Source organism: Kitasatospora sp. GAS1066B (genome assembly GCF_041262605.1).
Taxonomy (GTDB): Bacteria; Actinomycetota; Actinomycetes; order Streptomycetales; family Streptomycetaceae; genus Kitasatospora.
The window spans coordinates 1-55041 of record NZ_JBGCCO010000015.1 but is presented as its reverse complement, the minus strand read 5'-3'; the positions used below and the strand labels follow the sequence as shown (position 1 = coordinate 55041).

Here is a 55041-nt window from a genome sequence, read left to right as displayed (position 1 = left end):
AACGTGGTGCTCAACTCGCCCGCGCTGCGCCTGACCGGCTTCGGACCCGACAGCCCCGACCCGGCCGGCGGCCAGCTGGAGCGCGACGCCGAAGGCCGGCTCACCGGCCGGCTGATCGGCGCCGCCGCCGCGCAGGCCGAGCGCCTGCTGCCGCGCCCCGACCTGGCCGCCCGGATCGAGGGCCTGCGGGCCGCCTCGCACGCCTACGCCGCCACCGGCATCGGCACGGTCCGCGACTGCATGGTCCCGCTCGCCGACCTCCCGGTGCTGCGCGCCGCCCGGCAGGCCGGCGCGCTCGGCGTCCGGGTCCGCGCCCTGGTCTCGGCCATCGGCCTGAACAGCCTCGCCCAGGTTGAGCACCTGCTGGACGGGATGGCCGACTGGCAGGAGAGCGGGGCGAACGAGGACGACTGGCTCAGCGTCTGGGGCGTCAAGTTCGGCATCGACGGCGGCATCGAAGCCGGCGCCCTGGAGCAGCCCTACGCAGGCCGCGACTGCTACTGCGGCAGCCTGCACTGGGAGCCCGAGCCGCTGGCCGACGCGGTGGACGCGGTCGTGCGGCGTGGCTGGCGGGTCGGCAGCCACGCCTGGGGCGACCGCGGCCTGCGGGTCCTGCTCGACGTCTACGAGGAGGTGCTGCGCCGCCACCCGGGCCTGCCGGCCGGCACCCTGGTGATCGAACACGGCGGCCTGGCCCGCCCCGAGCAGCGCGAGCGGGCGATCGAGCTGGGCATCCCGGTCACCGTCCAGCACCCGCTGCTGCACGACGCCGCCGGTGCCCAGATCCGCGAGTGGGGCGCCGACCGGGTCGCCGACCTGTTCCCGCTGCGCGAGTGGCTGGACGAGGGGGCGCTGCTCACGGCCGGCTCCGACTTCCCAGTCGGCCCGTTCGGCGCGATGACCTCGGTCTGGGGCATGACCACCCGGCAGACCCTGGCCGGCGTCCAAGGCGCCCGGCACGCCATCAGCCGCCCCGAGGCGATCGCCCTGCACACCACCAACGCCGCCCGCCTGCTCGGCGAGACCGAACTACGCGGCACCCTCGCCCCCGGCCACCTCGCCGACCTCACCCTCTGGCCGGCCGACCCGCTCAACTGCCCCGCCGAGCAACTGGCCGCCCTGCTCCCCGAGCTCACCCTGCTGGGCGGCCGGGCGGTGCACGACACGCGGGAGCCGTCCGGTTCGCCGTCGTGTGTGGATGAGGCGCGGTGATCAGTGGTTCGGAGCCGGACCGAGACCGGGTGCCGAGCGAGATGACTCAGTGGGCGGGAACCGGCTCCGACGACGGGCGCCACTCCCGCCTGATCAGGCCGTAGACCCACGAGTCGGAGACCTCGCCGTTGACGACGCAGTCCTCCCGCAACGTCCCTTCACGCACGAAGCCGAGCTTCTCCAGCACGCGGGCAGAGGCCACGTTGCGCGTATCGGCCTCAGCTTGGACGCGATTCAGCTCCAGCGTGTCGAACGCCCACCGCAGCAAGGCGCGCGCGGCCTCGGTCGCGTAGCCGTGGCCCCACGCCGCATCGTCGAAGCAGTAGCCGAGCGACGCGCTGCGGTAGTCCGGATTCCACGCGTTCAGGCTGCACCAGCCGATGAACGCCCCGTCGGAGACACGATCCACGGCCAGCCGCGCCCCGGTGCCCTCCTGTGCCATCTGCCGACAAGCGGTGATGAACTTCTCGGCGCGTCCGCGTTCGCTCCACGGTGGCGAGTCCCAGTAGCGCAGCACGTAGGCGCTGCTGTGCAGTGCGAAGAGGTCGTTCGCATCCGCGTCTTCGAACGCACGCAGTCGAAGGCGAGCGGTGTGCAACGAGGGGGTGGGCAGCGACGTCGTCATGTTCCCTCACTGATCGGTGGCCGATCAGTCAGACATGCGATGCGGGTCACTCGCAATGGGTTTTCTCGATGGGCCGGCAGAACGGCGTGTCCGCTCATCGGCGCGACCCGCCGACATCACGTCACATGCCACCCGCTGAGATCACCCGGTCTGACACTGTCGCCTGGCAGAGTGCTCGGCAAGCGCAAGCGCAAGCACATCGCCAGAGGAAGGATGACATGCCATGTCCCGTGTGAGAGTCCACAACTTCTCGGTCTCGCTGGACGGCTTCGGCACCGGCGAGGGGCAGACCCTCGAAATGCCGTTCGGCCACGCCGGCCACCGGCTGCACGACTGGTTCTTCCCGACCCGGACCTTCCAGGAGATGCAGGGGAAGAGCGGCGGCGGCAGCGGAGTGGACGAGGCCATGGCCCGCACCTGGGCCGAGGGCATCGGCGCGGAGATCATGGGCCGCAACAAGTTCGGTCCGCAGCGCGGCCCGTGGGAGGACCACGAGTGGACCGGCTGGTGGGGCCCCAACCCGCCGTTCCACACGCCGGTGTTCGTGCTGACCCACCACCCGCGCCCGTCCGTGGAGATGGCCGGGGGCACCACGTTCCACTTCATCGACGCCACGCCCGAGGAGGCGCTGCGCCAGGCGCGCGAGGCCGCGGGCGGCCTGGACGTGCGGATCGGCGGCGGGCCGGCCACGGTCCGCGACTTCCTGGCGGCGGATCTGATCGACCACTTGCACGTCGTGGTGGTGCCGATCCTGCTGGGCCGCGGCGAGCGGCTGTGGGACGGCCTCGAAGGGCTCGAGGAGCGCTTCCGGATCGAGTCGGTGACCACCCCCAGCGGCGTCACCCACCTGACCTTCACCCGGCCGTAGCACCGCGGGCCACGGCCCCGGCCGCCGGGATGGCGGCCGGGGCCGAGCCGTGCTGGTGCGGGCGCGTCAGAACGCGACGATGCCCTCGCCGCCGACCGCGTCGGGCACGGTCTGCGCGCCGATCTGCGTCAGCGAGCCGTCGGTGTTGACCGCGAACTCGTCGACGATGCCGTTGCCGCCGGTCTGCACGTACAGGTACCGCCCAGCCGGGGTGATCGAGGCTGCGGCGTCGACGGTGCCCGGGTCGGTCGGCGTGTTGCCGAGCGGGGTGAGCGTCCCGCCGTGGTCGGAGGCCCGGAAACCGCTGAGCGTCGCGCTGCCCGCGTTGGAGGTGTAGAGCAGGTCGTCCACCTTGACCACCCAGCAGGTGGCCGACTGCCCGGTGGCGGCGAAGGCCTGCTGGGTCGCCTTGCCGTCGCCGTGGATCTGGAAGGTGGACAGCGCGTTCGGCCCGGTCAGGGTCAGGAAGATGCCGCCGTGGCCGTTCTGGACGAAGCCGAAGGGCACCGCGCCGGGGACATTGGTGACCACCGGGTCGGCGGCGGGCGTGCCGTCATGGTCGATCTTGAAGACGTCGAGGTTGTTGCCGTTGGCCTTGGTGGTGACGATCAGCTGGCTGCCGTTGGCGGTGAAGCCGACCTGCCCCGGAGTGTTGGTGAACTGCGGCGTGGCGTTGGGGTCCAGGCCCAGGCAGCGGTGCCAGTCGTCCTTCTTGTCGAGGTGGCCGTCGTGCACCCGGTAGCCCTGGATCGAGCCGCCGTCCAGCGCGTTCAGGACGTAGACCACGTCGCCGTGCACGGCGACGCTGACCGGGAACCGCCCGCCGGAGGAGACGACCTGGCGCCGCTCCAGGTGGTCGCCGTCGACCGCGAAGACGGTGACGGTGTCGCTGCCCGCGTTCACGGCGTAGAGCAGCGCGTGCTGCTCGTCGTAGGTGAGCGAGCCCTGCGAGGCGAGGTGGTCGGCCGCCGAGCCGTTCAGCATGCCGCCGAGGCCGCCGGTGTCGTGACTGCCGGCCGGCGTCAACTGGCCGTCGTCGGAGCGGTGGTAGGCGAAGATCTGGTTGCCGGCCAGGCTGTTGTTCTGCACGAAGACGGCGTGGTGGCCGCCGTGCGGGTGCGGCTGCGAGTCGGCCGCCGGCAGGGTGGCGGAGGCGGTGGGGGCGGACACGGCCGCCGCGGCGAGTGCGGTCGCCGCGGCGACGGCGAGACGGGTGAGGCGCTGCACGATCTGGCTGCTCCCTTGGGCTCTGCTGATCCGGCCCGGACCGGCCGGACGGCACGTCAGCTGTGCCGGAAAGTACTGTAAATGACGGAATGTCATAATTTGCGGAGGTGGGCTGAGGGCATCCGGGTATCACCGCGCCACCGCCGGCCGGCCGCGGCCGGACCATGGTGACCTGATCGTCGGGAGTCGGTAGCGTGTCCCGTACGCCGTCGGCAACGGGCGAACGCAGGGGGGAACCAGGTGGCAGCGGTACGCGGGGCACGGGTGGCCGTGGTGGGCGGGAGTATCGCGGGGTGCGCCGGCGCGCTCGCCGCGACGCGGGCGGGTGCGGCCGAGGTGGTGGTGTTCGAACGGTCCACCGGGCGGCTCCAGGACCTGGGCGTCGGCCTCGCGCTGCACAACGACCGGTACGCCGAGCTGGCGGCGGCCGGCTACCTCGACGCCGGCATGCCGTGGGTCCAACTGGCCCGGCGGCCCTGGGTGGTACGCGACGGGGCCGAGCACGCCGGGCGGGAGATCGCCGCGCTGCCGATGCCGTTCCGCTCGTACAGCTGGGGCTCGCTCTGGCGCGAGCTGCGCGGCCGGATCCCGGCGAGCGTGCGGTACCGGACGGGCACCGCCGTCGCCGGAGTCGAGCCCCAGGCCGACGGCGTGCGGCTGCGCCTGGCGGACGGCGGTGAGGAGCGGTTCGACCTGGTCGTCGGCGCGGACGGCTACCGCTCCCTGGTGCGCGCGGCGATCGACCCGGACGCCGTGGCAGGTTACGGCGGCTACCTGGCCTGGCGCGGCACCCTGCCCGCCGACCGGCTGCCCGACCCGCCCGAGGCCTTCCGCGAGGCGGACGCGGCGACCGTCGTCTGGCCCGGCGGCCACATGATCGTCTACCGGATCCCCGGGAGGGAGGGCACCGGCACCGCCGTCAACTGGGTCTTCTACGCGGTCCCGCCGCCCGCTGCCGCGGCCCGCTTCGCCGACCCGACCAGCACCCACCCGCGCGCCGTGCCCGCCGACCTGGCGCGCCATCAGCAGGAGCTGGTGGACGAGCACTTCCCGCCGTACTGGCAGGAGGTGATCGCGCGGACCCCGCCGGACGAGCGGTTCGTCCAGCCCATGTACGACATGGCCACCCCGCGCTTCGCCGACGGCCGCCTCGCGCTGCTCGGCGACGCCGCCGCGATCGCCCGCCCCAACACCGGCAGCGGCGCGATCAAGGCCTTGCAGGACGCCGCCGCGCTGGAGCACGCGCTCGGCTCGGCGGCCACCCTGGACGAGGCGCTGGCCGCCTACAGTGCCGAGCGCGCCCCGCTCGGCCGGGCCACCGTCGAACTCGGCCGCAGCCTGGGCCGGGCCCAGGTCACCGAGACCCCCGACTGGGCGGCGATGGACCAGCGCGCGATCGAGGAGTGGTGGCAGAACGCGGGCGGCGGCAACGGCTTCGGCGGGCACCGGCTGGGCGCTGACCGGCCCCGGTGACCGACCCCGGCGACCGGCCCTGCTGGCCGGCCTCGCTGCCCCCGGAAGGTCAGTAGAGGTGGTCCGCGGTGATGCCGGCCGACAGGAAGAGCGCCTGCTCCGCGCTCGCGCCGCGCAGCGTCAGCAGGGTCAGCGCGAGGGCGTCGATCACCGCGAGGTGGGCCAGCCGGCTGGCGACGGTCTCCAGGCCGAGGATCAGGTCCTGGCCGCCGGCCACCAGGGTGCGGCTGCTCAGCTCGCCCAGCGGGGAGTGGGCGGTGCTGGTCAGGGCGATCACGTCGGCGCCCGCGTCCCGGGCCAGGCGGGCGGCGTCAACCGTGGTGCGGGTGGCGCCGGTGTGGCTGATGGCCAGGCAGACGGCGCTGGGCGGCAGCAGCCCGGCGGCCAGTTGGGCGGTGCTGGGGTCGGCCGGCGCGTCGACGGCGCAGCCCAGGGCGCGCAGGCGGTACGCCGCGTCCAGTGCCACCGCGCCGGAGAGCCCGGCGCCGATCACCAGCACCCGGCTCGCCGCGTCGAGCAGTTCGGCGGCGGTGCGCAGGCCCGTCGGGTCCAGGGTCGCGGTCAGCCCGTCCAGGGCCTCGCGGGCCGCGCGCAGCGTGTCGGCCAGCGCCCGGGCGGCCGGGTCCTGGGAGGCGGGGTCCTGGCCGGCGGCCGGGCGCGGTGCCTGACGGGCGGCCGCGAGCTTCAGCTGCTGGAAGCCGCGGAAGCCGAGCCGCTGGCAGGCGCGGACCACCGAGGACGGTGCGGTGCCGGCCAGTGCGGCGACATCACCGATGGTCAGGTTCGCCAGCTCGGCGCCTTGGTCGAGGACGACCTGCGCGACGCGTGCCTCCGCGTCGCGCAGCTCCGGTAGATGGGCGCGGATGTGGGCGGCGAGCTGACCGTCGTTCACGGAACTGGATTCCATGGGTCTACGATAGCGCGGAAATAAGTTCCACGACCGGAAGGTGTGCTCATGTCCGTGGCCGCTCTCTCGATGGCGGGCCCGTCGGCGCTGCCCGGCGCCGGGGCCGTGCCGTACGTGGTGCTGGCCGCCGCCGTGCTGCACGCGACCTGGAACGCGCTGGCCCACGCGATCAAGGACAAGCTGGTCGGCTTCGTGCTGATCGGCCTGGCGTTCACCGGCGTCGCCGCCGTCGCGGTCTGCCTCACCCCGCTGCCGCAGCCGGCGGCCTGGCCGTTCATCGCCGGGTCCGCCACGCTGCAGGTCGTCTACCAGGTCCTGCTGTTGCAGACCTACCGGCTCGGCGACTTCGGCCAGCTCTACCCGATAGCCCGCGGCACCTCGCCGCTGCTGGTCGCGGTGGTCGCCACCCTCGCGCTGGGCCAGCCGCTGACCGGCGGGGGAGTGCTCGGCGTCGCGGTGATCTGCCTGGGCCTGGCCGGCCTCGCGGTCGCTGACGGCCTGCCGCGTCGCGAGCAACTCCCCTCGCTGGCCGCCGCCGTGGGCACCGGGGTGATGATCGCCGGCTACACGATCACCGACGGCGTCGGGGTCCGGCACTCCGGCACGGTGTCCGGCTATCTCGCCTGGCTCTACCTCTGCCAGGGGGTGGTCCTGCCGGTGGCCGCCTGCGTGCTGCGTGGCCCGGCCCTGTTCGGCCAGCTCAGGCCGTTCCTGCTGCGCGGGCTGGGCGGCGGGGTGCTCTCGCTGCTCGCCTACGGCCTGGTGGTCTGGGCACAGGCCCGCGGCGACCTGGCCACCATCGCGGCGCTGCGCGAGACCAGCATCGTCATCGCCGCCGCGATCGGCGCCCTGGTCTTCCACGAGCCGCTCGGCCGCCGGCGGATCGGCGCGAGCGCCACGGTGCTGGCGGGGATCGTGGTGCTGGAACTCGCCCACCCCTGACCGCCGTTGGAGCCCTTCCGCGCTACCGCGCCTCGCTCAGGAAGCGCTCCACCCGGTCCAGCACCGCAGCGCGCTGCGCCAGCAGGAAGAACAGGTGCCCGCCGTCGAAGAGTTCGAGGCGCGCGCCGGCGATGCCGGCCCGGGTCGCCAGGGCGGCATCGAGCGGCATCGAGCGGTCCTGGCGACCGTGCAGGATCAGCGTCGGCGCCCGCACGCCGCCCAGCCGGTCGAGGGCCGAGTACCCGACGCTCGCGGCGAGTTGGCGCCGGAACGCGTAATCGGGCTGCGCGTGCTCACGCCGGACCAGCCCGAGCCGCTTGGCCATCCCCAGCAGCCGCATCGGCCAGGACACCGTGAGCCGGCCGCGCCCGGCGGCCGAGCTGGCGACCAGCACCAGCCGGTCGACCCGCTCGGGACGGCCGATCGCGATCTCCAGGGCGATCCGCCCACCCATCGACACGCCCAGCAGGTGGGCGCGCGCGATGCCGAGCGCGTCCAGCAGCCCGATCGCGTCGTCGGCCATCAGCGGGATCGAGTACGGCTGATCGGGCTTCCCGGAGCGCCCGGCACCCCGATTGTCGAAGACGATCACCTGGTAGCGCTGCGCGAGCCGCTCGGTCAGCGGAGCGAAGAGCGTCAGGTCCGCCCCGAGCCCGCCGATCAGCAGCAGCGGCGGGCCGCTGCCGTGGACCTCGTAGTAGACGTCGAGCTCGCCGACCTGGACTGTGGGCACGACGACACGATAGGCGAGCCTGTGCGACACCTGGCAGGTGCGCTCAGGGCTTGCGCGCCACGCCGACCGCTGCCAGCCGCAGCACCGGGTTCTCGCCGAGCTTCGGGGCATCGGCCTCCGGGTGCCACTCGGAGACGGTCACCACCCCGGGGTCGACCAGCGCCAGGCCGTCGAAGAACTCGGTCACCTGCGCCATGGTGCGGAACTGGGCGCGGCCCACCCCCTGGCGCAGGATGGCCTCGGTGGCGGCCGCCTCGGCGTCGTCACCGGCGGCCAGCAGGTGGTGGACGAAGACGTAACTGCCGGACGGCAGGGCGTCGACCAGCTCGCGCACGATCCGGGCCGGCTCCTCCTCGTCCAGCACGTAGTGCAGGATCCCGCAGAGCAGCAGCCCGACCGGCTGCCCGAAGTCCAGGTGCGCCCGCAGCCGCTGATCGGCCAGCAGCTCGGCGGGCCGCCGCAGGTCCCCGGCGACCACCACCGTCTCCCGGTTGTCGGCCAGCAGCGCGCGGGCGTGGGCCAGCACCACCGGGTCGTGGTCGACGTACACCACCTTGGTGGCCGGGTCGAGCGCCTGCGCGATCTGGTGCACGTTGTCGGCGGTCGGCAACCCCGAGCCGATGTCCAGCAGTTGCCGAAGCCCCGCCTCCCCGACCAGGTACCGCACCACCCGCCGCAGCACCGCCCGCTGCGCCTTCACGCCCAGGTGCACCTCGGGCAGCGTCTGCTCGATCCGCTGGGCGAGCTGACGATCGGGGGCGTAGTTGTCCTTGCCGCCCAACAGGTAGTCGTACACCCGGGCGATGTTCGGCGCCGGAGTCTCGAAACTGGCGGGCTGCCAGTCGGCGGTGGCCTGCTGCTGCTCCGGCATTGCACTCTCCCCAGGTCGCGGCTACCGCGGCAGGGGTGGCGCCGGGATCGTCCGTTGAGCAGCATGATCGCCGATCAGGCCGCCACATTCAATGGGCGGCTGACGGGGTGCCAGCCGGCGGCGGCCTCAGACGAGCTCGCCCCGCACGAGCTCAGCGCCCGATGATGAGACTCATGGCCTCGGCACGGGTGACCGCGTCACGCAGCTGCCCGCGCACCGCGGATGTCAGCGTCCTGGAGCCGAGCTTGCGAATGCCGCGTACGGACATGCACATGTGCTCAGCCTCGATGACGACGATCACACCGCGGGCTCCCAGAATCCGCATCAGCGAGTCCGCCACCTGCGTGGTGAGCCGCTCCTGCACCTGCGGAGGCCGGGCGTAGACGTCCACCAGACGGGCCAGCTTGGACAATCCGGTGACCTTGCCGTTCAGGGCGGGGACGTAGCCGACGTGGGCGACACCGTGGAAGGGCAGGAGGTGGTGTTCGCAGCAGGAGACCAGACTGATGTCCTTGACCAGCACCATCTCGTCGTGGGCCAGGTCGAACGTGGTGGTCAGGACATCCTCCGGCTCCTGCTGGAGACCCGCGAATATCTCCTGGTAGGAACGGGCGACCCGGCTCGGGGTATCGCGCAGCCCCTCCCTGTCGGGATTCTCTCCGACGGCGATGAGGAGTTCGCGCACGGCGTCCTCGACCCTCTTGTGGTCGAACCCGCGGACGGCGCCGCTCCGGCTCTCGGTAGCCACCGGGTGAGTCATGCTTGGACCTCTGGTTCAGTAGTGGCGTCATGGAGATGGACGCGGACGTTCGTCGGCGCCGCTCGTCCGCCGCGGGTCAGGTAGGTGAGCGTCAGGTTGAGCAGGAGGAGATACAGGGGGAAGCCCGCGCCGACGAAGGACCAGTGCCGCAGCGTGACAAAGGTCAGCGCTGCCCCGACCGTCATCGTCGCGTAGGCGTCAACAGACTCGCTGCGCGGATCGCGGTACGCCTTCGCGAGAGTCGGCAGCCCCGCCAGCAGATCGGCGGCCAGGCTCAGCGCGATCGCAGTGCGCGGGTCACTGGTGCGCCACCAGGCCAGCAGTGCTGCCAGCGACAGCGCGCCGCAGGCCAGGTCCCCGGCGGACAGCCGTCCGATGGAGCTGCGAGGGCTCGTCGCGACTGTGCTGACGCACACCAGCAATGCGCCCAGTGCCGCGCTCAGCGTCGTCACCTCGGCGAGCCCTACGCCGTGGGCGAGGCCGACGAGCGAGGCGATCAGGGGGGCGAGTGCCCACAGGAACCACGTCACGCTGTTGGGGCTCGCCTCACCGCGCCAGATGGCCACGCAGTAGCGGGCAGAGCCGTAGAGCGACAGCCCGGCCGCCAACGGCACTGCGGCGAGCGCGGCCGATGAGGCCCAGTGAGCGGTGAGCACGGTCGAGCCTCCTCAGTCGAGCCTCCTCATCGGGTCGAGCTCCTGAGTCGAGCGGACGGGGGCCTTCAGCGGGCCCGCTCGTCACCCCACACGTGTACGTGAAGTCGGGTGGTCAGGTTGAAGCCCGCGGCGATGGCCGCCTCCGCGAGCACGGGCAGCCGGGCCGTCACCCGCCCGGCCGTGGTGCCCTCCGGCATCACCCACACTGCGGTGGGCGGTATGCCCAGTCGACCGGCGATCCGGGAGACCTCGGCGACGTCGTCCGCGGTGGCGCAGACGAACTTGAACCCGGCTTTTCCCGTGCTGAGCAGGGACTGAAGGGCTGCCGGACGGATGCGGGCCGCTTCCGGGTCGCCCGCGTGCGCGAGCTTCGGTGAGACGTTGAACCGGGTGACCGCCGCCGTGGTCCCGGACGTGGGGGCGAGCGTGCCGTTGGTCTCCACTTCGACCTCCACTCCTGCGGCTGTGAGTGCGGACAGCAGGCTCGTCCATCCCGGCTGCCGTTGGTGCAGCAGCGGTTCGCCGCCGGTGATGACGACCAGCTCCGGGTTGCCGCGCAGGACCCGTGGGACGATCTCCGCGACGGCGGTACGTGTCAGCTCGGCCCGCAGGTTGTGGCGTGCGGCGTTCCAGGTGTAGGGAGTGTCGCACCAGGTGCAGTGGAGGTTGCAGCCGCCCAGCCGCACGAAGCCGGCTCGGCGGCCGAGCGAAGGTCCCTCGCCCTGCACGGTCAAGTCGGCCCGAAAACCTCCGCGACGATCAGGGTTGCGGAGGGGTCGAGCCGGGCCTCACCTCCCGCCGTCCCCACAGCGGTGGAGGAGCGAAGTTCCACCATCAGTCGGCCTGCCAGATGGCTGAGTTGGCGCGGGTCTCATCCACCCGGACCCTGCTGACGCGGGCACCGGGGGCGCTGTCGAGCCCCACGAGTGCCTTGGCGGCGACGTCGGCGAGCAGCGCCGCGACGTTCTCCACCGTCGGCTCCCCGGGAACGACGTACACCTTGGACTGGTGCGACCGCAGGATCGGGACCAGCGGGTCGTCCGGCCCCAGTAGCGTGCCGTGGTCGAGATGCTCGTCGATCCATTGGCGCAGGGCCTTCTTGAGAGCTCCGAGCTCCACCACGATGCCTGCCTCGGTGGCGGGCGCCTCCACGGTGATCTCGGCCCACCAAGAATGCCCGTGCAGGGAGACGCACTTGCCGGCAAGGCTGGGCAGACGGTGCGCGGACTCGAAGTTGTGGCTGATCGCGACGGCGTGTGCCATCAGCGGACCGCCAGTGTCTCGTACTCAGTGGGGTCGCTGAGGCCGGCCAGCTCGAATGCCTCGCGCCGCTCGGTGCACGTTCCGCACCGGCCGCAGTGCAGTTCGCCGCCGCGATAGCACGACCAGGACAACTGGAGCGGAACCCCGAGCTCGGCTGCCCGGAGGGCGATGTCGACCTTGCGAAGGTGCAGGAACGGGGCCTCGACCCTGGGAACGTGCAATCCCTCCAGTGCGCTGTCCACCGATACCCGCAGCGCGTCGACGAAGGACGGCCGGCAGTCGGGGTAGACGGTGTGGTCACCGGCGTGGATACCGAGGGCGACCAGCTCGGCGACCCTGGCTGCGGCGATGCCCGCGGCGATGTTCGCCATGATGGCGTTACGGTTCGGCACCACCGTGATGCGCATCGTCTCGTCCTCGTAGTGCCCGTCCGGGACTTCGACGTCGGGGTCGGTGAGAGCCGACCCGGGCATGAGGGCCCCGACGGTCGTGAGATCCACGACATGGTGCTCGGCGGCGTAGTGCGCGGCGACGGCCCGGGCGGAGGCGAGTTCCCGCGTGTGCCGCTGGCCGTAGTCGAATGACAGGAGTATCAGTTCGTAGCCGCTCTGATGGTAATGTCCAGCCAGGGTGCTGGAGTCCATACCGCCGGAGAAGGCCAGAACGGCGAGCTTCTTTCGCACGTTCACGCGACCGCCCCAGCCGTCGGCGCGGTGGCACGGACCGTCAGCGTGAGTCCGCCGCGGACCTGCTGGATCAGTTCGACGTCGACCGCGGCGTTCAGGGTCGTGTGCAGGTCCTCCGCAATTTGGGACGCCAGGTCCTCAGCGAAGATCCCTCTGTCGCGGAAGCCCCACAGGTAGTGCTTCAGTGCCTTCGACTCCAGGCACAGCCCGCCGGTCGGACGGTAGGAGATGGTGGTGCTGTACAGGTCGGGCTGTCCGGTGACCGGGCAGTTCGCTGACAGTTCCGTGGAGGTGAAGACGACCTCCCGGAGATGAGTGGCAGCGGGAATGGTCGCCTCGGAGGAAGCGGCCATCTCATCCGCGGCCAGCGGGCGGCCGAGATGGCGGCCAAGATAGGTGGGAAGCTCGGTCATGTGCGGCGGTCCTCTGGTGTCGCAATCGGCTGAGCGTGGGGGCTCGGCTGCGGTAGATGTCCTGGACGTGACCGTGATGGGCCGAGGGTGTTGCCGGTAACGGTCGTGGAGTAGCGCTGCGCACGGATGCGGGATTCCTTTTGGGATGCACACTTGTGCGCCTGTGGTGCCACCCTCATCCGGGCTGGATTGAGTGTCAATGACTCGATGTCAGACCCTTGGGCCCCCGGGCCCACTGACGCTCTTTCTGGTTCTCGACAACGGATCGTCACATGTTTCGAAGGTCACTCGAGCGTCGTGCCGAGGTGTGAGCGGATCGCGGTCGGTCAGGGTCTCCGGCGCGGCGAACATGTCCGTCACGCGGCCACCTTGGTGCGCTCGACCAGGATGCCGTTCTCGAACCGGGCTCCCGCACGGACGAGAGGCACCAGGTGGGCGCCGGTGATCGCACGCCATCGCGCCTGGGCGGATTCGACGAGCTTGAACACCATCGTGAGGGCCGCGGCCGGGCCGCCGGCCCCGCCGGTGACCTTGGTGCGGAGCTTGACCGTGGCGAACGTCGACTCGATCGGATGCGTGGTCCGCAGGTGAACCCAGTGCTCGGCCGGGAAGTCGTAGAACGCCAGCAGTTCCTCCTGGTCGTCGGTGATCCTAGCGACGGCCTCGGGCCACTTGGCACCGTAACTGCGGGCGAACGCCTCGATCGCCTTCTCGGCGTGCGCGCGGTCCGCCGCGTGGTAGATCTCCTGCATCGCCTTCGCCGCGCCCGGTTGTGCGGACTTCGGCAGGCAGGTGGTGACATTCCGGGCCTCGTGCACCCAGCAGTGCTGATGGCGGGCGGCCGGGAAGACCTCGGCGAGTGCCTTCCGCACCCGAGGCGGACGAAGCCCGGGCGCTGCTCGACTCGCTCACGAAGTGACCTGGACGGCGTCCCGGAGCGTTCGGGTCCCTGCTCAGTTGAGAGGGTCGCACACCCTGGTACCGGTCAGGTCCGCGATCAGGCAGCCGGTCAGGTTCGTGCCCAGGCCCGCGTAGACCGTGGTCTCGTGGGTGACGGGCGCCGGTCCTGCTACGAGGAGGGTCCCGCTGGTCGAGTTGAAGATGCCGAACTCGCAGCCGCTGGGGTCGGCGATCGGATCGATCGCCATGTGGTCGTGGCCGCCCTGGAGTTCGATCTGCTCCAGCGCGACGCAGCCGCCGCTGCGGACCGTCCAGGTGCCCTCGGCGGCCTGGGCCGAGGTCGCGCTGCCCACCCCGATCACGCCCATCGCCACCGCGGCGAGCACGGCAGCCGTGGCGCGCTTCCTGGTCTTGGTGAATCGCATGGAGCTCCTCCAGTGAGTCGGTTCCGCCCCGGAGTCGGCCCGGGGCACACCCGAAGCTCACCGCCCGGTCGAACGGAGAACAACTGGCCGAGCACCGTCCCGGACGCTCCCGGACGGCGTCGGACGCTGTCTTCAGGACGTCATCAGCTCAATGCATCGGGCACGTCTCGTCTGACGCAGGCCGCCAGGGCCGCGCGGGCGGCTTGGGGGCGAGGGGTATGCGGGCTGTCGAGTTGTTCGGCGAGGGTGCTGTCCCAGGCGGCTATCTGATGCAACGCCATGTCCAGGGCGTTGGTGTCCTCTCCGAGCAGGGCAGTCGCCAGGGCGAGTGCATCGGCGCGGTCGGTGCCCTGGGGTGCCGGGATGTCGGCCAGGCGGGGACGCACGAGGGATGCGGTCTGCGCCGGGCAGAAGGTGGCAAGTGATACGAGTACGAAGCGGGCGGCGTCGGTCTCCCGGTCCCAGAGCGGGACGAGACTCGGAATCTCTGTCACGACTGCGTCGCGCAGACGCGTGAAGTGCCGAACGTCGACCCGGCCGCCCATCGCACTCCAGTCGGCGAAGGCGGCGGCCGTGGCGTCGATTTCTGAGGCGTATCCGAGCAGCACGTGGAGCAGGCTCGTCCGGGCACCTGGCGACATGGCCTGCGAGCGGGCGAGTTCGGCCAGGTAGGGGATGATCAACACCGCGCCGGCGTCCCGGGTGGGCATGTGGTGTGCCATCCGCACCAGGTCCGCCAGGAACTCCCGGGTGCCCTCGCCGGGTTCGTCGATCTCGTCGAGGATGGCGTCGTCCATGAGGAACTCGAGAAGGTGCGGCACCGCCCCGGGTGATCCGTGCATCCGCTTCGCCACGGCAACCGCCTCACGGATCTCGGTCCCCGGGTCCCCGAAGTCCAGGCCTTCCCACCGCGGTGCGCCCGGCGGCAGCGACCGCGGGCCCGGCAGCGGGGTGGGGAGCGCGATGCGGGCCGTGGCGTCCTCGTGTACGAGTCCGTCGCGGGAGAAGGCGGGTACACCGCCCGACGAACTGTGGACGTGCGTGAGCAGGGCGCCGCCCCGGCTGCGGGCCAACGCTGCGAACCTGCGCTTCTCGTCCTGGAGGAAAGGCCCTAGCTGCTCCGGCCCGTCCTCGGGTACCGGATAGACGGCGAGGGAGGAGACGCTCCACAGCCTCTCGCCCTGGCCCGCACGAACCGCGACGAACCGGCATCCCAGGTCCGACAGCTCCCGAGCGACATCGAGGGCCACCGCCTCTCGCGGGAAGAACAGCACCCTGTGCACACCCATGTCCATGCCCTGAATCATTCCGGGTCCACCGTGGGGCGCGGAGGGCTGACGCGGCATCGGCTATGGGCGTTGCGGGTTTCGCATTTTCGTCAGCAGCGTGAGCAGGGTGTCCTGTTCCTGCGCGTCGAGACCGGCGAACAGCCCGGAGGCGTGCAGTCGCGTCCTGAGCGCCTCCCACAGTTCGTGTCCCTGTTCGGTGAGGGCCAGGGTGCGCTTGCGGCCGTCGGCGGGATGGGGCTGACGGGCGACGAGTCCCATGCTCTGGAGTTTGTCGGCGGCCAGACTCACCGTGGAAGGGTCGCAGCGCAGGCGGGCTGCCACCTCCCGCATCGTCGGCGGTTCGGTTCCCGGGGCAAGTGCCCTCAGCGTGCCGGCGATGGAAGTCGGGACCCCGAACTCGCCGAGCACCTGGGCCACGACCGCGTCCGCGGAGTTTCCCACCTCCAGGAGAACACGGACGATCTCGGCTTTCCGCTCGACGTCCGCAGGACGAGTCGTCGGTGCCTTCGCGTCATGGCTTGCGGTCATGGACCTATGGTACCTTCCAAATATCAATGAGAAACTCAATGACATTGGAGGGCTAGATGACCGACAGTAACGTCAATGAGACGGTGCTCGTCACCGGCGGAACCGGCTACCTGGCCGGCTGGGTGATCACGGGCCTGCTCCAGCGCGGCTACCGGGTGCGCACCACCGTGCGCAGCCTCGACAGAGCGCAGCAGGTACGCGACGCCGTGAGTGGGCAGGCAGGCGAGCAGGCAGCCGCGACCATCGAGTTCGCGGCCGCCGACCTCCTCGGCGACGACGGCTGGGACGAGGCGATCGCGGGTGCCGACCACGTGCTGCACACCGCCTCGCCGATGCCCTTCGGCGCGGGCGTCGATCTCATCACCACCGCACGTGAGGGCACCCGCCGCGTCCTGGGTGCCGCCGCCCGCGCCGGGGTCAGGCGTGCCGTATTCACCTCCTCCGGCGTCACGGCCGACACCGGCGACCCGGACACATCCGCGACCGAGACGACCTGGACCGCGCCGTCCGGCACCCCGCTTCGCGCCTACCCCGACTCCAAGATCCTCGCCGAGCGCGACGCGTGGGACCTCGCCGCCGCCACCGGGCTCGAACTGACCGCCGTCCTCCCGACGTTCATGCAGGGCCCCACGCTGGGCACACCGAACGGGCCAGGAACGGTCGAGATCATCCGCCGCCTGCTCGCCCGCGAGATTCCCGCCCTGCCGAACATCGGCTGGAACATCGTCGACGTGCGCGACATCGCCGAACTCCACATCCTCGCCATGACCAGCCCGGCTGCCGCAGGCCAGCGCTACCTCGGCTCGGGCACCTTCCTGTGGTACCGGGACATCGCCCGCATCCTGCGCGAGAAGCTCCCGAACGAAACCGCCAAGGTACCCACGCGCACCATGCCCGACCTCGTCGTCAAACTGCTCGCGCGGCACAACCCGCAGATGGCGATGGTGTGTTCCGAGCTCGGCCGCACCAGGCTCGTCGACAGCGGCAAAGCACGCACCCAGCTCGGCTGGCATCCCCGCCCCACCGAACAGACGATCACTGACACCGCCACCGCGCTCATCGCCAAAAGCGCACTCGGCAGGTAGCCGCCGCCGATCGTCCGCTGGCAGCATGATCGCTGATCACGATGGCGCATGTGATGGACAGTTGACGGAGTGTCAGCCAGCGGCCGCCCTCCGGAGCGGGCCTTGCGCGAGGCCGTCGACCATGTCCGCCGTGATCGCCCAGCGCTCATGTCCTCGCCAGGCCCCGTCGATGAACAGGAAGTCCGGCGAGAAGCCTTCGAGTCGGAACCCGAGCCGCTTGGCCAGCGCGATGGATCGGAGGTTCTCCGGCTGGACGTTGACTTCGAGGCGGTGCAGCCCGAGCTCGGTGAACGCGTGCCGGATGACGAGGTCGACACCCTCGGCCACCAGTCCGCGCCCCGCCACGAACGCACCGTAGCCCAGCGCGCCGCAGCGGAAGGCGCCGTGCACGATGTTGTTGACGGCCACGTATCCGGCGAGCTCGCCGGTCTCCGCCAGGCAGATGACGAAGCACGCACGGGCGGCCGGGTCCTCGAACCGCGCGAGGTAGGCGTCGAACTCGGCGTCCGTGGTCGGCGGGGCGAGCCAGGGGCGGTGGAGTTCCGCGTTCGCACGGGCGAGCCGGGTGAACTCGGCGCGGTCCTCGTGCCGCAGGGATCGGATGGCGACGCGGCTGCCTCGGGCAAGGTCATCGGTGATCATCCGATGACCTTATCCAGGCGCGCCAAGAGCCGGATGGGAATCTCCCCCTGGGGGAGGTCCTATGGTCCGTCCAGCAGCACGGCAACGCTACGAAAGAGGTCAGCCATGACGACGTTTCTGCTGGTCCCCGGTCTCTTCATGGGTGGTTGGGCCTGGGAGGCGGTGGCCGCCGAACTGACGGCGGGCGGGCACCGGGCGGTGCCGGTGACGCTGCCCGGTCTGGGCGAGCGCGCGGGGGAGGGGGTCGGGAGCATCGGGCTCGCCGAGCACGCCGCGCACGTGCGGGAACTGCTCGATGCGGAGGGGCCGGGGGTGGTACTGGTGGCCCACAGTTACGCGGCCTTCCCCGCGCTGGCTGCTGCCGACCAGCGGCCGGGCCAGGTCGAGCGGGTGGTGTTCGTGGACACCGGGATGCCGGAGAACGGCGAGTCCGTGCTGACGAGCTTCGCGGGGAACGGGATCTCGGGCCCGATCGAGGACGGTGTGCTGCCGGTGCCGAGCGAGCCGGCCGGCATCCCCGCCGCCGAGCTGGAGCGGTACCACCGCCTGGCCACCCCGCATCCCGCCGCGACCCTCACCGACCCGATCGAGCTGACCGGCGCCTGGCGCAAGCTGCCCACCACCGGCGTGTTCTGCCTGGACAACGGCCTCAGCCTGGAGGTGGCCCGTGCCCTGCACGGCAGTGGGGACCCCCGGTTCGCCAAGCTGACCGAGCCCGGGGTCACCTTCTTCGAGCTGGCCACCGGCCACTTCCCGATGCTCTCCGCCCCGGTCGAGCTGGCCGCCATCCTGGTCCGGGCAGCGGCCGGCGAAGGTGTGGGGCTGTACGGCTGACGGATCGTCAGGCGGCTAGAGTGCCGGAATGATCGAGGTACCAACGGAGTTCGCGGGCGCCACCGTCGCCCGCGAAGGAGCACCCGGGTCGGCCTGGCTGGCCGAACTTCCGGGGATCGTACACGAGTTGCTGGCACGCTGGGGCTGCGTGCCGGACGGCGAGGTGATGTACGGCGGCGTCGGCATCATCGTTCCGGTACGCCGCCGTGGCGAGGGCGCCGCCGTACTGAAGGTGTCGTTCCCGCACCCCGGCAACATCCACGAGCCGGACGCCTTCACGGCCTGGGGCGGACGCGGGGCAGTCCTGCTGCACGAGCGCGACGACGAGCGCTTCGCGATGCTGCTGGAAAGGGTCCGGACGACCACCCTGGCCCAGGTCGAGGACGGCGACGAGATCGCGACGGTCGCGGGTCGACTCAACCGCCGCCTGGCCATCCCCGCGCCGTCCGTGCTGCCCCGGCTGCGGGAGCAGGCCGACGCCTGGGAGGAGCAACTGCACCGCGACTCCCGGGAACTGACGCACACGCTGGCGCCCTCCGCGCTGGATGCCGCCGTGGCGACCGTCCGCGAGCTGGGCCGCAGCCAGCCGGACGTGGTCATCCACGGAGACCTGCACGCCAGGAACATCCTGCGTGCTGACCGCGAGCCCTGGCTGGCCGTCGATCCCAAGGGGTATGCGGGGGATCCCGCCTACGACGGCGGCACGCTGCTCAAGGCCCGCGCGCTGGCGTTCATCGAATCGCCCGACCGGGGGCAGGCGGTCCGCCGCACGCTGGACGTCTTCGCGGAGGCAGCCGAGCTCGATCGCGAACGCGTCCGGCGGTGGGCCCAGTTCCACGCCGTCCAGGCCGCTCTGTGGGGCCGCCGCCACGGGTTCCGGATCGCCCGCGGCGGGGCCCGGCTTGATCGGCTCACCGAATTCGCGGACCGACTCGCGGAGTTGCTCACGGAGCGCTGGTAGCGCCGGATCCGCGGCAGCGAAGCTCGCTGCCGCGCAGGTCAGAGCGGTCGAGCGGGCGCGGAAATGGGATGCCCGAGCACCCCGCAGCATGGCAGGCTGCCCCGCATGGAGATCCATCTCGAACCCTGGTCGGAGTCCGCGCTCGGCCTGCTGCGGCGGATCAACACCCCGCAGATGCGCCACCACGTCGGCGGCCCCGAACCGGAGGAGGAGTTGCTCGCCCGGCACCGCCGCTACCTCGCCATGCCGCAGACCGGCCGCGGCTGCATGTTCGCCGTCCTGCTCGGCGACGAGATGGTCGGCAGCATCGCCTATCACCAGCGCGACTGGCAGGGCGAGCAGATCTACGAGACCGGCTGGAACGTCCTGCCGCCCCACCAGGGGCGCGGCATCGCGGCGGCGGCCGGCACGGCGCTGATCGCCGTCGTGCGCGAGGCCGCGCGACAGCCTGGCACTCCCGGGTACCTGCATGCCTTCCCCTCGGTCGAGAACGCCTCCTCGAACGCCCTCTGCCACCGCCTCGGCTTCAGCCTCGCCGGCCCGTGCGACTTCGAGTACCCGGCGGGCAGCGGCACCCTGATGCGCAGCAATGACTGGCGGCTTTGGCTGGATTCAGGCGCATGACCGAACCCGCTTACCTCGCCGCCGTCCGGGACTCGTACGACGAGGTCGCCGTCGACTACGCACGGGGCGTCATGAAGCCCGCCGAGTTCGCCCCCTTGTCGCGCGCGATGCTGGCCGCGTTCGCGGAGCTGGTGCTGGCCGCCGGCGCGGGGCCGGTCGCGGACCTGGGGTGCGGGCCCGGCCATCTGACGGCGCATCTGGCGAGGGCGGGACTGTCCGCGTTCGGGGTCGACCTGTCACCGCGGATGATCGAGCTGGCTCGCCAGGCCTATCCGGAGCTGCGCTTCGAGCTGGGCTCGATGACCGCGCTGGAGCTCGGGGACGACGAACTCGGCGGCATCCTGGCTCACTTCTCCACCCACCACACGCCGCCCGAAGCCCTGCCGGCGGTCTTCGCGGAGTGCTATCGCGTGCTGGCGCCGGGCGGTCACCTGATGCTCGCCGGTCACGTGGGGGACGGCGAGCAGCTGAGTCCGACCCGGGCCTACGGCGATCACCCGGTGTCCTACGCGTGGTACCTGCTGCCGGCACCGCGGATCGCGGAGCTGCTGGACCAGGCGGGTTTCGTCCGCACCGCACAGCTGGTCCAGCAGCCCGGCGAAGGGGTGAAGCGGGCGAGCGTCACCCTCCTGGTCCGCAAGCCGTTCGGCGAACCCGGGCCGGGGCGCCTTACGGCGCGGTGACCTCGCGGGTCAGCTTCGAGTGCCAGGGGCACCAGGTGGCGCGGGGCAGGAACGCGCCACCCACCTCGCTCAGATGGTCGTTGACGTAGGAGACGCTCGCGTCGCACACCTCGGTGGCCATGCCGAAGAACTTCACCGAGCTCGGGTCGAGCTGGTACTTCCAGGGCTGGTTGTACGGGGCGGGGGTGCTGACGACGGTACCCATCACACCGGTGTCCGCCGTGTCCACGCCGCTCAGCATGTCCCGGGCCTGCTGGATCCTGGCCGGGTCGGTGAGCTGGAAGACGAAGGTGTCCGTGCCGTCGGTGAACTCGAAGTAGGCCGCCGCATCGGCCGCCGGACGCACACCCGCGCCGCTGCTCTGCGCCGCCTGGGCGGGCTGCGCCAGCGCCAGGGCGAACATCGAGACCGCCGCGAGACTACCGATCTTGGTGATGGTACGTCGCATGCCTGAGACCTCCCATGTCAGTCGGGTCGCGTCCACGACCCGTCTGCACCGACCGTAAGTCGGGAAGCCACGGGGATGGTCTCCGGTATACCAAGAGTGCACCAAAGGGCGCCCATGGCTTCGCCAAATGTCCTTCATCCAGAGTCGACCTCAGTCCAGCTCGACCTCGAAGTCCCAGGTGGCGATCGGCTTTCCCGCCTGGCGCCAGGTCAGCGTCGCGTGCCCGGCGGCGAAGGTGCCCGAGAAGTGCAGCACCGCGTCATGCCCCGGGGTGGCCGTCGCCGCCGCGGCGTCGGGGGTGAGGGCGATCGGGTGGCTCAGCTCGTCGGTGGCGACCAGCGAGTCCGCGCTCAGCTGCTGACTGCCCGTCGGCACGCTCAGCGCCACGGTGATCGTGCCCGGCGAGCTGGAGTTCGGTGCGGCGCCCTGCGAGGGGGCGGCGTTCACGAGGTCGGGGCCGGTGGCGGTGATCCGGCCCTGCCAGCCGTCGAGGGCGAGTTGGACGGGATCGCCCATCGCGACCAGCTGCGCGTGACCGGGGGCCGCGGTGGGCACGATCGGACTCGCGGGCGGGGTCGGGATCGGCACCTTGCCGAGTGTCTTGACGGTGTCCTGCGGTCCGCCGCAGCCGGCGGTCAGGGTGAGCGCGAGCAGGCCGGCGGACGCGGCGCCGAGGATGCGGCCGAAGCCGCGCCCGAGGTGGGCGCGGCTTCGACTGGTGGAGCGGTGGGTCACTTGCCGGCTCCCGGCTTCAGGCTGTCCTCGGTGGCGGTGGCGCCGGTGAAGTCGGGCGTCAGCACGAGGGGCTGGTCCTGCGGCTGCTGGCCGGTGGCCGACCAGACGCCGTTGCTGCCCATGGCGGCGGGCTGCATCGCCTTGCCGCTCGGGTTGTTGTACACGTCGGGGCCGAACGGACGCAGGCCCGGCATGGCGGCGTAGCCGAGGTGGCCGTGGCCGTCGGTGCCGCCCTTGTTGACCCGGAACAGGTCCTCCATGCTGCGCAGCCAGGAGTAGTGGTTGTACGGCTGGTCGCTGATGGTGCCCGGCTTGATGTAGCGGGAGATCAGCAGCGAACCGGTGATGCCGCCACCGGGGGTGGTGTCCTGGCCGAAGGCCTGGTCGCCGGGCTGGGTGACGTTCGGGCCCGGCAGCTCGTTGCAGCACGCCACCACCGACTGCGCGGTGTCGGTCGGGGTGTTGAGCGTGGGGTCCGAGTTGCCGGTGTAGTCCGCGGTGGAGTTCCCGTAGAGCTTGTAGGGCGGGAACGCCTCGTCGAAGGTGATGTCGATCATGCCGCCGTCCTGGAAGGCCGGCGAGGCCATGATCTGCGGGATCCACTTCTGCAGGAAGAGGTCCGAGGCGTACAGGCCGCCCTGGTGGTTGTTCGGGTCACCGGAGCCGTTGTCGCCCTTGCAGGTCGAGTCGTGCGCGTCCGAGCAGTTGTCCGGGGTGATCCAGGAGAACGCCGGGGTGCTGTCCTCGCTCTGCAGGTCCTGGGCGAGGCCGCTGAGCGCCGGGTGCCCGGTCTGGGCGGGGCGGCCGTCCAGCGGCACGACCTGGGCGCACTCCTGCGGGTCGTCGATCAGCGAGTGGAACCAGGCGGTCGGGTTGTGCTTGGGCACGTACTGGTCCTGAGCGGTGGCGCCGCCCGGGTCCACCACGCCGCCGCCGGACGGGTCACCGGGGACGCCGCACTTGTACGGGTCCTCGCGGCCGGGCGTGTTGCCCATCTCCTGCATGTAGGCCTTCCAGCTGAGGTTCTTGTCGTCCAGCTGGTTGAAGAGCGTGTACACCGAGGAGGGGTAGACGCACCCGGAAGTGGCGTGCACCTGGCCGTCGGCCGCCGGGGTGCCGGGGGCGACGTTGGTGTACTGCGGGCAGTCGTTCTGGGTCTGCGCGTTCGGGGCCTGGCCGCTGACCGCGCTGACGTAGTTGTCCAGGCTGTAGTGCCCGGTGCCGTAGTACTGCCGCAGCAGCTCGCCGTACTGCGGCAGCGTCTTCCACAGGTAGCTGTTCTGGTTCAGGCCGGTGAACGAAGCCTCGTACGACTTGTTCTCCAGCATGATGACCCAGACGTGCTTGATCTTCGGCGGCTTGAAGCCGTGCGAATCGGCCGCCGCCGTGCCCACACCGGTGCCGCTGGCCAGTCCGGTGACGGCCAGGGCCCCGGCGGCCAGTGAGGCCGCGAGGCGCGGGCGGAGGCGATTCGTCGTCCGGCGGAGCCGGAGTCCCCTGAGTTCCATGGCTGACATGGTCGCGAGAATAGTACGCGTGTTCAGCCCTTCACAGATTAACGCTCCATGAACCCTGAGACCGTGTCCGGCGTCCCGGCTCGCACTCCTGACACAAGGTCAGGAGATCCGGCCCGAACTCGCGGCCGGCTCGGCGAGCGCCTCGGCGCCCACCGTCGCGCGGGCGGCCGACCGCCTGCGGCGCAGTCGCAGCACGCTCCGTTCGCGCGACCCCTCGCGTGCCTCCGGCGCCTGCTCGGGGTGGCGCTGACCCTGCTCGCGCCACGCCCGGCCCAACTCGGCCACCACGGCGGCGGCCTGCTGCCGCTCGGGCAGCGGCGGCAGGTGGACCCGGCCGCGGGCGGCCTGCCGGGCCAGCGCCTGGGACAGCTGCGCGGGGTCGCGCGGCCAGGGCGCCAGCCCGGCCTTGGCCAGGGTGGCCGCGTTCGCCCGACCGTGCCCGGACAGCACCTCGTAACTGACCGCGGGCAGGCCCGCGACCAGCGCCTCGGTCAGCGAGAGCCCGCCCGCGTTGTGCACCAGCACATCGGCGGCCGCCATCAGCGCGGGCACATCGGTGCGCCAGCCCAGCGCCACCACACCGGGCAGCGCCGCGATCCGCTGCCGCAGCCGCTCGTTGCGCCCGCACAGCACCACGGGCACGGTGTCCTCGGCGGCGCGCAGCGCCTGGACGGCGGACATCACGTCACCGAGCCCCAGCGAGCCGGTCACCAGCAGCGCCATCCGCCGCTGCGGCGGCACGCCGAGTTCGGCCCGCAGCGCCGCGCTGGCCGCCGGGTCGGGGCGCTCACCGAAGGCGGCGGGGGCGAGCGGCCCGGCCGCCGCCATCGGCACGCCGTACCGCAGGCTGCCCTCGGTGGCGGTGGCCCGGGTGACCGTCAGGTGCGCGTCGAGCCGGGGGTGCACCCAGAGCCGGTGCGGCGCGGGGTCGGTGAGGTAGCAGACCGTGGGCGCGGTCAGCGTGCCGTCCTCCTTCAGCATGCCGAGTGTCTGCGCGGCGAACGGGAAGGTGGTCACCACCACGTCGTAGTCCCCGGCGACCCAGCGCGCCGACTCCCGTGCGGCCAGCCGGCAGAGGTGCATCGTGAGGGAGCGCACCAGCGACTCGCGCTCCTCGCTGCGGAACAGCCACTCGAAGGCCCACGGCGTCCGGCTGGCGCTGAACTCGTAGCCGTCGCGCAGCAGGCGCTGGTAGCGCCGGGGCAGCGCGTCGAGGTAGTCGCGGCAGTCGGCCTCGACACCCTGCGCGGCCAGCCGCCGGACCAACTCGAACGCCGCGCCGTTGTGGCCGGCGCCGACACTGCCGGTGATCACCAGCGCGCGCAGCGGACCGGCCCCGACACCTGCGGACGGGGCGGCCGGAGTGCTGCCCAGCGAGGAGGCCTGCTCAAGTACCCGCATTGGATCGATCTTCCGCTCGACGAGGGGACTCGGCCTGGGCACGGCCGAGCGCGGCGTCCGAGCGGTGCCGATCCCGGCCGTCCGCTCGCGCCTTGTGCCCGTACGGTAGGAGGCCGCGACCGTGGCCGCCTACCGACTCGGGTGAGCGTTGAACGGCCACTGGGTGAACTTCGCCCGGCGGTGGGGCGGGAGCGCCGGGAGGGCCGGGAGGGCCTACGCTCGGCCCAGGTCGCCGCGATCGGGGCGCAGTCTGGGGGCGAGGGCAGAGTGACCGGCACGGTACGCCTGTTGACGTTCAACACGCTCTTCCGCGGCAGCGCCCGGGCCAGACTCCGCGCGCTCGGCGAGGTGCTGGAGCGCTCGGAGTACGACATCGTCTGCCTGCAGGAGGTGACGTCGGCGCGCAACCTGGCCGCGCTGCGCCGGGTGGCCCGCTCGTACCACCAGGTCGGCTACGCGCCCGCCTTCCCGATCGTCCGGGGCGGCCTGGTCACGCTCTCCCGACTGCCGCTCACCGGGCAGGAGTTCACCCTGTTCCGGCCGGCCCGGCCGGTCCGGCGCGAGTGGCTGATGCTCAAGGGGGTGCTGGTGACCCGCCATCGGGTCGGCGACCTGCCGCTGACGGTGGTGAACACCCATCTGAGCGCCAACCGCGACGACGACTGGTCCGCCGCGAACCGCTACACCCGGGTCGAGGCGGCGGAGCTGCGGCAGCTCGGCGGCGTCGTGCGGGCGGCGGAGCTCACCGGGCCCGCCGGGCCGCTGGTGGTCGCCGGGGACTTCAACGTCCCGCGCGACTGCGCGACGTACCGCGACTTCGTCCGTGCCACGGGGCTGCGCGACCTGCTGGCGGGACATCGCGAGCCGACCTACCGGCCGACGGCGCGCTGGCCGGATCCCCCGGCCATCGACCAGGTACTGCTCTCCGTGCCGCCCGCGCAGGCGGTGCGGTCGCGGGCGGCGGTGGTGCTGCGGGAGGCGGTGCGGCTGGCGGACGGACGGGAGGAGTACCTCTCGGACCACTTCGGCATCGGGGTGGAGCTGCGGTTCGGGCCGGCCGACGGCGCGGCTGAGCCCGGCTGAGCCCGGCTGAGCGCGGCCGGGCAGGCCATTTCTAGTGCCCCAGATCACTTCAAAAGGGACATTTCGCCCGGGTGCTCGGTGACGGTGCTCACGTGCCTTTCGCGTCTACTACGCCCGATCGTTGCCTGTTTTCGAGGTTTGGCGGGGTGGGTGGGGGTGTCGGTGGGGCGGCTGTCGGGGGTGTGGGTGTTTGTCCTGGTCAAGCGGGGGAGCGGACGTCTGAAAAAGGATGGTTTGGGGTGATTTGCGGGGGGTAGCGGTGGCGCTCGGACGGTCAAGTGAGGCTGGTTTGCTACGACGCGGCGTCGTAACAAGGGCTCTTGGCGGGGGTCTTGGGCCGCGCTAACAATGGCTAAGTCGCCAGCCGCGGTGCCCGGGTCCTCCGGGTGACGCGGATTCCGTCCGGCCCCCGCACTGTGCGGGGTCGCCTGGTGCCGCATTCCCTGATCGTCGGGCCACGCTGTGGCGTGCCCGCGGTCGTTACGGGGGATGGTGGCGCCCCCACCTGATTGAGGTCGAACTCCCCCATGCCCGTGATCACCACCCGCATGCGCAAGTCCGCCGCCCTGCTCGTCTCCGCCGCCGGTATCGCCGTGCTCGGCGCGGCCGTGGCCCCCAGCGCCGCGTTCGCCGAGACCCCGCAGTCGATCGCCGCCAGCATCGTGCCCGCCAACCAGCTCGCCTCGTTCGACCAGATCATCACCCACGAGAGCGGTTGGAACGTGACCGCCACCAACCCGTCCTCGGGCGCCTACGGGCTGGCCCAGGCGCTGCCGGGCAACAAGATGGCCTCGGCCGGCGCGGACTGGCAGACCAACCCCACCACCCAGATCAAGTGGGCGTACGACTACATGAACGCCCGCTACGGCAGCCCGAACCAGGCCTGGGACTACTGGCAGATCCACCACAACTACTGATCAGGCTCTGATCACCTGCTGATCAGCCGGTAGCGCCCCGCAGCACCCGCGAGCACGCGTCCCCTCCTCACCGGTCGGGGCGCGTGCTCGCGTCGTTCTTGCGCCGGGTGAAGAGCAGTGGCAGTGCCGACAGCACCACCAGCCCCAGCACCACCGGCAGCAGGTAGTTGTCGATCCCCGGCACCGAACTGCCCAGGGCGTAACCCGCCAGGATCGTGGTCTGTGTCCAGAGCAGCCCGCCGACCACCTGCCAGAGCGTGAAGGTCCGCACCGGCACGCGCAGGGCGCCGGCCAGCGGTGCGAGCACCGAGCGCACCAGCGGGATGAACCGGCCGAGCACGATCGCCTTGCGCTGGCCGTAACGTTCCAGCAGTTCCTCCGACCGCACGGCCGTGCGCTTCAGCCGGGTGCTGCGGCTGCGGGAGAGCAGCGCCTGACCGCCGTGCCGCCCGATCATGAAGCCCAGCTGCGCCCCGGCGATCGCCCCGACCGCCGCGCAGAGCAGCACCTGCCAGAGCGTGAGGTACGGGCCGTGGTGCTCGGCGGCCGTGGGCGCGGAGGCACAGAGCACCCCGGCAGGGAAGAGCAGGGTGTCGCCTGGAACGAAGAACCCCACCACCAGGAATCCGGCCTCGACGAAGGTCACCAGCAGCACCGCGAGCGCGCCGTAGGCGGCGAGCAGTGAGGAGCCGTTGGTCAAGTTGAGTGCCGAGGTCATCCGTCACCCCCGCCTGGCCGCGTGATCTTCTGCCCACTGTAGACCCGCAGGTCCGGCCGGGGCCCGCTGTCGCGCTGGTCCGTCCGCTCAGGCCGCGGTCTGCTCCGTCGTCCGCTCCGCCGGCAGCTTGCCGGTGAACGCGGCGGCGGCCACGGTGATCACGGCGACGGCCAGCAGCGCCGCCTTCAGCCCGTCCAGTTGGGCCCTGCGGTAGGAGTCGACCAACGCGGCCGCCTGGTCGGGTGGGACCGTGCTGGTCGCCAGCGCGGCGGCGACCTGGTCGGCGGGGATGAACTTGATCCCCGCCTCCATCCGGATCCCGGCCTCCTGACGCACGTCCGCCGAGATCTGCGGGTTGTCGGCGATGTCGTTGGTGAACGCGGTGGCCAGCGCGCCGATCAGGATCGCCCCGCTCAGCGCGGTTCCCACCGAGGAGCCCAGGTTCTGCGCGGTGTACTGCAGCCCGCCCACCTCGCTGCGATCCGCCCCGCCCACGCTCGACTGCACCACGTTGCCCAGCTGCGAGGCGAGCAGGCCCATGCCGAGCCCCAGCAGCGCCATGGCCAGCGCGAACGACACGTCGTCCAGCGACGGCTTGATCGTGCCGATCAGCCAGACGGTGGCGATCAGCAGCACCAGCAGCCCGATCCGCACCACCGTCCGCGGTGCGGCGAACCGGCCCAGGCGCGAGCCGCCGAGCGAGGCGACCAGCATGGTGATCGAGACCGGCAGCAGGCGCAGCCCGGTCTGGAAGGCGTCGAGGCTCTGGACCACCTGCAGATAGAGCGGAATCACGAAGAACAGACCCAGCAGGACCAGGTTCTGGCTGAAGAGCATCAGCAGCCCGGAGCGCAGCACCGGGATGCCGAACAGGCTGAGCCGCACCAGCGGATACTCCTGCCGCTGCTCCCACCAGCAGAACACCCACATGATCACGGCACCCAGCGCGAGGGCGAACAGCGTGGGGGAGTAGCCGAGCACGGTGAACGGCGGATTGCGCGGCTGCAGCCAGCCCCAGGTGCCGCTCTGCAGGACGGCCAGCACCATGAGTGCCAGCCCGACCACGGACAGCACGGTGCCGACCAGGTCCAGTGGCGCGTGCCGCTCCGGCGCCGGTTCCGGCGCGATCCACCGCATCAGCGCCACGATGGCCACCACCAGCACCACCTCGCCGGCGAAGACCAGCCGCCAGGTCAGGTAGGTGGTCAGCCAGCCGCCGAGCAGCGGTCCCACCGCGATTCCGGCGCCGGCCAGCCCGCCGATCACCCCGTACGCGACCGCGCGCTCGCGGCCGTGGTAGGCGCCGGCCACCAGGGCCGCGAGGGCCGGCAGCACCAGAGCCGCGCCGAGCCCCTCGATCACCGACCAGCCGAGCGTCAGCACCCAGAGCGTGGGCGCGACGGCGGTCAGCGCGGAGCCGACGCCGTAGATCACCAGTCCGGTGATGAACATCCGCCGGCGGCCGAACATGTCGCCGAGCTTGCCGCCGGTGATCATGAAGGCGGCCATCACCAGCGTGTAGAGCGTGATCACCGCCTGGATCGCCGTCACCTCGGTGTGGAAGTCCTCGACCAGCTGGCTGATCGACACGTTCATCACCGCGGCGTCCAGCACCATCAGGAACTGGGCCGTCCCCAGGACGATCAGCGCTCTCCAGCGGTACACCGCACCTCCACAGCTCGTGCCGACGACAGCAGCACCGTAGCAGTCGGTGATCTGACGGATGCACAGCGTGCTTGTCCGGCCGGGCCGTCCCCGGTCCGCCGTCTTGCCGACCGACCGCAGGAGAGGAGTATCGAACTAGGGCGCGTCTTCAAAGTCGCGTCGGATCGGTCCGCGGCGCGGGATGCCCGGCGTCGCGGACCCGGCGGGACTTTGAAGACGCGCCCTGGACGCGACCGGCGACTTCAGCACTTCCTGGCGGCTCGCCAGCGCACCCGCTGCTCGGCCGTCGACCCGCGCCCGCCCGCTGCGAACGACCTGCGGCGGGCGCCAGGCGACTCCGGGAGGATCCCCGTGAATTCCTATCCGCTGCTCAACGTCTTCTTCACCACCATGTGGATCTTCCTCTGGATCCTCTGGTTCTTCCTGCTCTTCCGGGTGTTCGGGGACCTGTTCCGGGACGACTCGGTCGGTGGCTGGGGGAAGGCCGGCTGGTCGGTGTTCCTGATCTGCCTGCCGTTCGTCGGTGTGTTCGTCTACCTGATCGTGCGCGGCAAGGGCATGGGCGCCCGTGAGATCCAGCGCTCGCTGGATGCCGAACAGGAGATGCGCACGTACATCCAGGAGGCGGCCGGCAGTACGGGCGGCGGATCGGCCGACCACGTCGACGCCCTGGCCCGGCTGGCCGAGCTCAGGAAGAGCGGTGACCTCACCGAGGAGGAGTACCAGAACGCCAAGCGCAAGGTGCTCGCCTGACAGCCGGCGTGCAGCGCCACGCGGGTCAACTCCCCGCCGTCGGACCACACCCCCGCGGGCCCGGGCCGCACCCGGGCCCGCCCCGGGGGCAGTGCCTGACCACCCGTCAACCTTGGTAGCGTCGAACGTCGTTGCGCCCTCCGGTGCGCCCGTACCCAGATCACGGGAGATGTCCGATGCCCCAGACCATCCGCCGCGCGGTGATCCCCGCCGCCGGCCTCGGGTCCCGCCTGCTGCCGCTGACCAAGGCCACGCCGAAGGAGATGCTGCCGGTCGGCGACCGGCCGGTGATCGAGCACACGGTCCGCGAGCTGATCGCCTCCGGGATCACCGACATCACCATCGTGGTCTCCGGTGGCAAGGGGCTGATCCAGGACCACTTCCGACCCAACCCCGCCCTGGTCGCCCAGCTGCGCGAGGCCGGCAAGACGGGGTACGCGGACGCGGTGGAGGAGGTCGGCGAACTCTCCCGGGCCGGCCACCTCACCTACCTCGACCAGCACGGCCCGTACGGCAACGGCACCCCCGTGCTCAACGCGGCCCGCAACTTCGGCGACGAGCCGATCCTGGTGCTCTGGCCCGACGACGTCTTCGTCGCGGAGGTCCCGCGCGCCCAGCAGCTGGTCCGCGCGTACGAGGCGACCAACTGCCCGGTGCTCGCGCTGATGCCGATGGACCGCGCGGACGCACCGCGCTACGGCGTCCCGGTGGTCAAGGAGGACCTGGACGGCGGCCTGCTGCGGATCACCGGCCTGGTCGAGAAGCCGACGCCCGAGGAGGCGCCCTCCGACTACGCCGCGATCGGCGGTTACGTGATCACCCCGGGCATCGTCGACGAGCTGCGCGAGCAGACCAACCGCTGGTACGAGCACCGCACCGGCGAGGTCTACCTGACCGACGCGATCAACGCCTACGCGGGCAGCCGCGCCGTCTACGGGCAGGTGATCCAGGGCAGCTGGTACGACACCGGCAACCCGCTGGCCTACCTGACCGCGCAGTTCGCCGCCGCGCTCGCCGACCCCGCCTACGGCCCGCACCTGCGCCGGCTGGCCCAGGACCTCGGGACGGGGGCCCCGGGGCCGGTCTGACGGTCCGTTCGCCACCTCCCGGCCCCGGCCGGATCCGCGGAGCGGCCCGAAGCGCTGCGGATAGTCTGCCGGGATGGACGTTCACGAATCGCTGCTCGAACTCATCGGCAACACACCGCTGGTGCGCCTGCGCACGCCCGGTGCGGGCCGCACCGCTCCCGTCTATGCCAAGCTCGAATACCTGAGCGCGGGCGGCAGCGTCAAGGACCGGCCGGGCCTGCGCATGATCGAGGAGGCCGAGCGGTCCGGGGCGCTGCGGCCCGGCGGCACGGTGGTCGAGGCCACCTCGGGCAACACCGGGGCCGGGCTCGCCATGGTGGCGGCGGCCAAGGGCTACCGGACCGTCGTGGTGCTGCCGGACAAGAGCAGTGCGGAGAAGATCGCCACGCTGCGCGCCTACGGTGCCGAGGTGGTGGTCCGCCCGGGCGGGCTGCCGCTGGAGGACCCGGAGCACATCGTGAACCTCGCCCGCCGGATCGCCGAGCAGACCCCGGGCGGTTGGTTCGCCCAGCAGTACGACAATCCGGCCAACCCCGACGCGCACTACCGGACCACCGGGCCGGAGATCTGGCGGCAGACCGAGGGCCGGGTCACCCACCTGGTCTCCTGCGTGGGCACCGGCGGCACGATCAGCGGTACAGGGCGCTTCCTCAAGGAGGCCAGCGACGGCGCGGTCCGGGTGATCGGCGCCGACCCCGCCTCCTCGGTCTACTCCGGCGGCGACGGACGCCCCTACTTCGTCGAGGCCGCCGGCCGGTTCCGCCACCCCGAGACGATCGACGACAGCTGGCCGGTCTCCTTCCACCGCGAGGTGGTGGACGAGCTCCTGCCGATCGCCGACCGGGACGCGCTGCTGACGATCCGTCGACTCGCCCGCGAGGAGGGCCTGCTGGTCGGCGGCTCGTCCGGCACGGCGGTCACGGCGGCCCTGCGGGTGGCCGCCGAACTCGGCCCGGAGCAGCTGGTGGTGGTGATGCTGCCGGACTCGGGGCGGCAGTACCTGTCCAAGTACTTCAACGACGACTGGATGCTGCGCAACGGCTTCCTGGACGGCGATGCGGCCCACCCGCTGGTCGGCGACGCCGTCCCCGCCGAGCTGCGCGAGCGCCCGCTGCCCTACCTGCACCACCGCAGCACGGTGGGCCAGGCGCTGGACGCGCTGCGGGCTCGCGCGGCCGCCGGCGCCGACCCCGTCCTGCCGGCCGGACCGGCCCCCGTCGCGCCCGGCCGCCAGCCGACCGCGCTCGAACTGCTCGGCGCGGCCTCGTTGGAGCAGCTGGCCGCCGCCCTCGCGCAGGGCAAGGCCGCACCGACCGACCCGATCGCCGACCACCTCACCGCGCCGCTGCCGCGATTCGGCACCGGCGAGCGCGCGGACGCGGCGCTCGCCGAACTGACCGCGGCCGGCTGCGACACCGCGGTGGTGGTGCACGACGGGCACGGTGTCGGCCTGGTCGGGGCAGCCGAACTCAAGGCGCTGCTGGGCTAGTTGCCGGGCGGCGGGGTGCCTCGGTGCTCCGCCGCCACGGGTTACGACTCGCCGCGCTGGGCCGCCCACTGCCAGAAGTCGACCATCATCCGCTCGTAGCGGATCCCGAACTCCAGCGCCTCGCGCTGCCCCCGGGTCAGCAGCCCGCCGACGCTCTCGGCGACCTCCTCGTAGCTGGTCAACGTCCGCTCGTGCTCGGTGAGTTGCTCGGGAGCCTGGACCTCGGCCCGGGCCCCGAACCAGAGCTTGAGGATGCCGCGCTCGCGTGCCTCGACCGGCACGAAGGTGGGGTCGGCGAGCCACTGGGCCAGCGCCGCCCGGCCCGCGTCGGTCAGCTTCATCTGCCGCCGGTTGCGCCCGCCCTCCTGCCGGACCTCCGACAGCAGGCCGGCCGCCGCCAAACGGTCGCACTGCGCGTACACCTGCGCGTGCGGCATCGACCAGAACAGCGCCACCGTGCGGGCGGCCTCGACCTTCACGTCGTACGGGCTGGCCTCGCCGAGCTTGTCGATGATGCCGAGGACCAGGAAGGAGGGCGTGGTCAGCCGGGTGTCAGCCATGCCGTGACGGTATCGTGCCGGTCGAGCCGCTGGTCACGCCGTGGGCACCGCCAGCAGGCCGGTGACACGGTCCGCGGTGAGCAGGCCGAGCGTGTAGCCGTCCTCGTCGACCACCGGCCAGACCGTCAACTGCTTGATCTGCATGGCGAGTCGGGCCAGCGCCAAGCCCATGCCGGGCCAGGCGAACGGGCCGCGCTGGTGGGTGGTGGCGCTGACCGGGGTGAGTTCGGTGTACCAGGAGCGGGTGCGGAAGGCGTGCAGGCCGCGCGAGGTCAGCACGCCCTCGCAGCGGCCGTTGTGGTCGCGCACCAGCAGGTAGCCCACATGGGCACTGCCCAGGATGTCGCTGGCCCGGTCGACCGTGCTGTCGTCGGATATCTGGTACTCGAGCGGTTCCATCGCGTCGGCGACCGTGAGGGCGCGCGCGGTCGGTGGAGTCTGGTGAATGGTCACGGTGTCACCGGTGCCTGCCTCCGGGCGAGCTGCGCGCTGCCCGGAACGTGCGTTCACCCAGAACGAGGCCGGAACGGTGACCGGGATACGAGATGCTCTGGACACCTCCAGGCTACTCCGCGCCGGCGTCGATCCCGGGGCCACGTCGACCCCGCGGACCGCCGCTGAGCAGTACCGTTGCAGTAACCGAGGACATGTCGCACACCGGTAATCGCACCGGTGTCGCCCTGGGTCATGATCGGTCCCCTGCACGGACCGGGCAGGCGGCTCCCGATGACACAGGTGCCCCTTCCTCCTCCCTACTCCCACGGCCCCTGGCCGGGGCTCGGCGTGCCCTCGCTGCCACGACTGGCGCTGGAGCCGACCCGGTCGCACGGCGGGATGTTCGACGGCGCCTGGTGGCCCCGCTCGACCAATCTGCGTGCCGAACTGCCCGACCTGATCACGGCGCTCAGCGTGCACCTGGGCCCGATCCTGCGGGTCGGCCTGGACACCGTCACCTGGGGCGCCGTCCCCCGCGAGGTGGCGGCGAACGGCCGGCTGGTCAAGGTCGGTTGGCTCACCACCAGCGACGACACGATCAGCCTGACCACCGACGCCGAGGACCACGTGCTGCTCCTGGTGGTGCCGCCCTGCACCGAACCGCGGATCGCGGCCGCCGCCCTGGCCGCCGCCGCCCGCACGGGCAACCACGCCTCGGCGGCCGAACTGCTCGCCTGGTCGGATCTCGGCGCCCAGGACTCGCAGGACTCGCCGGACTCGCGGGCGGCGAAGGACTGACGAGGCGGCCTAACGATCTGACGATCCTGGACCGACGAGCCGGACCGACCAGCGCCCGCCCGGGAATGCCGCTCGCGCAGAAAGGCGTTGCCGCCGACGTGATCAGCGCAACGGCACCCCTTCGCCTCTCCGTCCTGGACCGCTCCCGGATCCGGCAGGGCGACGGCCCGCCGCAGGCGCTGGGTGACACGGTGGCCTTCGCGCGGCAGGCGGAGCGGCTCGGCTACCACCGGTTCTGGGTGTCGGAGCACCACGGCGTGCCGGGGGTGGCGGGCTCGGCGCCCACCGTGCTGGCGGCGGCCGTGGCGGCGGCGACCAGCCGGATCCGGGTCGGCACCGGTGGCGTGATGCTGCCCAACCACCAGCCGATGATCGTGGCCGAGCAGTTCGGGGTGCTCGCCGCGCTCTTCCCCGACCGGATCGACATGGGGCTCGGCCGCTCGGTGGCGTTCACCGACGGCATCCGGCGCGCGCTCGGCCGGGACAAGGACGCCGCCGACCACTTCGCCGAGCAACTGGCCGAACTGCTCGGCTACTTCGACACCGCCCGCAGCGTGCACCCCGAGGTGCACGTGCGGCCCGCCGAGGGCCTGCGGGTGCCCGCCTTCGTGCTGGCCACGGGCGCGGGGGCCGACATCGCCGCCGAGGCGGGCCTGCCGCTGGTCATCGGTGGACCGCACGGGGCGGACGCGATGGTGGCCGCCGTCGACCGCTACCGCGCCCGGTTCCGCCCCTCCGCGCAGGCCGCGCAGCCGTACGTCGTGCTCTCCGGCACCGTGGCGGTCGCCGAGACGGCCGAGGCGGCACGGGAGTTGCTGGTCTCCGAAGCCTGGGCCGCCGCCTACTCCCGCACCCACGGCGAGTTCCCGCCGCTCGCCCCGGTCTCGGAGATCCTGGCCCGCTCGATGACCTCGCGCGAGCGCGCCGCCTACGACAAGGCGCTCGGCGGCCATATCGTCGGGACGCCGGATCAGGCCGTCGCCGAACTCCGCGCCCTCCTGGCGCTCACCGGCGCCGACGAGTTCCTGGTCACCACGAGTGCCCACGACCGGACGGCGCTGCTCGACTCCTACCGGCTGCTCGCCGAAGCGGCGGGCCTGGCGGCGCGGCCGACCTGAGGTCGCGGACCGCGCCGTCGCCCGCGCCGGGCCGGCCGGTCCTCAGTCGGCCGGGCCGCTGACCAGGGTGACCGTGCCGCTGTGGGACGCGCCGGCGGCGTCGGTCCACTGGACGGTCACCCGGCTGCCGGGGCTCTGGTTCACCATCAGGCTGGTCAGCGCGTCGGGGCCGGCGACGGTCTGCCCGTCGACCGCGGTGATCTGGTCTCCCTGGGCGAGACCGGCCTTCGCGGCCGGGGAACCCGCGACCACCCCGGCGACCAGCACGCCGTTGCCGGAGCCGCCGTTGCCGGAGCCGCTGTTGCCCGAACTGCTGTTGCCCGAGCCCGAATCCGTCGCGACCTCCACGCCGAGGAAGGCGGTCGGCCCCACGTGCACGTCCGTGCTCGGCTTGCCCGCCATGATCTGCTGGGCCAGCGGCAGCGCGGTGTTGATCGGGATCGCGAAGCCCTGGGTGACGGCCTGCGGGTCGGAGGTGTCGGAACCGGCGGTGTCGATGCCGATCACCGCGCCGGAGGAGTCGACCAGCGAACCGCCCGAGTCACCGGGCTGGACATTCGCGTCCACCTGGATCAGCCCGCTGAGCTGCTCGGCCGTCCCGCTCGCCTGGTCACTCGCCGTTATCGCCTGGTCAAGCGCGGTCACGCTGCCCGCCGCCGGCGTCGGCGTCTGGCCGGTCCCACCGGCGTTGCCGATCGCCGTCACCGTGTCACCCACGGCCACCTTCGAGGAGTCGCCCAGCTTCGCGGTCGCCAGCCCGGAGGCATCCTTCAGCTGGATCACCGCCAGGTCGCCGGTGCGGTCGTAGCCGACCACCGTCGCCGTGTAGCTGCGGCCGTTGCCCACGTCGGTCGCGGATATCGAGGTGGCGCCGTTGATCACATGGTTGTTGGTGAGCACCTCGCCGGTGGAGCTGAGCACGATGCCGGTGCCGGCCGCCTGCACACCCTGGTAACCGATCGTGATGTTGATGTTCACCAGCGTCGGATCCACCTGCGCCGCGATGCCGGTCGCCCCGGTGGAACCGTTCCCGCCGCCGCTCGCTCCGCCGTTCCCGCCGCCGGAATTCGGTGGAACGTACGGCGCCGTCGGGTTGGCCAGCGTGGGTCCGGGTGACGCCGACTGCTGCCAGAACGCCTGGTCCAGGCCGATCCCGGTCCCTACGGCCACGGCCACGCCCGCCAGCAGCACCAGCGAGGTGCGCCCCCGGTGCCGCCGCCGTGGTGGCGGCGGGTAGGAGCCGTACGGCGGCGGCATCGGGCCGGGTGGATACGGCGGCGGTGGCGGCGCTGGCCCGAACGGGTGAGATGGCGCCGGCGGCTGAGCCGGGGGCGGCCCTGGCCGCGCCGTCCCGGGTACGGGCGGCGGACCCCAGCCACCAGGGGGCGGGGCACCGTGGTCGGCACCGTCCCCGCCACCGGGTTCGGTCGGTTCTGCTGGTCCCTGATTTCCGCTCATGTCGGCCCCACCAGACGAAGCGAGTTCTGCCTCCCTCCATGATGCGAGCGATCGGCTTGAAGCACGTGAGTTGAGGATGAGCTTGTCCTTCAATCTCCGGCTCGCAGCCGCTGAGGCTCCCGGCGGCGGGCCGCGGTGGGCGGGGGGACGATGGAAGACGGCGCTCCCGGCAGCTGCCGGAGACCGCCGAAGGCAGCGGAAGCGGAGGTGGCGGTGATGGAGGAGCGTCTCGAACAGGGCTCGGCGAAGGTGCATCCGGCACGGGACGTGCTGCAGTCGATCGCCCAGGCGCCCACCTGGGCGGTGCTGTGGCTGGTGGGGGTGTCGATGGGGCTCGGCCTGGTGGGGGCGCAGGTGGGGACCCTCTGGGTGCTGGTGCTGTTCTCGATCGTCTGGGGCGTGACCGTGCTGGCGATGCTGGGGTGGGTGGCCCGCTGGTTCGTGCAGCACGAAGGGGGCGGGCGACACCGGCGGATGGCGCACTGACCCGGCCTGCGGTCGACGCGCTCGCGCTGCTGGAAGGCCGTGACCTGGCCCGATGAGCCCGCCCGGCCGTCCGACGAGCGGCGGAGTGCTAGCGAACCGTCAAGATCGGCTTGCCCGGCGCCAAGGGCGCATCAGGAAGTCCGGGAACTGATCAAGGGGCGCCTAGCGTTTGTCGAGAGGTAAGGCGCCGCCCCGTCCGTGGGGGACCGAGGCGGGGCCACGCCGATGAAGCTGCACCGGTTTCGGTGACCACCATCGGCGGCCAGGTGATGGGGTGGGGGCGCGCGTCCGGGGGAAACGGGTCGCGCGCCCCCGACACACCAGCGGTGGGTCGGCCCGCGAACTCGTCAGCCCGTCAGCCCGTCAGCCCGTCAGCCGGCCAGCTTCGCGATGATCTGCCGCAGCGCCCCGGCGCGGGCACTGCCCGTGGGGACCTCGGTCAGCACGGTGGCGAGTTGGCGGATCAGGTCGCCCGGCAGCGAGCCGGGGTCGACCACATCGGTGCCCGCGTCCAGCGCGCGAATCGCCCAGTACCGGCTGCTGCCCAGCGGCTCACGCCCGGCCACGGCGGTGAGCAGCTCGGCCAGCACCTCGGGGGCCTGGGCCACGGCGGTCTCGGGCTCGCCGAACACGCGGGCGTAGCCGGCCAGGCGCAGACCGGGGTCGGCGGAGCGCAGCGCGGCCAGCACGTCGAAGTCGGGCACCCTCGGGGTGACCACCATCATCGTGCCGAAGAGCCGGTCGACCTGGCGCGTGCGGGCCGCGCCGCTCGACATCGACTGCCGCAACTCGGTGTAGCGGGCGGCCAGCCGCTCGACGTCCGCCGGCGTCGCCTGCTCGATCGCGGCCTGCGCGCTGACCGCTGCCAGCGCGGTCCGTACGGCCTCGCCGGCCTCCTGCCGGGCCTCGTCCGCCTCCTGCCGCGCCTCGGCGGTCTCCGCCCGCAGCTGGCGGTACTGCACCTTGCCGCCGCCGGGGAACTCGATGCTCTCGATCAGCGTGCCCAGCCAGGGCAGCAGCGCGACCACCAGCAGCACCACGGTGATGGTGTCGATCTTCAGGTCGGGCCGCAGCACGTGGACCAGCGCGATGCCGAGCGCGGCGGTGCTGACCACCAGCGGGACGACCTGCCGCCGCGCTTTCGGCGGCAGGTCGTCCCGCTGGTGTGGCTGCTGTGGTTGCTCGGCTATCTCGGTCACGAGCAAAGCTTGGCAGAGCGCTCCAGGTGACAGGACGTCAGGCCCACCGCGGTAGGCGGGCCTGACGCCGGCTCAGGCCGCCTTCACCGGCCGGTGCAGCGAGTCCAGCGCGGCCCCCGCCTGGTCGGCCAGGGTGACGGCGACCAACCGGGCCTGGAGGGAGGGCACCGTGCCCGGGGTGGGTTCGAGCATGAAGCGGCCGATGTACTTGCCGTTGCCGAACATCCGCAGTTCCACGTCCTCGGCCGGCAGCCCGAGCCGGTCCGCGTCCCAGAGCCGGTGCCCGATCAGCACCGAGCCGTCGTGCTCCAGGCGCGGCGGGTGGCCGAGCAGCGAGCCGTACTCGAAGCGGCAGCCCCGCAGTTGGAGCAGCCCGACCAGCTGGTCGCGGACCTGGTCGACGACGGTCAGCGCCGAGTTCGCGCTGCGCGCCAGCACCGCGGTGTCCCGGATCTGGGCCAGGTAGCCGGCGTCGGTGATCGCCAGCACGCGGAACCGGCGTGCCCGGGCCGCGAGTTGAGAGACCGTCAGACCGACCGCCAGGAGCAGGACGGCGGTGGTCAGGTCGGCCGACTTGCTGATCGCGAACTGCTCGTAGGGACGGGTGAAGAAGAAGTCGAAGCCGAGCGCCGCCACCACCGCGGCGAGCGCCCCGGCCACCCGCCGACCGAGCGCGGCCACCGCGACCACCACCACGACCAGCAGCAGCGCCACGTTGGTGTTGGCCAGGTGGCCCCGGAGCGGGAGCAGGATCGCGCAGAGCGCTATCGGGGCCACCACGGCGGCGAACAGGGCGAGCCGGCTCTGGCTGACCTGGCGGTCGAGCTTCCAGCGGGAGAGCCAACTGGGACCGCGGGGACCGGGACTGTGGAGACTGGGACTGCGGCGCATCGCGCACCTCCTGCTCTCTGGTGTATGCAGGCCGGCCACGCCGCGCAAGCGGCACACGCTGCTGTTGACGCGATCTTTGCACTGTCCATGCCGAGTGGTTCAGGTACCCCGGGCACCCTTGCGCTTCGTCCACTGACCGGTACTGTCGGTAGCGGTGTGCCGGGAAGTCTGGTCGGCGTGAAGGTCGAGCATGCCCCGGCGAGTGCCCGGCGGCATTGCCGACAGGCCCTCAATCAGGGGAGGCGCCATGGGCGTCATCGTCCCGATCGTGCTCTTCGTCGCGCTGGTCACGCTGGTGCTGACCGCGCCCAGGTTCGGCCCGCTCCGCGACCGGCGCCGGACCGCGGCGATCGCCGCGGAGCTGACCGCGCGTCACGGGTTCCGGCCGAGCAGCGGGGACGGCCCCGACCTGGCCGGGCCGCCGTTCCACTACGGCAGCGCGCGGCGGCTGGACGCCGAAGTGACCGGCGGCCTCGACGGCCTGCCGCTGACCTCGGTCGGCTACCGCTGCCGGGAGAACGGTTCAACTCACTTCTACGGTGCGGTGCTGGTCAAGCTGCCCACCGCCGTCGAGTCGCGGGTCGAGGTGCGGCACGAGCCGGCCTTCCACTCGGTGCGGGTCGTCGAGCCGAGTCCCGGTGGCCGGCTGAAGAGCGGCGACGGGTGGTTCGACAGCCGGTTCGAGGCCTACGCCACCGACCCGCGCCTCGCCCTCGCCGTCCTCACCTCCGCGGGAGTCGACGTGCTGCGCACCGCCCCCGAGCCGTGCAGTTGGCGGGTCGAAGGCAGCGCGCTGCTGCTCTGGCGCTCCGGCGGCTGGCGCTCGGCGGCCTCGCTGCTCGCCTCGGTGCGGGCGGTGGTGGCCGCCCTCCAGCCGGCGCTGGCGGGCCCGGCCCTGGTCCAGGACGTCGAAGCAGGGTAGTGGACAACCTCTCTGATGCTCCGTCAGAGACTGATGATGGTCTCCGCCGGCCGGGCGATCCCCTCGGCCGGCGGGACCACCGGCGGACCGTAGGCGTGGTGCCCGGCGAGCGCCGGGTGGCTCAGCCCAGGGCCCGCACCGCCGCCAGGACCTCCAGGCCGAGCTCCGGGTCGGCCTGCTCGGGCTGGCTGACGGACAGGCGGGTGACCAGGCCGGCGTAGCGGTGGTGGATCTCCCGGGCGACCTCCTCGACCGTTCCCGTGACGGCGAAGGTGGTGAGGACCTCGTCGTCGATCAGGTCGGCCATCTGCTGCCAGCGCCCGCGCAGCGACAGGCGGTGCAGTTCCTCGTGCAGGTCCGCCCAGCCGTGCTGGGCGAGCACCGGGAGGTAGGCGGGCGTGGAGGCGTAGAAGGCCAGGCGCTCGCGCACGCCGGCCAGGTTGGCGCGCAGTTCCTCCTCGGTGCGGCCGGTCGCGGTGAGCACGCTGCCCGCGATCTCGAAGGGCCGGGAGGTCCAGGGGGCGCCCTCGGCCTCGGCCTGGGCGCGGGCGGCGGCGACGCCGGGGAGCACCTGCTCGGTCAGGTAGGCGACCGAGGTGAAGGGGTGGCTGACGAGGCCGTCGGCGACCGCGCCGGCCGTCCTGGTCATCAGCGGCCCGACGCCGGCCAGCAGGATCCTGGGCATCCCGGCCGGGATCGGGTCGGGCGCGAAGACCGGGGTCATCACGGTGTGCGTGTAGAAGTCGCCGCGGAACCGCAGCCGCTCGCCGGTCTGCCAGCTGTGCCAGATCGCCCGCACCGCGTGGACGTACTCGCGCATCCGCGCGGCCGGGCGGTCCCACGGCATGCCGAAGCGCTTCTCGATGTGCGTCTTGACCTGCGAGCCCAGGCCGATGACGGCCCGTCCGCCGCTGGCCGCGTGCAGACCCCAGGCCTGGTAGGCCAGGGTCATCGGGGTGCGGGCGAAGGCGATCGCGACGCCGGTGGCCAGCTCGATCGAGCTGGTCCGGTCGGCGGCGCGGGCCAACTGGAGGAACGGGTCGTACGCGGTCTCGGCGACCAGCAGCCGGTCCATGCCGCGCTGTTCGGCCAGTTCGGCGGCGGCCAGGATCCCTGCCGGGTGCGCGGAGGCGGGGGCGTCGAAGCGGAACGTGGCGTGCGGGCGGTCCATCTGCGGTCGGCTCCTGGTGCGGTGCGGTGCGGTGCGGTGCGGTGCGGTGCGGTGCGGTGCGGGGGTGGGGCGGTGCTGGCCTCGAGCCTGCCATGCCGGGAGGTCTCCCACGACGACACCCGTCGATCGGCGGGAGTGGCCCCGCCGATCGACTGGATCCGTCCGGGACTTGTCGAAACATCAGGTGACCGGCCAGTAGCTTTGTGACGTCATGCCAGTGAACAGGTGAAGATCTGTTCGGATCCCGTGAAGGACCGTCAAGATGTCGCTGCTCAGGGCCTCCCACCGTTCGCGTCGTCGCCTCGCGCGATCCGTACTGACGCTCGCTATCGCGCTGGCCGCCGCGCCGGCCGTGCCGGCGGTGCCGGCGCTGGCCGCCGCGAACCCGACCGCCCCCACCCCGCACCTGGACGCTGTCGAGCAGGTGCTGCGCCAGGTCTCGCCCGGGCTGGAGGGGACGGTCTGGCAGCGTACGGACGGCAACGCGCTGGACGCGCCGGCGGATGACCCGGGTGGCTGGCTGCTGCAGACCCCCGGGTGCTGGGGCGACCCGTCCTGTGCCGACCGTCCGGGCAGTCGGGCGCTGCTGGCGAAGATGACCGCCGACATCGCCGGGGCGACCCGCACGGTGGACATCTCCTCGCTCGCCCCGCTGCCGAACGGCGCCTTCGAGGACGCGATCGTGGCGGGGCTCAAGTCCGCGGTGGCGTCAGGGCACCGGCTCCAGGTGCGGATCCTGGTCGGTGCCGCCCCGCTGTACAACATCACCGCGCTGCCCACCTCCTACCGGGACGAACTGGTGGGCAGGCTGGGCGACGCGGCCGGCTCCGTCACGCTCAACGTGGCCTCGATGACCACCGCCAAGACCGCCTTCTCCTGGAACCACACCAAGCTGCTGGTGGTCGACGGCCGGCGCGTGATCACCGGGGGGATCAACGACTGGAAGGCCGACTACCTGGAGACCGGCCACCCGGTCACGGACGCCGACCTCGCGCTGACCGGCCCGGCGGCCGCGACGGCAGGGCGCTACCTGGACACCCTGTGGGGCTGGACCTGTCGCAACAGCGGCCCGTTCTCGGCCGCCTGGTTCGCCGCCTCGAACGGCGCCGGCTGCCTGGCCACCCTCGAACAGGACTCGGCTGCCCCGGCCGACCCGGCTCCCGCCGGCGGCGTGCCGGTCATCGCGGTCGGCGGGCTGGGCGTCGGCGTCCAGAGCGTCGACCCGACCTCGAGCTTCGTGCCGAGCCCGGTCGACGTGAGCGGAAGTCCCGCCACCGCCTGCGGCCCGTTCCCGCTGCCCGACCACACCAACGCCGACCGCGACTACGCCACGGTGAACCCCGAGGAGAGCGCGCTGCGCGCATTGGTCGCCAGTGCCACCAGCCACCTCGAGATATCCCAGCAGGACCTCAACGGCACCTGCCCGCCGCTGCCCCGCTACGACGCCCGGCTCTACGACGCGCTCGCGGCCAAGCTGGTCGCCGGTGTGAAGGTGCGGATCGTGGTCAGCGACCCGGCCAACCGGGGCGCGGTCGGCAGCGGCGGCTACTCGCAGATCAAGTCGCTGTCCGAGGTCAGTGACGTGCTGCTGGACCGGATCAGCGCCGCCACCGGCCAGGACCGGGCCGGCGCGAAGGCGACCATGTGCCAGAACCTCCAGCTCGCCGCCTTCCGCGCCGCCCCCGGCGACACCTGGGCGGACGGCCACCCGTACGCGCTGCACCACAAGCTGGTCTCGGTGGACGGCGCCGCGTTCTACCTCGGTTCGAAGAACCTCTACCCGGCCTGGCTCCAGGACTTCGGCTACCTGACCGAGGACCGGACGGCCGCCGCCCAGCTGGACGCCCAACTGCTCACCCCCGAGTGGCAGTACTCGCAGGCCGCGGCGACCGTCGACTACACCCGGGGGCTCTGCTCCGCTTGACCGCTCGACCGCCTGAGCGCCGCACCGGTCAGGCGGGCTGCGCCGACCCAGTAGGCGAGTTCCTCGCGCACCGGTCGGAAGCCGGCCGCCTCGGCCAGCGCTCGACTGGGCCCGTTGGACCGGGGCGCGGTCCAGGTCGGCAGTTTGCCGCGGTGGCGGGCCGCCGTCGCGGTCGCCAGGACGCAGGCCAGGCCCAGGCCGCCCCGGCGGAACTCCGGGGCGGTCGCCACCGCCAGGTCCTCGTGCGCGAGCCCGCGCAGATGGCAGACCGCGAGCGAGACCAGTCGCCCCTCGACGAAGGCGCCCCAGGCCCCGCCGGTCGCGACGACGGCCCGGCTCGACCCCCAGGTCTCGGTGACCCAGCGCAGCTCGGGCCCGGCCGCGTCGAGCCGGGCCGCGTCCGCCGGGGTCAGCGGACGCAGCCGCACCCCCGCCGGGACCGGGCGGCGGCGCGGGCGGTGCTGTTGGGTGCAGATCAGCCGCACCCACGGGGTGACGGTGCCGAAGGTGCGGCCGAGCAGCGGCAGGAACTCGTCCGGGGCACTGAACTGCCCGCGCTGCAGCGGCGCGAGGAGCTCGGGTGACAGCAGTCGCGGATCGCCCCGCAGTACCCGGAAGGAGCCGCAGCGGGCCACGGCCACCCGGGGTGCGGCGGGGTGGTCGGTCCAGAGCGAGCCGTGTCCGGTGAGCAGCACGTGCGCGGCCAGCGTGCCGGGGCCGGGCCGCTCCGGCACGAACCAGGGAGCCAGGCGGCGAAGACGGCCGATGCCGGGCAGCGGTGCGCCCGACGGCGGGACGGCGGTGCGGGTCGTGGTGCTCCTGAGCGGCGGACTCGACAGCGGGCGGTTGGACATCCGCCCAGTGAATCCGGCCCGAGCCGACCGGAATCCGTCCCTGACGAATCCCTGTCGGCCGGGGCGACCGCTCTGACGGATCCTTACCGATCGTGACGTGCCGTGCGCGCTGGCGGGCCGGGCGTTAGAGCGGTGTCAGCGAGCGGGCGCGCGGCGTCAGGGAAGCGTCAAGAGGAACCGAAGGCGGGCGCCCGGTGATGCCTTATGGATCTGCGACGATCCCGCTACTTGACCTACAAATTCAAGGCGATATGATCGGTGCACCTGATAAACGAAGGACCAGCGGCGACCGCGGTCCACTACTGAGGGAAGTGCAGCTCATCATGGCCGAGTCCACCCGGGTCATCGTCGGCGTCAGCGGCTCGCGGCGCAGCACGGCGGTCCTGCAGCGTGCGGCGGCAGAGGCGGCCCGGCGTGGTGCCGAGCTCGTGCCGGTGATCGCCTGGACCCCGGTCGGCGGCGAGACGGCCTACCGCACCCACCCCTGCCCGCCGCTGGCCGCCGCCTGGGAGCAGGCCGCCCGTACCCGCCTGGACCAGGTCTTCGCCGAGGCCTTCGGCGGCTACCCGGAGAACCTGCGCATCACCCCCGTGGTGATCCAGGGCGAGGCCGGCCCCTCGCTGCTCCAGGTCGCCGACCGCGCCGACGACCTGCTGGTGGTCGGCACCGGCCGCCGCGGCCTGCTGCGCCCGCTGTTCGCCAGGGTCAGCCGGTACTGCCTGGCCCGGGCCCACTGCACCGTCATCGCCGTCCCGGCCGAGGCCGAGCCGACCGCGGTCAACCGGCGCCGCGGCCGCGGGCACCTGGCGATGGCGGCCTGACCCGCGCGGCGAGCGCTTGGCTCACCGTGGGCCCTAGGGCCTGTACGGCGGATCTTTCCGGGCCCGCGACGCCGGGCATCCCGGCTGGACGCACGCCCGAATCGCCCAAGTACGTCCAGTACGAGGACGACTCGGGCGCACGCCCAGCCGGGCGCCCAACGCCGCGGGCTCATCCGAAAAGATCCGCCGTACAGGCCCTAGGCGGTGGGTCAGGAGAGCAGCCGCAGCCGTTGCGCGGCCACCCGGATCCGCACGGTCTGCCCCCAACTCAGCTGCAGCGCGTCCGACTCCACGCCGTCGCCGAACGCGACCAGGCGGTCGGACTCGACGGTCAGAGCCAGTTGCTCGGAGGCGTCGAACAGCCCCTGCACCTGGCTGGTCCCGGTGACCGGAGAGGGCCAGGCCTCCCGGACGAACCAGCCCACCGCCGGCGCGCTCGGCTCGGGCAGCCGCAGCGTGCTCTGCCGCTCCAGCCAGGCCGAGTGGCACCAGCCGGTGGCGCCCGTGCCGGTGCCGACCAGGATGCCGGAGGAGGCCTGCGCCTCGGCGGCGGCCCCGGGCGCCGTCAACCGGTAACGCGCGGTCTGATGGCCGCGCTGGCCGACGTAGATCTCGTTGAGCGCCAGCAGCCGCTGGGTGTCGTCGGCGACGGCCTCGACCATGGTGCGCTCGGTCAGGTGCGCGGCCGCCGTGGCGGCGGTCGCCACCCGCAGCAACTCGGCGACCTCCGCCGGGCGGTGCTGCACGAGCCCCCCGGCGTTGCGGCCCGGGTCGGCGTCGATGCCGATCACCGGCTGTCCCGACAGGTACTTGGCCGCGTTCGCCACCAGGCCGTCCTGGCCGACCACGACCACCACGTCCTGCGGGGCGAACAGGAAGCGGTCCAGGTCGGCGCGCTCCACCCGGCTGCGCCGCCAGTCCAGCGGAATCGCGCCCGCCACCTCGGCCAGCGCCGCGAGGGTGCGGCGGTGGCGCTGCTCCACCTCGTCGAGCGAGCGGTCCCGGGCGGCGAGGAAGAAGGCGGCCTGGCCACGCGAGCCGTGCGTGGCCAGCAACTCCTCGTACTCGGTGCGGCGGTGCACCAGCACCACGCGCGGGGCGAGCGTCACCGCCCACTGCCGGCGGTGGGGGTGCGGCCCAGCTGGGACAGCAGGCCGGTGAGCACGTCGGGAGTGAGTGTGATGCTGTCGATCTTCGGCAGGTTCTCGGCCAGCCGGCCCAGCGCCAGGGCCTGCAGCACCTCGGGGTCGACCTGCTGGTGGGCTGTCAGCCAGGCCTCCTTCGCGGCCGCCTTGGCCGCGCCGTGCGCGCGCTCGGAGTCGGCCTGGGCGGCGGCCAGGATCCGGGTCGCCTCGGCCTCGGCGGTCGCCAGTCGGGTCCGCCGCACCGACTCCGCCTGCGCCCGCACCGCGTCGGCGGCGGCCTGCTGCTCGGCCTCGCGCCGGGCGTTGGCGCCCTGCTGGGCGACCAACTGCTCTTCCCGACGGGCGAGTTCGATCTTGCTGCCAAGCTCGTTCTCGGCGATCGCGCGCTCCCGTTCGACCGCCACCGCCCGGCGTTCGTAGGTCGCCCGGTCGGCCTCCTGCTGGACCCGCTCCCGGGCCGGCGTGCGCAGTGCCCGTTCCATCTCCGGCTCCGGTCGCAGCGCGGTGACCCGCACCGCGAGCACCGCCAGCCCGATCTCGGCCAGCCGCGGCTCGGTGGTCAGCCCTTCGGCCACCCGCCGCCGCACCGCCGTCACCCCGTCGGCGAGCGCCTCGGCGAGCGGGGTGCGCGCGATCAGTTCGAGGGCGTGCTGCTGGGCGGTCTCGGTGAGCAGCGTGCCGAGCTGGTCGAGCGGATCGGCCCGCCAGCTCCCGGTCTCCGGGTCGATGCCGAAGTCGAGCCGGGTGGCGGCCAGCGCCGGGTCGGTGATCCGGTAGGTGACCGTGGCCTGCACGGCGAGATCCTGGAACTCGGCGGTCCTGGCATGGAAGAGCATCGACAACTCCCGGTCATCGGCCGGGACTTCGGAGATCGCCGCAGTGAGCGGGCGGAACCAGAAGGCCAGCCCGGCCCCGTCGTGGGCGAGCTTGCCGCCGCGCAGGTGGCGGATGTGGGTGGTGGGGGCGGCCCGCAGGTGCCGCAGGCCGAAGCGGCGGGTGATGTCAGCCATGGCTCTTCCCTTCCCGGGGATCAACTCTTGGGGTTGGGCGATTTCTCGTCGAACTGACGATAAAGGATTGCGAGCCTTATCGTCAATACGACGAAATCGGAGCGCCGGGTCAGCGGGAAGCGCCGGCTCAGCAGGACTCGCGCAGGGTCTGGGTGCGCAGCGCGGCGATCAGCGGCAGCACGTCGTCACCGTCGGCGCTCTGGCTGACCGCGGCGATGGCGCCGATCACCGTCCGGGCGATGTGGCCGGCCACCGCGCTGTCGTCGCCACCGGCCTGCGCCCACGCTTCGAGCGTCTGGCCGAGCACCCCGCTGATCCGACCCAGCACGCTGCGGTCCAACTCCTCCGCCGCGTCCAGGGCCTGCTGCGAGGAGAGCCCGTCCGGACCGCCGACGGCCAGCGTCAGCAGGGCGCGCAGCGTTCGTTCGCCGTACAGGGCGAGCAGCGCCGGGAGCGCCCGTTCGCCCGCCTGGCGTTCGCCGAGCACCGTCAGCGCGTGTTCGTCGCGCTGCCAGCCGGCCTCCAACGCGGCCAGCGCCCGCAGGACTTCATCCCGAGTCAGCTCGGAGCCATCGTCTGCCATGCCACCACACGCTACGCGCTACGGGTCGACCGGGTGACCGATTGTGCCCTTTCGTCCCACCTCGGGGGAGAGACAGCCGAAGGGCGGCGGGCTCCTTCGCCCGCCGCCCTTCGCCCGCCGTCCTTCGACAGCTGCCCGTCTCCACAGCTGCCCGTCTCCACAGCTGCCCGTCACTCGAACGCTCAGAGCAGTTCGGGCGCCTCGTTGCCGACTGCCTCGATCGCCCGCCGGATCGGAACCCGCAGCAGCAGGGCGAAGCCGATCGCGAAGAAGACCAGCAGCGAGATGATCGCCACCCGGTAGCTGCCGGTCAGTTGGAAGGCCAGGCCGAAGACCAGCGGGCCCATCCAGCTGGTGCCCCGGTCGCTGATCTTGTAGAGGCTGAAGTACTCGGCCTCCCGCCCGGCCGGGATCAGATGGGAGAAGAGCGAGCGGGACAGCGCCTGGCTGCCGCCGAGCACCAGGCCGATCGCGGCGGCCAGCGCGTAGAACCAGATCGGCTGGCTGGCCGGCATCACGTAGCCGAAGGCCAGCGTGATCACCCAGGCCACCAGCGAGCCCAGGATGGTCTTCTTGGCGCCGTGCCGCTGCGCGATCCGGCCGAGCAGCAGCGCGCCGCCGATCGCCACGATCTGCACCAGCAGCACGCCCGCGATCAGCGTGGTCTGCCCCATGTGCAGTTCCTCGCTGCCGAACAGCGAGGCCTGCGAGATGACGGTCTGGATGCCGTCGTTGTAGCAGAGGAAGGCGGCCAGGAAGAGCAGGGTGAGCGGGAAACGGCGCATCCCGCGCAGCGTGCCGACGAGCTCCCGCAGGGTGCCGCCGGCGTGCTCGTCGACCGGTCGCGCGACCGGCGCGGTGGCCGGACGCTGTGGAAGCCGCAGCATCGGGAAGACGGTGAACGCGGCCCACCACAGGCCCGCCGAGGCCAGGCAGAGCCGCACCGCCGTCCCGGAGGAGAGCCCGAGCGCGCTGTGCCCGAGGAAGAGCCCGAGGTTGACCAGCAGCAGCAGCCCGCCGCCCGCGTAACCGAAGGCCCAGCCCTTGGAGGAGACCGCGTCCCGCTCGGCCGGCGCCGCGAGCCCCGGCAGGAAGGCGTTGGCCAGCGCCGCCGAGACCGCGTAGCAGATGTTGGCCAGCACCAGCAGCGCGCCGCCCAGCAGGTAGTTGTCGCCGTCCAGGAAGAACATCCCGACCGTCGCCGCCGCCCCGGCGTAGGCGAAGGCGCCCAGCAGCGTCTTGTGCTTGCCGGTGCGGTCGGCCGCGGCGCCGGCCAGCAGCATCACCACGACCGAGAGCAGCACCGAGGCCGAGACGGTGTACGGGAAGAACGAGCCGGCCCGCACCGGGATGCCGAGCGGGTGGACGTCGCCGTGCGCGTCCGCGGCCTTGGTGGCGACGTCCGTCAGGTACGGGCCGAGGAAGACGGTCAGGACGGTCGCCGAGAAGGCCGCGTTGGCCCAGTCGTTGAGGTACCAGCCGCGTTGGACGCGCCGGAGATCGACGGCGGCAGGGGCGGGGGCCGCCGTGTCGCGAACAGAATGTGGCAAAACCAGGCTCCGTGCTCGATCAGGACATCGCGCGGGGCGTCACGAACGGACGGCGATGCGATCCGTCATGATGCCATCGCGGCGCCGGTCGCGTGGAGCACGGATGTGTTCCGGTTCTGTGCTCCGGTTCCGTGCTCCGGTTCTGTGTTCTGGTTCGCCGGTGACCGGGAGGTGACCTGGGAAGCCGTAGCGGTCGGGGTGGCTCGCGCCCACCGGGTTCAGGCCGGCTGCCGGGCGGCGAACTGGTCGACCAGCGGCTGCGGCGCCGTCGGGCTGAAGCAGCTGATCAGGTTCGCGGCGGACTCGGCGGCCGCCGCCTCGCTGCGCGGGAAGAGGGCTTGCTCGTAGCGGCCGAGCGCGGTGGCCAGGTCGCCGCGGTGCGCGGCGATCGCGGTGCCGAGTTCGGCGCCGTCGAGCATGGCGAGGTTGGCGCCCTCGCCGGCGAAGGGGGACATCAGGTGGGCGGCGTCGCCGAGCAGCGTGACGCCGGGGGTGGGCTGCCAGCGGTGCCCGACGGGCAGCGCGTGGATCGCGCGCGGGACCAGCGCGCCGTCGGCCTCGGTGATCAGCGACCGCAGCCGCTCGTCCCAGCCGTCGAAGTGCTTCAGCAGCGCGGCCTTGGCCGCCCAGGCCTCGGGCTCGGCCTGGGCCTCGGTCTCGGTCTCGGTCTCGGTGAAGTCGAGCTCGCTGCCCCAGCCCTCGGGAGCCCGCAGCGCGACGTAGACGTGCACGTTGCCGTCGGGCTCGCGATGGGCGAGGAAGCCCCGGTCCTCGCCGAGCGCGAAGAACATGCCGCCGCCGACCAGGGAGGCGCTGACGGGGTGGCGGCTGTCGGCGTCCACCAGGTCCAGCTCCACCAGCGACATGCCGGTGTAGGCGGGCACGGCGTCGGAGACCAGCGGACGGATCCTCGACCAGGCCCCGTCCGCACCGACGAGCAGGTCGGTGGTGAAGGAGCCGCCGTCGGCGAGGGTCACCAGGTGGCGGCCTCCGCCCAGCGCCCGGGCACCGGTGACCTTGGCGCCCCAGCGGACGGTGTCCGCGGGCAGCGAGTCGAGCAGCAGCGCGCGCAGGCGGCCGCGGTCCACCTCGGGTCGCCCGCCCTCGCCGGTGTCCTCCTCGGCCAGGTGCAGCACGGCGTGCCGGTCCAGGATCCGCATCTCCTCGCCGCCAGGGAGGACCAGCGCGCGGAACTCCTCGTGCAGGCCGGCCGCCCGCAGCGCTGCTTGGCCGGACTCCTCGTGGATGTCGAGCATGCCGCCCTGGGCGCGGGCAGTTGGGGTGGCGTCGAGTTCGTAGACGGCTGCCGCGATCCCGTGCGCGTGCAGCACGCGGGCGAGGACCAGGCCGCCGAGGCCGGCGCCGATCACCGCGATCGGATGGTGGATCGGGTGGCCTTCGGTCGCCTCCGTGCTGCTGCCGGTGGTTGCTTCGGTGGTCATCTCAAGTGCTCCTCTGGTCGGGTTCGCCGGACCGGTCCGGCCGTGGCGTGTGGAGAATGCCGCTGATCAGCACCTGGAATCCCCAGGCGAGGCGGTCCTGGCCGGTGCCGGAGAGCAACTCGCCGCCGAGCGCGGCGAGCTGTGGGTGCCGGGCGCTGTCCGCTCCGCGCAGGGCCGCGCCGAGGTCGTCCATCTCCTGCTGGGCCTGGGCGTCGCCCGCCTGGTCCCGGGTGGCCTGCTCGGCCGCGGTGGCGGTGGCGTGTTGCAGCAGCAGGTCGACGGCCCAGGCGGCGCGCCCGGCCGGGACCCCGCCCTCGATGAGCAGCGCGAGCAGTGCCTCCAGCAGGTCCAGATAGCGGGCGCCGCTGGGCCGGGCGACCAGCGCGGAGCGGGCCAGGCCGGGGTGCTCGAACAGCACGTCGGTGTACGAGGTGAGCACCGTCGCCAGCCGCTCGCGCCAGTCGCCCGTCGTGCGTACCGCACTCAGGTCGACGGCGCCGAGCAACTCGTCCAGGATCGCGGCGTGCAGCTCGGCGGTGTTGCGGACGTAGACGTAGAGCGAGGCCGCGCCGGTGTCGAGCTCCTGCGCGAGCCGCCGCATGGTGGCCCGCTCCAGGCCTTCGGCACGCATCAGCGCGACGGCGGCCGCAACGATGCCGGCCCGGGTGAGCGCGGGCTTGGCGGGCCGCTCGCGACGGCTGCGGGGGGTCGGGGGAGGGGCTGCTGTCATGCCTCCACTGTAGCGAACGCGTTCGTCGCGAACAAGTTTCTAACGAACGTGTTCGTTGGCACGCTGCGCGAGGCCGCCACGCAGGCGCGGGGGTGACCGTCGCGGAGATCCACTGCCACCAACTCGCCGACGCGGACACGTATTCGCCCGGATCGAGTGAGACCTGGCGGGACACGCCGAGGGGCCGGTCGCGGCGCTGCCAGGATCGGGGACCGCACCCGGCCCGCCCGCCCCGCCCGAGCGGTGCCAGCAGCTGCCGTCAGTCCACCGAACCAGGGGAGCACTGTGTCCGAACACGCCGTCAGGACCGAGCAGGCCGCGACCGACGACACCGGCCGGCCCGAGCCCGACCAGCCCGACCAGCCACAGCGGGAGCCCGACGAGCCCGAGCCCGACGAGCCCGAGCCCGACGAGCCCGAGCCCGACGAGCCCGAGCCCGACGAGCCCGAGCCAGGCGAGCAGATCCGGGCGCACTTCCACGGCGACAACCGCCGCCGGGCCGGCGAGTCGGTCTCGGCCGCCGCGATGGTGCGCCGCCTGCCCCAACTCGTCCGCCGCGCCCTCGCCCTGGCCTGGCACGCCGACCGCACCGCCACGGTGCTGCTGCTCTGCTGCCAGCTGCTCTCCGGGATCTTCGGCGCGCTCGCCCTGTACGCCACCACCGGCACGCTCGGCGCCCTGCTGGTCCCCGGCCCGGTCGGCCTCCACCTGCGCAACGCCGCCCCGTCGCTGGCGGTGCTCAGCGCGGCCACCGCCCTGCGCGCGGTGCTCGGCATCACCGTGACCAGCCTGTCGACCAAAGTGGCGCCGCGGATCAACCGGGAGGCTGACCTCGCGCTGATCGCCGCCGGCTGCGCCGCCGAGTTGAAGGCATACGACGAACCGTCCTACGCCGAGCAGTGGGAGTCCGCCGACCGGGGCGCGGCCACCACGCCCGACCTGCTCTCCAACGCCCAGGACGTGATCGCCTCCACGGTCTCGCTGGTCGCGGCGGCCGGCGTGCTGGCCACCCTGCACCCCTGGCTGGTCCCGTTCCTGCTGCTCGGCTCGGTGCCCTCCGGCATCGCGGCCGTGCGCACCGCGCGGATCCACTACCTCGCCGCCGTCACCACCAACGAGGAGCGGCAGGCCCTGCGGATCTACCGTTGGTTCCTGATCGACAAGGGCCGCGCCGACCAGGTCCGGTCCGACCAGGTGACGCCGTTCATGATGGCGAAGTACCGGCAGGCCGAGGCCAGGATCGTCGCGGCGACCGACCAGGCCACCCGCAAGGCGGCGAAGGTGTCGCTGCTGGCTGCGCTCGGCACCGGCGCCGGGAGCGCGCTGATCTGGGGCGTCCTGCTCTTCCTGGTCGCCAGCGGCCGGATCGACCTGGCCGCCGCCGGAGCCGCCACCTTCGCGCTGCGCACCGCTTCCAACGGCGTGCAGGGCATGGTCGGCAACGGTGCCCGGCTCTACCGCACCGGCCTCTACCTGGACGACTACTTCAGGTTCCTGGACGAGGCCGGCGGCCACCGGATCCAGCGCGGTTCGATCATCCCGCCCGCCCCCGAACTGGTCGAGATCAAGGCGCTCTGCCACACCTACCCGGGCGCGCAGCAGGAACCCGCACTGCGCGACGTCAGCATGACACTGCGACGCGGTGAGGTGGTCGCCGTGATCGGGCAGAACGGCAGCGGCAAGTCCACCCTGCTCAAACACCTGGCCGGGCTCTACCTGCCGCAGACCGGGCAGATCACCTGGGACGGCGTGCCCGTCGAGGAGTTGGACGCCGACGGCATGTGGCGCCGGGTCGCCCGGGTCCCGCAGGAGTTCGCCCGCTGGCCGCTGCCCGCCGCCGAGAACGTCCACCTCGGACACCTCACCGAGGACCTGATGGCCGAAGTGCAGCGGGCGGCGGCGCACACCGGTTTCGACGAGGTGGTGGCCCGGCTGCGCTCCGGCTGGCGCACCCTGCTCGCCCAAGGCTGGCTGGGCGGCGCCGAACTGTCCGGCGGCGGCTGGCAGCGCGCGGCGGTGGCCCGCGCCCTCTACCGCACCACACTCAACCCCGGCCTGCTGATCCTCGACGAGCCGACCTCCGACCTCGACCCCAGGGCCGAGCACAAGATCCTGCACGCCCTGCGGACCTTCGCGCCGGACCGGATCACCCTCCTGGTCACGCACAACATCGCCAACGCGGCGGTGGCGGACCGGGTGATCGTGCTGGACCAGGGCCGCATCGTACAGACCGGCAGCTGGCCGGAGCTGGCCGCCCAACCGGACGGCCTCTTCCGCGAACTGCTGGACCTCCAGCGCGACCGCGCGGTGCCGAGCCAGCGGGCGGCCGGCGAGTAGGACGAACCGTCAGGGCCGGGTCTCGGCCGCCGTGCTTCGGGCGACGGCCGAGATCCGGCGTGCCGCCGCCGAGAAGGTCCGATCAACGTGATTGAGGACTACTGGCGGCCGGAGTTCTGCTCGCCCGAGCCCGACTCCACCCGCTACCAGGTCGAACACGCCCTCGATGTCGCCGCCAACCGCGCCGACCAGGCGCTCTTCCTGTTCGTCAACGTCTCGGCCACCCACGTCCCCCACGGCGATCGCATCGGCGACAGCTCCGACTCCTGGCAGTCCCAGAGCGCGGCCCTCGCTTACGCCGACGAACATCTCGGCTGGGTCGTCTCGGTCGACTCCACCATCGTGTGCGCCCACCAGAACGCGGCCGGGGCCCGTCAAAAGGGGCCCCTGCTGGCGAGCCCGACCGCCATGCCATCGGGCGCTCGCGCGGCGGGCTGACGACGAAGATCCACCTCGCCGTGGACGGCCGCTGCCGCCCGTTGTGCTTCCGCCTCACACCTGGCCAGGCCGGTGATGCACCTGCTTTCGAGCACGTCATGGCCGCCCTGCGCGTACCCAGGGCAATCGGCCGGCCGCGCACCCGGCCCGTCGTGCACCGTCTTCCAGGCGGGACTCCACATCGCGGGCATCTTCATCTGGTCCGCTCGATGATCCGAGAGGAGCCATCTGACGAGCGTCAGTTCCACGGATCCCGGTAGGGGTTTTCGCCCAGCAGCTTCGCTGCGGCCACGCAGAGGTCTTCGCCGAAGAGTTGGTTGCTGCCCCACTCGGAGCCCCACAGGTCGGACGCGGCCTGGGCCACAGCGCGCCAGGAGTAGTCCTCATCGCATCGCCACGTGCGGATCTGAGCAGCCATCTCCGGCGTGATCGTCGCCGGGTCAACCGTGTGATGAGTCACCCCAGCGACCCTAGTAGGGCTTGGTCAGGTCGACTCGATAGTGGCGTGTCTTTGTGTCGGGTGGTGCGTTGTTGAGGTGTGACACCTGGGGAGATGGCCGAGGTCCGGGAGGACCTGGAGGCGTTCGCGTCGGAGATGTTCGAGGCGTTCACGCGTACTGACCAGCGGCGTTGGGGGGCAGGCCTATGTGCGGGGGCTGCTCTTGGACGGCCGGCGCAAGTCGGTGGAGCCGATGGCCGTGCGGCTCGGTGAGGATGGCAACCGGCAGGCCCTGGCGCACTTCGTCAC

56 protein-coding genes and 3 pseudogenes (1 of these 59 only partly in view) are annotated in these 55041 nt (G+C 72.4%); 23 read left to right on the top strand and 36 right to left on the bottom strand.

Features of this window, described 5'->3' with window-relative positions; genetic code table 11:
* A protein-coding gene (locus tag ABH937_RS18550) for an amidohydrolase (protein WP_370218868.1) crosses the window boundary here: on the top strand, positions 1–1212 show its 3' portion. Its footprint begins 444 nt before the window's first position; 1212 of the gene's 1656 nt are visible here — the last part of the coding sequence; its start codon lies off the left edge, out of view; it ends in the stop codon at positions 1210–1212.
* A gap of 46 nt (positions 1213–1258) precedes the next feature.
* Here ABH937_RS18550 and ABH937_RS18545 read toward each other — a convergent pair whose 3' ends face one another.
* On the bottom strand, positions 1259–1837 hold the full coding sequence (locus ABH937_RS18545) for a GNAT family N-acetyltransferase (RefSeq protein ID WP_370218867.1): 579 nt from the start codon (positions 1835–1837) through the stop codon (positions 1259–1261).
* A 223-nt stretch (positions 1838–2060) separates the two neighbouring features.
* On the opposite strand from ABH937_RS18545, the gene ABH937_RS18540 reads away from it, so the two are divergent.
* Positions 2061–2705, top strand: a complete 645-nt coding sequence (locus ABH937_RS18540; RefSeq protein WP_280691997.1) for a dihydrofolate reductase family protein — start codon at positions 2061–2063, stop codon at positions 2703–2705.
* A gap of 66 nt (positions 2706–2771) precedes the next feature.
* Here the strand turns inward: ABH937_RS18540 and ABH937_RS18535 are convergent, their stop codons facing one another.
* Positions 2772–3932: a lactonase family protein gene (locus ABH937_RS18535; protein ID WP_370218866.1), complete on the bottom strand. Its 1161-nt coding sequence runs from the start codon at positions 3930–3932 to the stop codon at positions 2772–2774.
* A gap of 240 nt (positions 3933–4172) precedes the next feature.
* On the opposite strand from ABH937_RS18535, the gene ABH937_RS18530 reads away from it, so the two are divergent.
* Entirely contained in the window at positions 4173–5405 is a 1233-nt protein-coding gene (locus ABH937_RS18530; RefSeq protein WP_370218865.1) for an FAD-dependent monooxygenase, read from the top strand.
* Positions 5406–5454: 49 nt separating this feature from the next.
* Here ABH937_RS18530 and ABH937_RS18525 read toward each other — a convergent pair whose 3' ends face one another.
* On the bottom strand, positions 5455–6312 hold the full coding sequence (locus ABH937_RS18525; RefSeq protein WP_370218864.1) for a MurR/RpiR family transcriptional regulator: 858 nt from the start codon (positions 6310–6312) through the stop codon (positions 5455–5457).
* 48 nt (positions 6313–6360) lie between these two features.
* On the opposite strand from ABH937_RS18525, the gene ABH937_RS18520 reads away from it, so the two are divergent.
* Entirely contained in the window at positions 6361–7254 is an 894-nt protein-coding gene (locus tag ABH937_RS18520; protein WP_280691992.1) for an EamA family transporter, read from the top strand.
* Positions 7255–7276: 22 nt separating this feature from the next.
* On the opposite strand, the gene ABH937_RS18515 is transcribed toward ABH937_RS18520, so the two are convergent.
* The 12 genes and pseudogenes from ABH937_RS18515 to ABH937_RS18460 all read right to left on the bottom strand — a co-directional run bounded on the left by ABH937_RS18515 (position 7277) and on the right by ABH937_RS18460 (position 15778).
* Complete coding sequence (locus tag ABH937_RS18515; RefSeq protein ID WP_370218863.1) at positions 7277–7987, bottom strand: alpha/beta fold hydrolase; 711 nt, start codon at positions 7985–7987, stop codon at positions 7277–7279.
* Positions 7988–8030: 43 nt separating this feature from the next.
* Positions 8031–8858, bottom strand: a complete 828-nt coding sequence (locus ABH937_RS18510; RefSeq protein WP_280691990.1) for an SAM-dependent methyltransferase — start codon at positions 8856–8858, stop codon at positions 8031–8033.
* 151 nt (positions 8859–9009) lie between these two features.
* The gene (folE, locus tag ABH937_RS18505) at positions 9010–9618 is read right to left on the bottom strand and encodes a GTP cyclohydrolase I FolE (protein ID WP_370218862.1); all 609 of its coding nucleotides are present in this window, start codon (positions 9616–9618) and stop codon (positions 9010–9012) included.
* Positions 9615–10274: a hypothetical protein gene (locus ABH937_RS18500; protein ID WP_370218861.1), complete on the bottom strand. Its 660-nt coding sequence runs from the start codon at positions 10272–10274 to the stop codon at positions 9615–9617. The genes folE and ABH937_RS18500 overlap by 4 nt, the downstream gene beginning before the upstream one ends.
* A 65-nt stretch (positions 10275–10339) precedes the next feature.
* A complete protein-coding gene (locus tag ABH937_RS18495) occupies positions 10340–11002 on the bottom strand; it encodes a 7-carboxy-7-deazaguanine synthase QueE (protein ID WP_370218928.1) in 663 nt (220 codons plus the stop codon).
* Between the two features lie 106 nt (positions 11003–11108).
* Complete coding sequence (locus ABH937_RS18490; RefSeq protein WP_370218860.1) at positions 11109–11537, bottom strand: 6-pyruvoyl tetrahydropterin synthase family protein; 429 nt, start codon at positions 11535–11537, stop codon at positions 11109–11111.
* Positions 11537–12226: a 7-cyano-7-deazaguanine synthase QueC gene (queC, locus tag ABH937_RS18485; RefSeq protein WP_370218859.1), complete on the bottom strand. Its 690-nt coding sequence runs from the start codon at positions 12224–12226 to the stop codon at positions 11537–11539. The genes ABH937_RS18490 and queC overlap by 1 nt, the downstream gene beginning before the upstream one ends.
* Positions 12223–12636, bottom strand: coding sequence for a hypothetical protein (locus tag ABH937_RS18480; protein WP_280691985.1), 414 nt, complete (start codon positions 12634–12636; stop codon positions 12223–12225). The genes queC and ABH937_RS18480 overlap by 4 nt, the downstream gene beginning before the upstream one ends.
* A gap of 356 nt (positions 12637–12992) precedes the next feature.
* A pseudogene (locus ABH937_RS18475) lies at positions 12993–13502 on the bottom strand (transposase); the annotation flags it as partial.
* Between the two features lie 87 nt (positions 13503–13589).
* Positions 13590–13961 (bottom strand): hypothetical protein, encoded by a 372-nt coding sequence (locus tag ABH937_RS18470; RefSeq protein ID WP_370218858.1) that lies wholly within the window; start codon positions 13959–13961, stop codon positions 13590–13592.
* A gap of 143 nt (positions 13962–14104) precedes the next feature.
* Positions 14105–15256 (bottom strand): hypothetical protein, encoded by a 1152-nt coding sequence (locus ABH937_RS18465; RefSeq protein ID WP_370218857.1) that lies wholly within the window; start codon positions 15254–15256, stop codon positions 14105–14107.
* Positions 15257–15310: 54 nt separating this feature from the next.
* On the bottom strand, positions 15311–15778 hold the full coding sequence (locus ABH937_RS18460) for a MarR family winged helix-turn-helix transcriptional regulator (RefSeq protein WP_370218856.1): 468 nt from the start codon (positions 15776–15778) through the stop codon (positions 15311–15313).
* A gap of 56 nt (positions 15779–15834) precedes the next feature.
* On the opposite strand from ABH937_RS18460, the gene ABH937_RS18455 reads away from it, so the two are divergent.
* A complete protein-coding gene (locus ABH937_RS18455) occupies positions 15835–16863 on the top strand; it encodes an NAD-dependent epimerase/dehydratase family protein (RefSeq protein ID WP_370218855.1) in 1029 nt (342 codons plus the stop codon).
* A 72-nt stretch (positions 16864–16935) separates the two neighbouring features.
* Here ABH937_RS18455 and ABH937_RS18450 read toward each other — a convergent pair whose 3' ends face one another.
* Positions 16936–17505 carry a GNAT family N-acetyltransferase gene (locus ABH937_RS18450; protein ID WP_370218854.1) on the bottom strand — a complete coding sequence of 190 codons (570 nt, stop codon included), beginning with the start codon at positions 17503–17505 and terminating at the stop codon, positions 16936–16938.
* 105 nt (positions 17506–17610) lie between these two features.
* On the opposite strand from ABH937_RS18450, the gene ABH937_RS18445 reads away from it, so the two are divergent.
* From ABH937_RS18445 to ABH937_RS18430, 4 genes are all read left to right on the top strand, one after another.
* Entirely contained in the window at positions 17611–18339 is a 729-nt protein-coding gene (locus tag ABH937_RS18445; RefSeq protein ID WP_370218853.1) for an alpha/beta fold hydrolase, read from the top strand.
* A 28-nt stretch (positions 18340–18367) separates the two neighbouring features.
* Positions 18368–19300, top strand: coding sequence for an aminoglycoside phosphotransferase family protein (locus tag ABH937_RS18440; RefSeq protein WP_370218852.1), 933 nt, complete (start codon positions 18368–18370; stop codon positions 19298–19300).
* Positions 19301–19405: 105 nt separating this feature from the next.
* Positions 19406–19924: a GNAT family N-acetyltransferase gene (locus ABH937_RS18435; RefSeq protein ID WP_370218851.1), complete on the top strand. Its 519-nt coding sequence runs from the start codon at positions 19406–19408 to the stop codon at positions 19922–19924.
* Positions 19921–20607, top strand: a complete 687-nt coding sequence (locus ABH937_RS18430) for a class I SAM-dependent methyltransferase (protein WP_280691977.1) — start codon at positions 19921–19923, stop codon at positions 20605–20607. Before ABH937_RS18435 ends, ABH937_RS18430 begins: the two co-directional genes overlap by 4 nt.
* Here ABH937_RS18430 and ABH937_RS18425 read toward each other — a convergent pair.
* The 4 genes from ABH937_RS18425 to ABH937_RS18410 form a co-directional block, all read right to left on the bottom strand.
* Positions 20594–21055 carry a calmodulin-binding protein gene (locus ABH937_RS18425; protein ID WP_280691976.1) on the bottom strand — a complete coding sequence of 154 codons (462 nt, stop codon included), beginning with the start codon at positions 21053–21055 and terminating at the stop codon, positions 20594–20596. The two genes, ABH937_RS18430 and ABH937_RS18425, sit on opposite strands and share 14 nt — an antisense overlap.
* Positions 21056–21205: 150 nt before the next feature.
* Positions 21206–21790: a hypothetical protein gene (locus tag ABH937_RS18420; RefSeq protein ID WP_280691975.1), complete on the bottom strand. Its 585-nt coding sequence runs from the start codon at positions 21788–21790 to the stop codon at positions 21206–21208.
* A complete protein-coding gene (locus ABH937_RS18415) occupies positions 21787–23298 on the bottom strand; it encodes an alkaline phosphatase family protein (protein ID WP_370218849.1) in 1512 nt (503 codons plus the stop codon). Before ABH937_RS18415 ends, ABH937_RS18420 begins: the two co-directional genes overlap by 4 nt.
* A 108-nt stretch (positions 23299–23406) precedes the next feature.
* On the bottom strand, positions 23407–24708 hold the full coding sequence (locus tag ABH937_RS18410; RefSeq protein WP_280691973.1) for a glycosyltransferase: 1302 nt from the start codon (positions 24706–24708) through the stop codon (positions 23407–23409).
* Between the two features lie 288 nt (positions 24709–24996).
* Between ABH937_RS18410 and ABH937_RS18405 the strand changes: the two genes are divergently transcribed.
* Both ABH937_RS18405 and ABH937_RS18400 read left to right on the top strand, forming a co-directional pair.
* Positions 24997–25791 carry an endonuclease/exonuclease/phosphatase family protein gene (locus ABH937_RS18405; RefSeq protein WP_280691972.1) on the top strand — a complete coding sequence of 265 codons (795 nt, stop codon included), beginning with the start codon at positions 24997–24999 and terminating at the stop codon, positions 25789–25791.
* Positions 25792–26318: 527 nt separating this feature from the next.
* Positions 26319–26708 carry a transglycosylase SLT domain-containing protein gene (locus ABH937_RS18400; protein ID WP_280691971.1) on the top strand — a complete coding sequence of 130 codons (390 nt, stop codon included), beginning with the start codon at positions 26319–26321 and terminating at the stop codon, positions 26706–26708.
* 67 nt (positions 26709–26775) lie between these two features.
* On the opposite strand, the gene ABH937_RS18395 is transcribed toward ABH937_RS18400, so the two are convergent.
* A complete protein-coding gene (locus ABH937_RS18395) occupies positions 26776–27426 on the bottom strand; it encodes a DedA family protein (RefSeq protein ID WP_280691970.1) in 651 nt (216 codons plus the stop codon).
* Positions 27427–27513: 87 nt separating this feature from the next.
* Positions 27514–29091, bottom strand: a complete 1578-nt coding sequence (locus tag ABH937_RS18390) for an MFS transporter (protein WP_280691969.1) — start codon at positions 29089–29091, stop codon at positions 27514–27516.
* 351 nt (positions 29092–29442) lie between these two features.
* Between ABH937_RS18390 and ABH937_RS18385 the strand changes: the two genes are divergently transcribed.
* The 3 genes from ABH937_RS18385 to ABH937_RS18375 all read left to right on the top strand — a co-directional run bounded on the left by ABH937_RS18385 (position 29443) and on the right by ABH937_RS18375 (position 32421).
* The gene (locus ABH937_RS18385) at positions 29443–29844 is read left to right on the top strand and encodes an SHOCT domain-containing protein (RefSeq protein ID WP_280691968.1); all 402 of its coding nucleotides are present in this window, start codon (positions 29443–29445) and stop codon (positions 29842–29844) included.
* Between the two features lie 176 nt (positions 29845–30020).
* The gene (locus ABH937_RS18380; RefSeq protein ID WP_370218848.1) at positions 30021–30932 is read left to right on the top strand and encodes a UTP--glucose-1-phosphate uridylyltransferase; all 912 of its coding nucleotides are present in this window, start codon (positions 30021–30023) and stop codon (positions 30930–30932) included.
* A gap of 73 nt (positions 30933–31005) precedes the next feature.
* Positions 31006–32421, top strand: a complete 1416-nt coding sequence (locus ABH937_RS18375; protein ID WP_370218847.1) for a PLP-dependent cysteine synthase family protein — start codon at positions 31006–31008, stop codon at positions 32419–32421.
* A gap of 41 nt (positions 32422–32462) precedes the next feature.
* Here the strand turns inward: ABH937_RS18375 and ABH937_RS18370 are convergent, their stop codons facing one another.
* Both ABH937_RS18370 and ABH937_RS18365 read right to left on the bottom strand, forming a co-directional pair.
* Positions 32463–32981, bottom strand: coding sequence for a helix-turn-helix transcriptional regulator (locus tag ABH937_RS18370; protein WP_280691965.1), 519 nt, complete (start codon positions 32979–32981; stop codon positions 32463–32465).
* A gap of 33 nt (positions 32982–33014) precedes the next feature.
* The gene (locus ABH937_RS18365; protein WP_370218846.1) at positions 33015–33434 is read right to left on the bottom strand and encodes a CBS domain-containing protein; all 420 of its coding nucleotides are present in this window, start codon (positions 33432–33434) and stop codon (positions 33015–33017) included.
* A 273-nt stretch (positions 33435–33707) separates the two neighbouring features.
* On the opposite strand from ABH937_RS18365, the gene ABH937_RS18360 reads away from it, so the two are divergent.
* Positions 33708–34214 (top strand): DUF5994 family protein, encoded by a 507-nt coding sequence (locus tag ABH937_RS18360; RefSeq protein WP_370218845.1) that lies wholly within the window; start codon positions 33708–33710, stop codon positions 34212–34214.
* Between the two features lie 98 nt (positions 34215–34312).
* On the top strand, positions 34313–35332 hold the full coding sequence (locus tag ABH937_RS18355; protein WP_370218844.1) for an MsnO8 family LLM class oxidoreductase: 1020 nt from the start codon (positions 34313–34315) through the stop codon (positions 35330–35332).
* Positions 35333–35374: 42 nt separating this feature from the next.
* On the opposite strand, the gene ABH937_RS18350 is transcribed toward ABH937_RS18355, so the two are convergent.
* On the bottom strand, positions 35375–36589 hold the full coding sequence (locus tag ABH937_RS18350) for a S1C family serine protease (protein ID WP_370218843.1): 1215 nt from the start codon (positions 36587–36589) through the stop codon (positions 35375–35377).
* 417 nt (positions 36590–37006) lie between these two features.
* On the opposite strand from ABH937_RS18350, the gene ABH937_RS18345 reads away from it, so the two are divergent.
* The gene (locus tag ABH937_RS18345) at positions 37007–37276 is read left to right on the top strand and encodes a hypothetical protein (protein ID WP_280691960.1); all 270 of its coding nucleotides are present in this window, start codon (positions 37007–37009) and stop codon (positions 37274–37276) included.
* Positions 37277–37647: 371 nt separating this feature from the next.
* On the opposite strand, the gene ABH937_RS18340 is transcribed toward ABH937_RS18345, so the two are convergent.
* Positions 37648–38475 (bottom strand): hypothetical protein, encoded by an 828-nt coding sequence (locus ABH937_RS18340; RefSeq protein ID WP_370218842.1) that lies wholly within the window; start codon positions 38473–38475, stop codon positions 37648–37650.
* A gap of 72 nt (positions 38476–38547) precedes the next feature.
* Positions 38548–39366: a DUF4118 domain-containing protein gene (locus ABH937_RS18335; RefSeq protein ID WP_280691958.1), complete on the bottom strand. Its 819-nt coding sequence runs from the start codon at positions 39364–39366 to the stop codon at positions 38548–38550.
* Positions 39367–39613: 247 nt separating this feature from the next.
* Between ABH937_RS18335 and ABH937_RS18330 the strand changes: the two genes are divergently transcribed.
* Complete coding sequence (locus ABH937_RS18330; RefSeq protein WP_370218841.1) at positions 39614–40288, top strand: hypothetical protein; 675 nt, start codon at positions 39614–39616, stop codon at positions 40286–40288.
* Between the two features lie 121 nt (positions 40289–40409).
* On the opposite strand, the gene ABH937_RS18325 is transcribed toward ABH937_RS18330, so the two are convergent.
* The gene (locus ABH937_RS18325) at positions 40410–41459 is read right to left on the bottom strand and encodes a TIGR03617 family F420-dependent LLM class oxidoreductase (RefSeq protein WP_370218840.1); all 1050 of its coding nucleotides are present in this window, start codon (positions 41457–41459) and stop codon (positions 40410–40412) included.
* Positions 41460–41721: 262 nt separating this feature from the next.
* On the opposite strand from ABH937_RS18325, the gene ABH937_RS18320 reads away from it, so the two are divergent.
* Positions 41722–43383 carry a phospholipase gene (locus tag ABH937_RS18320; protein ID WP_370218839.1) on the top strand — a complete coding sequence of 554 codons (1662 nt, stop codon included), beginning with the start codon at positions 41722–41724 and terminating at the stop codon, positions 43381–43383.
* Here the strand turns inward: ABH937_RS18320 and ABH937_RS18315 are convergent.
* Positions 43356–44237, bottom strand: a complete 882-nt coding sequence (locus ABH937_RS18315) for a GNAT family N-acetyltransferase (protein ID WP_280691954.1) — start codon at positions 44235–44237, stop codon at positions 43356–43358. The genes ABH937_RS18320 and ABH937_RS18315 overlap by 28 nt on opposite strands.
* Positions 44238–44560: 323 nt before the next feature.
* Between ABH937_RS18315 and ABH937_RS18310 the strand changes: the two genes are divergently transcribed.
* Positions 44561–45058, top strand: coding sequence for a universal stress protein (locus tag ABH937_RS18310; protein WP_280691953.1), 498 nt, complete (start codon positions 44561–44563; stop codon positions 45056–45058).
* Between the two features lie 209 nt (positions 45059–45267).
* Here ABH937_RS18310 and ABH937_RS18305 read toward each other — a convergent pair whose 3' ends face one another.
* From ABH937_RS18305 to ABH937_RS18280, 6 genes are all read right to left on the bottom strand, one after another.
* On the bottom strand, positions 45268–46167 hold the full coding sequence (locus ABH937_RS18305; RefSeq protein ID WP_370218838.1) for a hypothetical protein: 900 nt from the start codon (positions 46165–46167) through the stop codon (positions 45268–45270).
* Entirely contained in the window at positions 46164–47213 is a 1050-nt protein-coding gene (locus ABH937_RS18300; RefSeq protein ID WP_370218837.1) for an SPFH domain-containing protein, read from the bottom strand. Before ABH937_RS18300 ends, ABH937_RS18305 begins: the two co-directional genes overlap by 4 nt.
* 127 nt (positions 47214–47340) lie before the next feature.
* Positions 47341–47796 carry a hypothetical protein gene (locus ABH937_RS18295; RefSeq protein ID WP_280694284.1) on the bottom strand — a complete coding sequence of 152 codons (456 nt, stop codon included), beginning with the start codon at positions 47794–47796 and terminating at the stop codon, positions 47341–47343.
* Positions 47797–47978: 182 nt separating this feature from the next.
* Entirely contained in the window at positions 47979–49346 is a 1368-nt protein-coding gene (locus ABH937_RS18290) for an MFS transporter (protein WP_370218836.1), read from the bottom strand.
* A gap of 218 nt (positions 49347–49564) precedes the next feature.
* Positions 49565–50788, bottom strand: a complete 1224-nt coding sequence (locus ABH937_RS18285; protein WP_370218835.1) for an FAD-dependent oxidoreductase — start codon at positions 50786–50788, stop codon at positions 49565–49567.
* A 1-nt stretch (position 50789) separates the two neighbouring features.
* Entirely contained in the window at positions 50790–51518 is a 729-nt protein-coding gene (locus ABH937_RS18280; RefSeq protein WP_370218834.1) for a TetR/AcrR family transcriptional regulator, read from the bottom strand.
* A gap of 285 nt (positions 51519–51803) precedes the next feature.
* On the opposite strand from ABH937_RS18280, the gene ABH937_RS18275 reads away from it, so the two are divergent.
* Both ABH937_RS18275 and ABH937_RS18270 read left to right on the top strand, forming a co-directional pair.
* Positions 51804–53855: an ATP-binding cassette domain-containing protein gene (locus ABH937_RS18275; RefSeq protein ID WP_370218833.1), complete on the top strand. Its 2052-nt coding sequence runs from the start codon at positions 51804–51806 to the stop codon at positions 53853–53855.
* A gap of 303 nt (positions 53856–54158) precedes the next feature.
* Positions 54159–54442: pseudogene (locus ABH937_RS18270) on the top strand (transposase); the annotation flags it as partial.
* Positions 54443–54531: 89 nt separating this feature from the next.
* Here ABH937_RS18270 and ABH937_RS18265 read toward each other — a convergent pair.
* Complete coding sequence (locus tag ABH937_RS18265; RefSeq protein ID WP_280694280.1) at positions 54532–54753, bottom strand: hypothetical protein; 222 nt, start codon at positions 54751–54753, stop codon at positions 54532–54534.
* Between the two features lie 135 nt (positions 54754–54888).
* On the opposite strand from ABH937_RS18265, the pseudogene ABH937_RS18260 reads away from it, so the two are divergent.
* Positions 54889–55041: pseudogene (locus ABH937_RS18260) on the top strand (transposase); the annotation flags it as partial.

Bases quoted from the DNA above. Each gene is read 5' to 3' on its own strand.
- ABH937_RS18285 (WP_370218835.1), bottom strand. From the start codon at position 50,788: ATGACCACCGAAGCAACCACCGGCAGCAGCACGGAGGCGACCGAAGGC.
- ABH937_RS18460 (WP_370218856.1), bottom strand. From the start codon at position 15,778: ATGACCGCAAGCCATGACGCGAAGGCACCGACGACTCGTCCTGCGGAC.
- folE (WP_370218862.1), bottom strand. From the start codon at position 9,618: ATGACTCACCCGGTGGCTACCGAGAGCCGGAGCGGCGCCGTCCGCGGG.
- ABH937_RS18410 (WP_280691973.1), bottom strand. From the start codon at position 24,708: ATGCGGGTACTTGAGCAGGCCTCCTCGCTGGGCAGCACTCCGGCCGCC.
- ABH937_RS18350 (WP_370218843.1), bottom strand. From the start codon at position 36,589: ATGCCGCCGCCGTACGGCTCCTACCCGCCGCCACCACGGCGGCGGCAC.
- ABH937_RS18415 (WP_370218849.1), bottom strand. From the start codon at position 23,298: ATGGAACTCAGGGGACTCCGGCTCCGCCGGACGACGAATCGCCTCCGC.
- ABH937_RS18510 (WP_280691990.1), bottom strand. From the start codon at position 8,858: ATGCCGGAGCAGCAGCAGGCCACCGCCGACTGGCAGCCCGCCAGTTTC.
- ABH937_RS18435 (WP_370218851.1), top strand. From the start codon at position 19,406: ATGGAGATCCATCTCGAACCCTGGTCGGAGTCCGCGCTCGGCCTGCTG.
- ABH937_RS18360 (WP_370218845.1), top strand. From the start codon at position 33,708: ATGACACAGGTGCCCCTTCCTCCTCCCTACTCCCACGGCCCCTGGCCG.
- ABH937_RS18525 (WP_370218864.1), bottom strand. From the start codon at position 6,312: ATGGAATCCAGTTCCGTGAACGACGGTCAGCTCGCCGCCCACATCCGC.
- ABH937_RS18310 (WP_280691953.1), top strand. From the start codon at position 44,561: ATGGCCGAGTCCACCCGGGTCATCGTCGGCGTCAGCGGCTCGCGGCGC.
- ABH937_RS18295 (WP_280694284.1), bottom strand. From the start codon at position 47,796: ATGGCAGACGATGGCTCCGAGCTGACTCGGGATGAAGTCCTGCGGGCG.
- ABH937_RS18300 (WP_370218837.1), bottom strand. From the start codon at position 47,213: ATGGCTGACATCACCCGCCGCTTCGGCCTGCGGCACCTGCGGGCCGCC.
- ABH937_RS18455 (WP_370218855.1), top strand. From the start codon at position 15,835: ATGACCGACAGTAACGTCAATGAGACGGTGCTCGTCACCGGCGGAACC.
- ABH937_RS18470 (WP_370218858.1), bottom strand. From the start codon at position 13,961: ATGCGATTCACCAAGACCAGGAAGCGCGCCACGGCTGCCGTGCTCGCC.
- ABH937_RS18545 (WP_370218867.1), bottom strand. From the start codon at position 1,837: ATGACGACGTCGCTGCCCACCCCCTCGTTGCACACCGCTCGCCTTCGA.
- ABH937_RS18465 (WP_370218857.1), bottom strand. From the start codon at position 15,256: ATGGACATGGGTGTGCACAGGGTGCTGTTCTTCCCGCGAGAGGCGGTG.
- ABH937_RS18480 (WP_280691985.1), bottom strand. From the start codon at position 12,636: ATGACCGAGCTTCCCACCTATCTTGGCCGCCATCTCGGCCGCCCGCTG.
- ABH937_RS18335 (WP_280691958.1), bottom strand. From the start codon at position 39,366: ATGCGCCGCAGTCCCAGTCTCCACAGTCCCGGTCCCCGCGGTCCCAGT.
- ABH937_RS18520 (WP_280691992.1), top strand. From the start codon at position 6,361: ATGTCCGTGGCCGCTCTCTCGATGGCGGGCCCGTCGGCGCTGCCCGGC.
- ABH937_RS18280 (WP_370218834.1), bottom strand. From the start codon at position 51,518: ATGACAGCAGCCCCTCCCCCGACCCCCCGCAGCCGTCGCGAGCGGCCC.
- ABH937_RS18440 (WP_370218852.1), top strand. From the start codon at position 18,368: ATGATCGAGGTACCAACGGAGTTCGCGGGCGCCACCGTCGCCCGCGAA.
- ABH937_RS18375 (WP_370218847.1), top strand. From the start codon at position 31,006: ATGGACGTTCACGAATCGCTGCTCGAACTCATCGGCAACACACCGCTG.
- ABH937_RS18380 (WP_370218848.1), top strand. From the start codon at position 30,021: ATGCCCCAGACCATCCGCCGCGCGGTGATCCCCGCCGCCGGCCTCGGG.
- ABH937_RS18315 (WP_280691954.1), bottom strand. From the start codon at position 44,237: ATGTCCAACCGCCCGCTGTCGAGTCCGCCGCTCAGGAGCACCACGACC.
- ABH937_RS18330 (WP_370218841.1), top strand. From the start codon at position 39,614: ATGGGCGTCATCGTCCCGATCGTGCTCTTCGTCGCGCTGGTCACGCTG.
- ABH937_RS18425 (WP_280691976.1), bottom strand. From the start codon at position 21,055: ATGCGACGTACCATCACCAAGATCGGTAGTCTCGCGGCGGTCTCGATG.
- ABH937_RS18370 (WP_280691965.1), bottom strand. From the start codon at position 32,981: ATGGCTGACACCCGGCTGACCACGCCCTCCTTCCTGGTCCTCGGCATC.
- ABH937_RS18325 (WP_370218840.1), bottom strand. From the start codon at position 41,459: ATGGACCGCCCGCACGCCACGTTCCGCTTCGACGCCCCCGCCTCCGCG.
- ABH937_RS18490 (WP_370218860.1), bottom strand. From the start codon at position 11,537: ATGGCACACGCCGTCGCGATCAGCCACAACTTCGAGTCCGCGCACCGT.
- ABH937_RS18540 (WP_280691997.1), top strand. From the start codon at position 2,061: ATGTCCCGTGTGAGAGTCCACAACTTCTCGGTCTCGCTGGACGGCTTC.
- ABH937_RS18395 (WP_280691970.1), bottom strand. From the start codon at position 27,426: ATGACCTCGGCACTCAACTTGACCAACGGCTCCTCACTGCTCGCCGCC.
- ABH937_RS18450 (WP_370218854.1), bottom strand. From the start codon at position 17,505: ATGATCACCGATGACCTTGCCCGAGGCAGCCGCGTCGCCATCCGATCC.
- ABH937_RS18400 (WP_280691971.1), top strand. From the start codon at position 26,319: ATGCCCGTGATCACCACCCGCATGCGCAAGTCCGCCGCCCTGCTCGTC.
- ABH937_RS18445 (WP_370218853.1), top strand. From the start codon at position 17,611: ATGACGACGTTTCTGCTGGTCCCCGGTCTCTTCATGGGTGGTTGGGCC.
- ABH937_RS18430 (WP_280691977.1), top strand. From the start codon at position 19,921: ATGACCGAACCCGCTTACCTCGCCGCCGTCCGGGACTCGTACGACGAG.
- ABH937_RS18320 (WP_370218839.1), top strand. From the start codon at position 41,722: ATGTCGCTGCTCAGGGCCTCCCACCGTTCGCGTCGTCGCCTCGCGCGA.
- ABH937_RS18345 (WP_280691960.1), top strand. From the start codon at position 37,007: ATGGAGGAGCGTCTCGAACAGGGCTCGGCGAAGGTGCATCCGGCACGG.